The sequence below is a fragment of the Sphingobacterium sp. UME9 genome, assembly GCF_014170215.1.
Lineage (GTDB): Bacteria > Bacteroidota > Bacteroidia > Sphingobacteriales > Sphingobacteriaceae > Sphingobacterium > Sphingobacterium paramultivorum.
The window spans coordinates 57,672-115,342 of the sequence record NZ_LZZP01000014.1; the positions used below are offsets into that span (position 1 = coordinate 57,672).

54 protein-coding genes and 4 tRNA genes (2 of these 58 cut by a window edge) are annotated in these 57,671 nt (G+C 38.0%); 20 read left to right on the plus strand and 38 right to left on the minus strand.

Going from position 1 to position 57,671, the window contains the following annotated elements; all coding sequences use genetic code 11:
- The 3 genes from A9970_RS27010 to A9970_RS27020 all read right to left on the minus strand — a co-directional run.
- Positions 1 to 45, minus strand: partial view of a bifunctional 3,4-dihydroxy-2-butanone-4-phosphate synthase/GTP cyclohydrolase II gene (locus tag A9970_RS27010; RefSeq protein ID WP_075994158.1) — the beginning only. Its footprint begins 1,170 nt before the window's first position; the window shows 45 of its 1,215 coding nt (coding positions 1-45); its start codon is at positions 43 to 45; the stop codon falls past the left edge of the window.
- Between the two features lie 71 nt (positions 46 to 116).
- A complete protein-coding gene (locus A9970_RS27015) occupies positions 117 to 1,601 on the minus strand; it encodes an LptF/LptG family permease (RefSeq protein WP_159731129.1) in 1,485 nt (494 codons plus the stop codon).
- 102 nt (positions 1,602 to 1,703) lie between these two features.
- Complete coding sequence (locus A9970_RS27020; RefSeq protein ID WP_070563117.1) at positions 1,704 to 2,081, minus strand: START-like domain-containing protein; 378 nt, start codon at positions 2,079 to 2,081, stop codon at positions 1,704 to 1,706.
- Between the two features lie 65 nt (positions 2,082 to 2,146).
- Here A9970_RS27020 and A9970_RS27025 point away from each other — a divergent pair.
- From A9970_RS27025 to A9970_RS27035, 3 genes are all read left to right on the plus strand, one after another.
- Positions 2,147 to 2,220: transfer RNA gene (locus A9970_RS27025), tRNA-Met, on the plus strand.
- Positions 2,221 to 2,513: 293 nt separating this feature from the next.
- A tRNA-Met gene (locus A9970_RS27030) sits at positions 2,514 to 2,590 on the plus strand.
- Positions 2,591 to 2,721: 131 nt separating this feature from the next.
- Positions 2,722 to 4,638, plus strand: coding sequence for a peptide-N-glycosidase F-related protein (locus tag A9970_RS27035; RefSeq protein ID WP_182984369.1), 1,917 nt, complete (start codon positions 2,722 to 2,724; stop codon positions 4,636 to 4,638).
- 94 nt (positions 4,639 to 4,732) lie between these two features.
- Here the strand turns inward: A9970_RS27035 and A9970_RS27040 are convergent, their stop codons facing one another.
- The 3 genes from A9970_RS27040 to A9970_RS27050 form a co-directional block, all read right to left on the minus strand.
- The gene (locus A9970_RS27040) at positions 4,733 to 6,412 is read right to left on the minus strand and encodes a hypothetical protein (RefSeq protein ID WP_182984370.1); all 1,680 of its coding nucleotides are present in this window, start codon (positions 6,410 to 6,412) and stop codon (positions 4,733 to 4,735) included.
- Position 6,413: 1 nt separating this feature from the next.
- Positions 6,414 to 7,190, minus strand: coding sequence for an ABC transporter ATP-binding protein (locus A9970_RS27045; protein ID WP_153847261.1), 777 nt, complete (start codon positions 7,188 to 7,190; stop codon positions 6,414 to 6,416).
- A gap of 158 nt (positions 7,191 to 7,348) precedes the next feature.
- Positions 7,349 to 7,732 (minus strand): hypothetical protein, encoded by a 384-nt coding sequence (locus A9970_RS27050; protein ID WP_153847298.1) that lies wholly within the window; start codon positions 7,730 to 7,732, stop codon positions 7,349 to 7,351.
- A 194-nt stretch (positions 7,733 to 7,926) separates the two neighbouring features.
- Here A9970_RS27050 and A9970_RS27055 point away from each other — a divergent pair, with 194 nt between their 5' ends.
- On the plus strand, positions 7,927 to 8,187 hold the full coding sequence (locus A9970_RS27055) for a hypothetical protein (RefSeq protein ID WP_182984371.1): 261 nt from the start codon (positions 7,927 to 7,929) through the stop codon (positions 8,185 to 8,187).
- Here A9970_RS27055 and A9970_RS27060 read toward each other — a convergent pair.
- From A9970_RS27060 to rplM, 6 genes are all read right to left on the minus strand, one after another.
- Positions 8,184 to 9,005 (minus strand): AraC family transcriptional regulator, encoded by an 822-nt coding sequence (locus A9970_RS27060; protein ID WP_182984372.1) that lies wholly within the window; start codon positions 9,003 to 9,005, stop codon positions 8,184 to 8,186. The two genes, A9970_RS27055 and A9970_RS27060, sit on opposite strands and share 4 nt — an antisense overlap.
- 139 nt (positions 9,006 to 9,144) lie before the next feature.
- Entirely contained in the window at positions 9,145 to 10,008 is an 864-nt protein-coding gene (locus A9970_RS27065; RefSeq protein WP_182984373.1) for an SDR family oxidoreductase, read from the minus strand.
- 186 nt (positions 10,009 to 10,194) lie between these two features.
- On the minus strand, positions 10,195 to 11,031 hold the full coding sequence (tsf, locus tag A9970_RS27070) for a translation elongation factor Ts (protein WP_153847258.1): 837 nt from the start codon (positions 11,029 to 11,031) through the stop codon (positions 10,195 to 10,197).
- Between the two features lie 195 nt (positions 11,032 to 11,226).
- Positions 11,227 to 12,024 carry a 30S ribosomal protein S2 gene (gene rpsB / locus A9970_RS27075; protein ID WP_046671991.1) on the minus strand — a complete coding sequence of 266 codons (798 nt, stop codon included), beginning with the start codon at positions 12,022 to 12,024 and terminating at the stop codon, positions 11,227 to 11,229.
- 18 nt (positions 12,025 to 12,042) lie between these two features.
- Positions 12,043 to 12,429, minus strand: coding sequence for a 30S ribosomal protein S9 (gene rpsI / locus A9970_RS27080; RefSeq protein WP_046671992.1), 387 nt, complete (start codon positions 12,427 to 12,429; stop codon positions 12,043 to 12,045).
- 11 nt (positions 12,430 to 12,440) lie between these two features.
- On the minus strand, positions 12,441 to 12,884 hold the full coding sequence (rplM, locus tag A9970_RS27085; RefSeq protein WP_077437655.1) for a 50S ribosomal protein L13: 444 nt from the start codon (positions 12,882 to 12,884) through the stop codon (positions 12,441 to 12,443).
- A 234-nt stretch (positions 12,885 to 13,118) separates the two neighbouring features.
- Here rplM and A9970_RS27090 point away from each other — a divergent pair, with 234 nt between their 5' ends.
- The 5 genes from A9970_RS27090 (at position 13,119) to A9970_RS27110 (ending at position 18,988) form a co-directional block, all read left to right on the plus strand.
- A complete protein-coding gene (locus tag A9970_RS27090; RefSeq protein WP_182984374.1) occupies positions 13,119 to 14,840 on the plus strand; it encodes a tetratricopeptide repeat protein in 1,722 nt (573 codons plus the stop codon).
- A complete protein-coding gene (locus A9970_RS27095) occupies positions 14,830 to 15,633 on the plus strand; it encodes a DUF4292 domain-containing protein (protein WP_159731131.1) in 804 nt (267 codons plus the stop codon). The genes A9970_RS27090 and A9970_RS27095 overlap by 11 nt, the downstream gene beginning before the upstream one ends.
- Positions 15,634 to 15,741: 108 nt before the next feature.
- Complete coding sequence (locus tag A9970_RS27100; RefSeq protein WP_182984375.1) at positions 15,742 to 17,046, plus strand: murein hydrolase activator EnvC; 1,305 nt, start codon at positions 15,742 to 15,744, stop codon at positions 17,044 to 17,046.
- A 93-nt stretch (positions 17,047 to 17,139) separates the two neighbouring features.
- A complete protein-coding gene (gene tatA / locus A9970_RS27105; RefSeq protein ID WP_088162917.1) occupies positions 17,140 to 17,337 on the plus strand; it encodes a twin-arginine translocase TatA/TatE family subunit in 198 nt (65 codons plus the stop codon).
- Positions 17,338 to 17,521: 184 nt separating this feature from the next.
- On the plus strand, positions 17,522 to 18,988 hold the full coding sequence (locus tag A9970_RS27110; protein ID WP_182984376.1) for a LysM peptidoglycan-binding domain-containing protein: 1,467 nt from the start codon (positions 17,522 to 17,524) through the stop codon (positions 18,986 to 18,988).
- Between the two features lie 9 nt (positions 18,989 to 18,997).
- Here A9970_RS27110 and A9970_RS27115 read toward each other — a convergent pair whose 3' ends face one another.
- Positions 18,998 to 19,510 (minus strand): phosphoribosyltransferase family protein, encoded by a 513-nt coding sequence (locus A9970_RS27115; RefSeq protein ID WP_153847253.1) that lies wholly within the window; start codon positions 19,508 to 19,510, stop codon positions 18,998 to 19,000.
- A gap of 105 nt (positions 19,511 to 19,615) precedes the next feature.
- Positions 19,616 to 20,197, minus strand: a complete 582-nt coding sequence (locus A9970_RS27120; protein ID WP_046671999.1) for a C40 family peptidase — start codon at positions 20,195 to 20,197, stop codon at positions 19,616 to 19,618.
- 536 nt (positions 20,198 to 20,733) lie between these two features.
- On the opposite strand from A9970_RS27120, the gene thrA reads away from it, so the two are divergent.
- The 3 genes from thrA to thrC all read left to right on the plus strand — a co-directional run bounded on the left by thrA (position 20,734) and on the right by thrC (position 25,664).
- Entirely contained in the window at positions 20,734 to 23,181 is a 2,448-nt protein-coding gene (thrA, locus tag A9970_RS27125) for a bifunctional aspartate kinase/homoserine dehydrogenase I (protein ID WP_182984377.1), read from the plus strand.
- Positions 23,182 to 23,268: 87 nt separating this feature from the next.
- Positions 23,269 to 24,207, plus strand: coding sequence for a homoserine kinase (locus A9970_RS27130; protein WP_159731329.1), 939 nt, complete (start codon positions 23,269 to 23,271; stop codon positions 24,205 to 24,207).
- A 149-nt stretch (positions 24,208 to 24,356) separates the two neighbouring features.
- A complete protein-coding gene (thrC, locus tag A9970_RS27135) occupies positions 24,357 to 25,664 on the plus strand; it encodes a threonine synthase (protein ID WP_182984378.1) in 1,308 nt (435 codons plus the stop codon).
- Between the two features lie 15 nt (positions 25,665 to 25,679).
- On the opposite strand, the gene A9970_RS27140 is transcribed toward thrC, so the two are convergent.
- On the minus strand, positions 25,680 to 26,144 hold the full coding sequence (locus tag A9970_RS27140) for a hypothetical protein (protein WP_182984379.1): 465 nt from the start codon (positions 26,142 to 26,144) through the stop codon (positions 25,680 to 25,682).
- A 58-nt stretch (positions 26,145 to 26,202) separates the two neighbouring features.
- Between A9970_RS27140 and A9970_RS27145 the strand changes: the two genes are divergently transcribed.
- Both A9970_RS27145 and A9970_RS27150 read left to right on the plus strand, forming a co-directional pair.
- Complete coding sequence (locus tag A9970_RS27145; RefSeq protein WP_182984380.1) at positions 26,203 to 27,390, plus strand: class I SAM-dependent rRNA methyltransferase; 1,188 nt, start codon at positions 26,203 to 26,205, stop codon at positions 27,388 to 27,390.
- 65 nt (positions 27,391 to 27,455) lie between these two features.
- The gene (locus A9970_RS27150) at positions 27,456 to 28,652 is read left to right on the plus strand and encodes an MFS transporter (protein ID WP_182984381.1); all 1,197 of its coding nucleotides are present in this window, start codon (positions 27,456 to 27,458) and stop codon (positions 28,650 to 28,652) included.
- A gap of 64 nt (positions 28,653 to 28,716) precedes the next feature.
- Here the strand turns inward: A9970_RS27150 and A9970_RS27155 are convergent, their stop codons facing one another.
- The 7 genes from A9970_RS27155 to A9970_RS27185 all read right to left on the minus strand — a co-directional run bounded on the left by A9970_RS27155 (position 28,717) and on the right by A9970_RS27185 (position 34,541).
- Positions 28,717 to 29,478, minus strand: coding sequence for an SGNH/GDSL hydrolase family protein (locus A9970_RS27155; protein WP_182984382.1), 762 nt, complete (start codon positions 29,476 to 29,478; stop codon positions 28,717 to 28,719).
- A gap of 34 nt (positions 29,479 to 29,512) precedes the next feature.
- Entirely contained in the window at positions 29,513 to 30,700 is a 1,188-nt protein-coding gene (locus tag A9970_RS27160; RefSeq protein ID WP_182984383.1) for an aspartate aminotransferase family protein, read from the minus strand.
- 61 nt (positions 30,701 to 30,761) lie between these two features.
- Positions 30,762 to 31,181 (minus strand): hypothetical protein, encoded by a 420-nt coding sequence (locus tag A9970_RS27165; protein ID WP_236590132.1) that lies wholly within the window; start codon positions 31,179 to 31,181, stop codon positions 30,762 to 30,764.
- Positions 31,181 to 32,137 (minus strand): hypothetical protein, encoded by a 957-nt coding sequence (locus tag A9970_RS27170; RefSeq protein ID WP_182984384.1) that lies wholly within the window; start codon positions 32,135 to 32,137, stop codon positions 31,181 to 31,183. The genes A9970_RS27165 and A9970_RS27170 overlap by 1 nt, the downstream gene beginning before the upstream one ends.
- Positions 32,138 to 32,170: 33 nt before the next feature.
- On the minus strand, positions 32,171 to 32,716 hold the full coding sequence (locus A9970_RS27175; RefSeq protein WP_075994136.1) for an RNA polymerase sigma factor: 546 nt from the start codon (positions 32,714 to 32,716) through the stop codon (positions 32,171 to 32,173).
- A gap of 21 nt (positions 32,717 to 32,737) precedes the next feature.
- Complete coding sequence (locus A9970_RS27180; protein ID WP_120333250.1) at positions 32,738 to 33,691, minus strand: transketolase family protein; 954 nt, start codon at positions 33,689 to 33,691, stop codon at positions 32,738 to 32,740.
- Position 33,692: 1 nt separating this feature from the next.
- Positions 33,693 to 34,541 carry a transketolase gene (locus tag A9970_RS27185; RefSeq protein WP_075994134.1) on the minus strand — a complete coding sequence of 283 codons (849 nt, stop codon included), beginning with the start codon at positions 34,539 to 34,541 and terminating at the stop codon, positions 33,693 to 33,695.
- A 170-nt stretch (positions 34,542 to 34,711) separates the two neighbouring features.
- Between A9970_RS27185 and A9970_RS27190 the strand changes: the two genes are divergently transcribed.
- Positions 34,712 to 37,129, plus strand: a complete 2,418-nt coding sequence (locus A9970_RS27190) for a glycoside hydrolase family 3 N-terminal domain-containing protein (RefSeq protein ID WP_182984385.1) — start codon at positions 34,712 to 34,714, stop codon at positions 37,127 to 37,129.
- Positions 37,130 to 37,255: 126 nt separating this feature from the next.
- Here A9970_RS27190 and A9970_RS27195 read toward each other — a convergent pair whose 3' ends face one another.
- The 4 genes from A9970_RS27195 to A9970_RS27210 form a co-directional block, all read right to left on the minus strand.
- A complete protein-coding gene (locus tag A9970_RS27195; RefSeq protein ID WP_088162909.1) occupies positions 37,256 to 37,810 on the minus strand; it encodes a NifU family protein in 555 nt (184 codons plus the stop codon).
- 72 nt (positions 37,811 to 37,882) lie between these two features.
- Positions 37,883 to 39,232 (minus strand): adenylosuccinate lyase, encoded by a 1,350-nt coding sequence (purB, locus tag A9970_RS27200; RefSeq protein WP_182984386.1) that lies wholly within the window; start codon positions 39,230 to 39,232, stop codon positions 37,883 to 37,885.
- 126 nt (positions 39,233 to 39,358) lie between these two features.
- Entirely contained in the window at positions 39,359 to 39,562 is a 204-nt protein-coding gene (locus A9970_RS27205; protein WP_088162907.1) for a hypothetical protein, read from the minus strand.
- Positions 39,563 to 39,707: 145 nt separating this feature from the next.
- Positions 39,708 to 39,932: a hypothetical protein gene (locus tag A9970_RS27210; RefSeq protein ID WP_046671848.1), complete on the minus strand. Its 225-nt coding sequence runs from the start codon at positions 39,930 to 39,932 to the stop codon at positions 39,708 to 39,710.
- A 327-nt stretch (positions 39,933 to 40,259) separates the two neighbouring features.
- On the opposite strand from A9970_RS27210, the gene A9970_RS27215 reads away from it, so the two are divergent.
- Complete coding sequence (locus A9970_RS27215; protein ID WP_220801714.1) at positions 40,260 to 41,609, plus strand: acyl-CoA dehydrogenase family protein; 1,350 nt, start codon at positions 40,260 to 40,262, stop codon at positions 41,607 to 41,609.
- Between the two features lie 115 nt (positions 41,610 to 41,724).
- Here the strand turns inward: A9970_RS27215 and A9970_RS27220 are convergent, their stop codons facing one another.
- From A9970_RS27220 to rplS, 5 genes are all read right to left on the minus strand, one after another.
- Positions 41,725 to 42,510 (minus strand): META domain-containing protein, encoded by a 786-nt coding sequence (locus A9970_RS27220; RefSeq protein ID WP_182984387.1) that lies wholly within the window; start codon positions 42,508 to 42,510, stop codon positions 41,725 to 41,727.
- Positions 42,511 to 42,628: 118 nt separating this feature from the next.
- Positions 42,629 to 44,455: a membrane protein insertase YidC gene (yidC, locus tag A9970_RS27225; RefSeq protein ID WP_159731144.1), complete on the minus strand. Its 1,827-nt coding sequence runs from the start codon at positions 44,453 to 44,455 to the stop codon at positions 42,629 to 42,631.
- 39 nt (positions 44,456 to 44,494) lie between these two features.
- On the minus strand, positions 44,495 to 46,105 hold the full coding sequence (locus A9970_RS27230) for a CTP synthase (RefSeq protein ID WP_153847237.1): 1,611 nt from the start codon (positions 46,103 to 46,105) through the stop codon (positions 44,495 to 44,497).
- 123 nt (positions 46,106 to 46,228) lie between these two features.
- Positions 46,229 to 47,314 carry a carbohydrate-binding family 9-like protein gene (locus A9970_RS27235; protein WP_182984388.1) on the minus strand — a complete coding sequence of 362 codons (1,086 nt, stop codon included), beginning with the start codon at positions 47,312 to 47,314 and terminating at the stop codon, positions 46,229 to 46,231.
- A gap of 296 nt (positions 47,315 to 47,610) precedes the next feature.
- Positions 47,611 to 47,958 (minus strand): 50S ribosomal protein L19, encoded by a 348-nt coding sequence (gene rplS / locus A9970_RS27240; RefSeq protein WP_159731148.1) that lies wholly within the window; start codon positions 47,956 to 47,958, stop codon positions 47,611 to 47,613.
- Between the two features lie 342 nt (positions 47,959 to 48,300).
- On the opposite strand from rplS, the gene A9970_RS27245 reads away from it, so the two are divergent.
- A tRNA-Pro gene (locus A9970_RS27245) sits at positions 48,301 to 48,374 on the plus strand.
- A gap of 46 nt (positions 48,375 to 48,420) precedes the next feature.
- On the opposite strand, the gene A9970_RS27250 is transcribed toward A9970_RS27245, so the two are convergent.
- The gene (locus tag A9970_RS27250; RefSeq protein ID WP_182984389.1) at positions 48,421 to 50,796 is read right to left on the minus strand and encodes an ABC transporter permease; all 2,376 of its coding nucleotides are present in this window, start codon (positions 50,794 to 50,796) and stop codon (positions 48,421 to 48,423) included.
- Between the two features lie 436 nt (positions 50,797 to 51,232).
- Here A9970_RS27250 and A9970_RS27255 point away from each other — a divergent pair.
- Positions 51,233 to 51,306: transfer RNA gene (locus A9970_RS27255), tRNA-Pro, on the plus strand.
- A gap of 182 nt (positions 51,307 to 51,488) precedes the next feature.
- On the opposite strand, the gene A9970_RS27260 is transcribed toward A9970_RS27255, so the two are convergent.
- Positions 51,489 to 52,394, minus strand: a complete 906-nt coding sequence (locus A9970_RS27260; protein WP_003013320.1) for a tyrosine-type recombinase/integrase — start codon at positions 52,392 to 52,394, stop codon at positions 51,489 to 51,491.
- A gap of 295 nt (positions 52,395 to 52,689) precedes the next feature.
- Between A9970_RS27260 and A9970_RS27265 the strand changes: the two genes are divergently transcribed.
- Both A9970_RS27265 and A9970_RS27270 read left to right on the plus strand, forming a co-directional pair.
- Positions 52,690 to 53,553 (plus strand): aminoglycoside 6-adenylyltransferase AadS, encoded by an 864-nt coding sequence (locus tag A9970_RS27265; protein ID WP_003013318.1) that lies wholly within the window; start codon positions 52,690 to 52,692, stop codon positions 53,551 to 53,553.
- A 189-nt stretch (positions 53,554 to 53,742) separates the two neighbouring features.
- Positions 53,743 to 54,198, plus strand: a complete 456-nt coding sequence (locus A9970_RS27270) for a GNAT family N-acetyltransferase (protein ID WP_003013292.1) — start codon at positions 53,743 to 53,745, stop codon at positions 54,196 to 54,198.
- Between the two features lie 369 nt (positions 54,199 to 54,567).
- On the opposite strand, the gene A9970_RS27275 is transcribed toward A9970_RS27270, so the two are convergent.
- The 5 genes from A9970_RS27275 to A9970_RS27295 form a co-directional block, all read right to left on the minus strand.
- Complete coding sequence (locus A9970_RS27275) at positions 54,568 to 55,242, minus strand: hypothetical protein (protein WP_003013290.1); 675 nt, start codon at positions 55,240 to 55,242, stop codon at positions 54,568 to 54,570.
- Positions 55,243 to 55,246: 4 nt separating this feature from the next.
- Positions 55,247 to 56,158, minus strand: coding sequence for a relaxase/mobilization nuclease domain-containing protein (locus A9970_RS27280; RefSeq protein ID WP_003013289.1), 912 nt, complete (start codon positions 56,156 to 56,158; stop codon positions 55,247 to 55,249).
- On the minus strand, positions 56,139 to 56,501 hold the full coding sequence (locus A9970_RS27285; RefSeq protein ID WP_003013287.1) for a plasmid mobilization protein: 363 nt from the start codon (positions 56,499 to 56,501) through the stop codon (positions 56,139 to 56,141). Before A9970_RS27285 ends, A9970_RS27280 begins: the two co-directional genes overlap by 20 nt.
- 70 nt (positions 56,502 to 56,571) lie before the next feature.
- Positions 56,572 to 57,453: a toprim domain-containing protein gene (locus A9970_RS27290; RefSeq protein ID WP_003013284.1), complete on the minus strand. Its 882-nt coding sequence runs from the start codon at positions 57,451 to 57,453 to the stop codon at positions 56,572 to 56,574.
- Between the two features lie 142 nt (positions 57,454 to 57,595).
- On the minus strand, positions 57,596 to 57,671 hold the 3' portion of the coding sequence (locus A9970_RS27295) for an AAA family ATPase (protein ID WP_224200403.1). It continues 887 nt past the right edge of the window; 76 of the gene's 963 nt are visible here — the last part of the coding sequence; its start codon lies beyond the right edge, outside the window; its stop codon occupies positions 57,596 to 57,598.

The following is a 57,671-nucleotide window of genomic DNA, read 5'->3' on the forward strand; positions in this document are numbered from 1 at the left end:
TATATCAGCGATCGCTTCTTCGATCGTGTTTAATTTGAAATCCATTTATTGATATATTGTAATTGGTACAAAGTTAGTGTAGAATCTAAATTTATTTATAATAGCGTTGTCACAATCTAATGTGATTCTTTTAATTTATTCTTTTTTGCAAGCTTTTCCTTAATCCACTTCCAAGCGGCTTCTATTTTTAATTTATATTGATCAATATCAAATAAGGCAGAATCAGTCGTCGACTTGTACGTTAGAAAAGCGGCTAATGGTGTTAAGACAATAATGGCCATCCACATACCTACGGCTGATGATATAGCACCATCTTTCGCTGTTTTTTCTGCAACTGTAGAGATAATGTGATAGATCAGAAAGAAAATGATGGCCATCACGACCGGAAGACCGAGTCCACCTTTTCTGATAATGGCCCCTAATGGAGCTCCGATTGCAAATAGTAAAAGACAGGAGACAGCTAGGGTAAACTTGCGATGCCATTCAATACGATAGCGTATATCTTTCGATTTGTAATCTTTAAATTCAAGTGTACGGCCATTCAGATCTTCCTTTAAATAATTCAACTGGTTTAACGCATTCATGGTGATCTGTGCCCGTTGTTCTTGGGGAACCAGATCGGTAAGCAAATTTTTAAAAGGTTTGATCTTAGCTTCTTTGACTTTTGGCTGTCCAGGTTGATTCGCACTAAAATATTTCGAATAGATATTATATCGGGTGTCTAATGTACGGACGATTGCTTTTCCCATACTGTCTATCTTAATATGGTTGGAATCGATGTACATGTCTAACTGTTTCAGGTTTAACATTGCATGGTGGCTCTTGAAGAGATTTTCATCCGTTTTACCTTGTTGAAAACTTCCCATATCAAACTTTTGCTCTGTTTCCTTGAACTTAAATCGCGTAAATTGCTGACGTGGATCGTAGGTTTTTGAGTTTTTAGTCCGTGCTTCCTCATAGCGGATACCATCCTTAAGTTTTAGGATCATATAATTGTTGTCAGGAGAGTTATAGATATACCCTTCTTTAGCCATAAGTACATTATTGGCTGTATTACCGCCACGATGATCATAGATCATCAAGTCATAGAGAATTGTTCCCGCTTTGTTTTTTCCTCTAGCGCGGATCGAGTAACCTGGAATGGTGTTGTTAAAGATTCCGGGTTTGATGAGGAAATCTGCCTTTTTATTACGTACATCAGTAAGTAGGGTACCCATTTTTAGGTTCACTACGGGGAGAATATAGTCGGAGAACAGAAAAGAACTTGTTGCGAAAATTGCAACGAGTATGAATAGCGGGGTCATCGCTTTACGTAAAGATACGCCCGCAGCCTTGATCGCAACTAATTCATAGCTTTCACCCAGATTTCCGAAAGTCATAATGGAGGAAAGGAGCATGGATAAAGGCATTGCCATTTGGATTTGAACAACGCATTGATATCCAATTAGCTCCATGATCGTATACCATTCAAATCCTTTTCCAATCAAATCATCAATGTACTTGAATAGGAAAAGCATCAATAAGACAAACATCACAATAAAGAATGTGACAATAAATGGTTTTATGAAAGCTTGAAGAATAAGTAAATGAACCTTTTTCATCCGTGACGCAAAGCAAATTGATGCCTTTACATTAAGGCATCTACCAACTAAGGAGCTCCAGCTGGAGCCCTTAGTGGAAATATATTGCAAAGATAGGCTTTTTTATGCACCTATAACACTTTGAAGATAGACTATTGAATTTTTCCAAATTAACTTCCTATTTTCAAGGTCTTCTTCTTTAGCGTAATCTGTTATTTTAAGAGCAACATCATTTGTTAGCTCGTCTTGATCGATCTCCAGATCGAAATAATAGGGATCATCATCGAGCCATTTAAAGCGTACAGATTTATTTTCTTTCGATGCTACAATTTTTGCTCGGTGAGGTTCATCATCCCAAATGAAAGTATAAACGGTGTCTTTATAGTTTACATCATCTGCAAACCATTGTGCCAATTCGTTTGGTTCTTGCAAATACGGAAATAAAATTCTAGGTGAAGAGTTGATGATATATTCTAGTTGGAATTTTATTTTATCTGCCATAAAAATGTTTTTTTAAATTTTAGTTTGTTTAAATCAAAAATAAGCTATATTTGCATTCCCAAAATGGCGGGGTAGCTCAGATGGTTAGAGCGTTGGATTCATAACCCAAAGGTCGGCAGTTCGATTCTGCTCCCCGCTACAAATCTCTTCCAAAATTGCTTTTTACTACATCAACTTATTATTTGTAATAATACATATTTATTTTGTTATTGCAAGTTTTTTTGTAAAAAGTTGCCCCTGTTTTTTGATAAACATGTTGTTTTTAGGACTATCAATTTTTTCAACATCAGTTTCTATTTTTCAATGATAAATTTATTGAGTTAAAAATGAGTTTGTTGTGTTTAATGCGAGTTTTAAATAGGTCAGAATTGGTAAAAAAATAAAAAAATCTTTTGAATTGACATACGAAGTGGTATATTTGCATACCGAAACGGCGGGGTAGCTCAGATGGTTAGAGCGTTGGATTCATAACCCAAAGGTCGGCAGTTCGATTCTGCTCCCCGCTACCAAAAGCATCAGTCTGTTAAGATTGATGCTTTTTTTATGATTGCATGTATTTCCTTTTTATCGCATTACCTTTTTTTCGCCGCTGACAAGAGTACATCTATCTTTGTATTGTTTCATGGATAATACTTAAATAATGAATATAAGATCTATACTAACTCTATTCTATTTTTTTATCTGCTATCATGTTTTTGCACAACAAGGCACAATAAGCCATGTCGTTACACATCAACGGAAGACCATTCTATGTGATGTACAGAAAGGCGAGAATTCCTATCCAGCTTGGGGGATATTTCCAAAAGAAAACTATCCTGTAAGGAAGGTTACTATGTTTGTTACGCTTGGGAGCCCCGATAGTTTGCGCACAGCGCATTGGGATTATTTGGATCACATCGTATTGCGTCGTAAAGGAGGAAAAAATGGACCTGTGCTAAATTATGAATTAGGAAGAATGCTTACGCCATATGGTAGTATTTACGATAAAGGATGGAGTTGGAAATGGCAGGTCGATGTAACTGATTTTGCTCCTTTCTTAAGGGATAGCGTGGAAATTGTCTATACTCATTCTGGTTTTGAGGACAAGACTGTAGGGTGGGCACTTACTGTAGATTTTGAAATTTTATCAGGTCCACCAGTTGTTACCCCATTGGGAATAACAGCGCTGTGGAATAAGGCATATAAATATGGGGATGTCAACGAAAAGATAGCAGAAAATCTACTACCAATAACATATACCTCGAGTCCGGGAGCAGCATTGAGCCGAATACGTATTCAGCATACAGGGCATGGTATGGATAAACCACGTGGCTGTAGTGAATTCTGTAGCCGATGGCGCGAACTCACCTTCGATGGAAAGACTGTAGACAGACGTGATATGTGGAAGAAATGTGGTGGTAATCCACTTTATCCACAAGGTGGGACCTGGGTACATGACCGCGCATATTGGTGTCCTGGAGATTTACAGCAGCCTGATTTTATTGATGTATTTACTAAAGTTGGTACTCATCAAGTTGCTTTACAAATGGAACCCTATACAGCGACTGATAATGTACAGGCAGTCGAAAATATATCCGCTTACTTGTTTCAATATTCAGCCCCAAAACAAAAAGTAGATGTTGCGGTCGAGTCAATAATGGTTCCAAGTGATGAACAGCGTTTTTCTAGATTAAATCCGGCGAGTGCTGGTCCAAAGATTTCTTTCAGAAATTTGGGTGCTGACCCGATTCGATCCCTAGAAATTGTTTATGGCACGAAAGGATTTCCAGTCAAAACTTTCCATTGGAAAGGTAATCTTTCTTTTAATCAAGTTGCAGAAGTTATCCTACCAGGAGAAATACAGGAAAAAGATCAGGAGAATGTATTTACGGTGTCACTTCTTAAGCCTAATGGAAAGCCGGATGCGTGGCCCACAGACAATAAGGCGGAAAGCGTCTTTACAGCTCTGCAGAAATTTCCCACTGATTTTATTTTGGAGTTTATGACCAATAATAAACCAGCGGATAATCGTATATTTCTAATTAATGCAAAGCAGGATACGGTCTTTCGTAAAAAAGGCTCTCAACTTGCTACTGCAACTATGTATAGAGATACTTTACATCTTACTGAGGGAAATCACTCGCTCTCTTTGGTTGATACCGCAGGTAACGGACTGCAGTTTTGGGCACAACCTGAAAATGGTGATGGCCATTTACGGATCTTCGATCTGAAAGGAAACCTTATTCATGCTTTTGAAAGCGATTGTGGAAATGGCGAGATGTTTAGTTTCAATGCCAAACGTGGATTTGAGATGAACACAATTTCAACGCAATATACCTTCTCACTTTATCCAAGGTCGGTTGTGGATAAGACACAACTGAGCGTAGTGTCCAATAAACAGAGTGAGATGACTGTCCTTTTTATGGTTGATGGCGTTTTGTGGCAAAAACATGAATACAAATCTGTTCAACAAGCTGTCCTGAACTATGATCTGAGCCATTTACCTTCAGGAAGAATAATCGTTGAAGTTCTGATGGATGGTATTAGCCGATTTAAAGGACGGATAAATAAAAGATAACCGGATAAAAGAAAAGGACGAAGATATTTTGTGCCTAGATTTTGAAGAATTAGATAAAAAAGCTCCATTAATGGAGCTTTTTTTATCTGTTTAATCAATTGTCGTCGTAAGCTAAGCCTTTCCAGTCTTCTCTCTGTAAGTACTTCAGCATAAAAAAGAATACGACCCATGCAAGTCCAGCTAAGATCCAAATTAGAGTTTCATAATGGAAAATTGTTTTATGTAAGTATCCCAAAATACCCAATAGACCTAATATCAGTAGATTAGTTATTGCCTTTGAATTGGATTGACTAGCCTTCGAAAATGGATAGTTTTTGACAATGAAAAGCATAATCAGAATACTTTCGATTCCGCCAATCGCGGAAGATAATAGCAGATCATTAATAGAACTGAGACCAAATAGCGGTACACAGATAGAAAGAAACAGTATGTTGAACGGTAAAACATATTTAATCAGACATGCTTTAAGAACTCCAGTCATCAGCTGTCCCGGTTTTTGTATCGGAGTCACATGGTAGACCCAGGCCGCTTTATATTTATTACTTTGAGTAATAAGCTGGAAAACGGTTAGTATGGTTAATAACGAAAGATAAAACATAATGATATACAAGCCTGAATCCCGAAGCTTCGCTATTTTGCCAGCTATTGGGAGATCATCTCCTGTACGTAGAAATAAAAAAATAAAATAAATAGGTAGATAAGCCAACGAAGGGTATAGCTGTTGCTTAAATTCTCTCGTTTTAGAACTTATCAGCCATACGATGCCAAATCCAGCCTCTTCAACCGGGGATGAGCAAACGTTCGAAGAGATCCTTTTATATAGCGGTAATTTGGAGGGATTATCTCGGGTTAATTGTGAAGTTTCACTAGGGAGGTTGTCGGCACTTGCTAGTGCAGCTATTTTTGCATTAAATCCCCGTGAAAATAGCTTAGTACAAGCGTAGATACCAGCAAAGGGAGTTAGTATTCCCAGTGTTGATAAGATGACCAAATGTACATTGTGGTTACCAAAGAGTAATGGTTGGAATGATGCAATCCAGGTACTTGGGAATATCCAAAGAAATCTGAGCTGTTCCATCGTTAAATGGGATTCCACAATAGATTGGATCAAATTTGGGCCAACATAATAGGATAGAAAAAGAACCAGTGAGAGACCGATCTGTATATAAGTAATTACATCTTTAAACTTTTGGATGGGGAGATATTTGATGCTAATCAGATAAAATCCATTAACAAATATCAGCGCGATTAAAGTGCTTAGTATAAGCTGCAGGCATAAAATAAGGACGGAGACGATATCCCAATTGAATAATACATAAATAAGCACGGGTAAGGTCAACGCGATTACTTGATTAAAAAGCTTGATTGCAATAAAAGTTATTCGGGAAATAGCTAAAGTCTTGTCATTAACTGGTCTAGGCATAATGATATACTGATCCCGAGTATCTAATAATATGGGTGAAAAATCGGACACCAACGTAATGCTTAACATGCTAATGAAACTGAGTAGCATAATCGAAATGGCTAAGTACCTATCTGGAATCGAAAAAATAATTACCATGAATATCAGGCCAAAGATGAGATACAATAGGAATTGTAAAATCGATGACGAAGAAGATGATTTTCCTGAGCTACGTTTTCTAAAGCTAATAGGTTTTCTATTCTCTAAGATTACTTTGGTTTCTAAGATGATCTTAAACTGTTCATAATTGATGCCTAGGCCTTTCCAAACCCCACGAAAAAGAAGGATAAATTTTAAGATAAATTTTTCCATGTTATTGAATGGCTGTAATGATATTGGAAGCATCTAATGCACTGCTGCCAGTATTGGTTAATTTAGCAAATATATGCTCCAGGGATTCGCTAGGATCTGTTTTTAGTTCCTCAATCGTGCCATTCGCAATGATGCTGCCCTGGTTTATCAGTAAAATCCGATCAGATACTTTTTCAACAACGTCCATCATATGTGAACAATAGAAAATTGTTTTCCCTTCTTTTGCAAGTAATGAAATAAGTTCTTTAACAACGATAACAGCATTGGCATCGAGTCCAGATAATGGTTCATCTAGCACGATAATTTGTGGGTTATGAATAATTCCTGAAATTAAAAGTACTTTTTGACGCATTCCTTTGGAGAAGGTATCCATCCTATTATTTGCATTAGCTTCAAGGCCAAAGGCTGCTAACAGTTTTAAGGAACGTTCTAGAATGACATTATCTTTCATTCCATAGAGTTTACCTACAAAATCCAAGTATTCCATGGGAGTCAGGACGTCATATAATTCTGCGTTTTCGGGAACATATCCCAATAATGCTTTTACTGCAAGTGGATCTTCTTGAATATTGATGCCATTAATTTCTACAGTGCCTGTGAAATCTTCGATTAGTCCTGTTAATATTTTAACGGTAGTGGATTTGCCGGCACCATTTGGGCCAATATATCCGATAACTTGACCTGGGAATATGTCAAGGTTGATTCCTTTCAATATTTCTTTTACTCCGTATGATTTTTTTAGGTCAACAATCCGGATGAGAGGTAATATACTTTCCATATGATTATAATCTTCAAAGTAAACTTACATAAAAAATTGGAGTTATAGTTTCCAATTGAAAAGTATATACTTAATATTCTTGAGAAGAATGTCTCTATTTTAATCAATGGAAAAGGGACCTTTTGGTCCCTTCAAAACTATGTTATTTTTCGGAAATACTACCTGTCGTTCTTGGGATATCCCTCTTCATCGAGATCATCTCTCAGATCTTCTTCGTTCTCGGCTAATTTCTTGTCTAAAGGGGATAACCGTTCATGTTTAAAAGTCTCAATTCGCATGTTAGCTTCATCTAGATCTTCTTCTTCGAGTTCACCTTGTGTTGCATACTCATCTCCGACAAATGGATTAGAATCATCGTATGTTGAATCATCATCGATTGCGCCCTCAGCTACTGTATTATAGTCAGCGGGGTGGTCATAGTCTGGGTCATTGTCATCGACATCCATTTCATAACTGTCAAGCTCTTCATTAAAAGCAAGGTCCTGATCCATATCGGGATAGTCTTCTTCGACTTTCCCATTTTTACGCTCTTTTTTTGACATAATCCTACTCATGTTATTCATTTGTAAAACAGTTCTCAAAAAAAAAAGTTTTGGATTTATTCGGCAAACCGATTATTCCAAAAGTATTAGGAGATTATGGGGTCGAATATCCTTTGGAAAGTTAAAAACGCAAAAAATGGTTAAAGCAGTAAAACAATGTAATTATATGTTTGTTCTATCCTAAAACAGGAATTATGATCTTCAAGCGTTTAAATTATCAGACTTTACAGAGTTTACGCCTACAAGGCTACAATATTTTATTGACTATTGGTCGAGCTGAAGACGAGAACCCAATTTATTTCCCGATGAAATTGGATTCTTTTAATTCCAGTAGCTCAAATTTTGAAAGTGACGATGCAGCGACTTTTCAAGGAAAGAAGATTCTTATTTTGGATGAAGCCATTCAACGCTCCTTAAATCATGATCTTAATGGTATAATCCAGCTTGAGAATTAAGCGCTATTTTTAGCTCTTTTATAAGAGCTGGGTGTAATGTTTCTTTTCTTCTTATAGAAATTGGTCAGGTGACTTTCATCATTAAATCCTAGTTCTTCTACAATTTGTTTCATTGTGTATCTGTTGGATGCTAATCTCTCTTCAACTAGTTTAATACGAATATCATCTATATATACTTTGTAGCTTTTTGAATATCTTTTTTTAAAAAATGCCCCAAAATAATTTGCTGAAATTTGGAACTGATCTGCGATCGACTTGATTTGTAATTTATCCGGGAAATAAATATTTTGCTGTATGTATTGCTCGATCTCTTGAGACATTTCATATGACTCGTTAATAGGTAGCTCCAGATCCTTCAATATATTTTCGACTAAAGCGAAGAGGGACATTGTCTGGTGGAATATAAAAATTGAAGATGCTGTATCTTCACTCTCATATTGTTGAATCAGAGATATTACCCGCTCGATTAGTTTTTTATTTTCCTTTTTAAGCGATAGGCTCTTATTTAATAAAGTCTTCGAGTTGAAGATATCAACCGGATTGTGAGAAAGTCTGAAATTTTGCTGTATAAAGTGCAGGTCTTTAAAATAGGAGTTTGAGAAATAGAGGACAAATGCGATTGTATCTTTTTTTGTCTCAAGTGTTTCGAAATCTTTATTCAAAAAAAGTAAATTCTCTTTTGAAAATTTCAAGTTATTCCCTTTCGATAGGAGTATGCCTTCGGATATATAAACTAACGCAAAATCAAAACCCGTTTTGTTTAGTTCTAATTTTTGTTTGTGTTTGATTTTTTGAGATTCGAAAGATAAATTCATCATATGTACAGACCCTATTGGAAAATAATCGCTACAAACCTAAGAAAAATGGATTAAAGACTTTACTTTTTTCCTCTTTTAAATCTGAATGGATTACAGTCGCGTATTCACAATAAAATATAAATCATTTGTTAAACGGTTATCAAGTGCTTTTTGCATTTCTGGTCATCTTTTCAATAGTATCCCATTGATCTTCAGGAATAATATCCAATCCATTGAACTCTCCAGCCCCCTTAAGCCATTCGCCGCCATCAATCGTGATAACATCTCCGTTGATATAACTAGCATAATCGGATACCAGATAGGCCGCGAGGTTAGCTAATTCCTCCAGTTTGCCCAAGCGGCCCAAGGGAATACGTTTGGTAGGTGAGAGGAGTTCGCCTAATTCGCCCGGGAGTAACCGTTCCATGGCGCCCGAAGTTTGGAATGGACCAGGAGCTATAGCGTTGAGTCTTATTCCTTTTTTTCCCCATTCTACAGCTAGAGATCTGGTTAGCGCAAGAACTCCGGCTTTAGCAGTTGCAGAAGGAACAACATATCCAGACCCCGTCCAAGCATAGGTGGTGACGATACTGAGTATAGCTTTATTAGGTTCATTTGCCTCAATCCACCGCTTGCCCAGTGCTAGGGTATAGTTTATACTCCCTTGGAGAACGATACCAATGACAGATTCGAAAGCTCGGTGGCTTAAACGTTCGGTAGGGGAGATAAAATTTCCAGCAGCATTGTTTATGAGGATATCTATCCCCCCAAAATGTTCATATCCATAGGAAACGACGCGTTCGACATCTTCATAATTACGCACGTCTCCAGCTACTGCAAGACATTTTGCCTGATGTTTTTCCGACAATTCGTTTGCTGTATGTTGTATAACATCATCTTTGCGGCTTGTGATCAGGCAAGAAGCGCCAAGCTCGAGAAAGTAATCTGTCATGGCTTTCCCTAGACCTGTACCACCACCCGTAATCAAAATTCGTTTTCCTTTTAACGCGTTTTCCTTTAACATGCCCATATGCTGTTCAGTTTTTATGTATCTTTAAGTTACAAAAATTTGGGATAAAATAAAAGCCACGGTGGAGCGGATAAAAATAGTTCGGGAATAAATGGAGGTAGAGATATAAACAGAAACAGGAGCTATTCGATGAATAGCTCCTGTTTTAAAATTTCCATTCTGAATAGAATGGAGGTATGCTTATGCGCCTAATTGTACGCGTTTGAAAGCAGTTACAGTCAATCCTTTAGAAACTGAATCTAGGAATTGAGCGATGTTTTTAGAAGAATCTTTTACGAATTCTTGGTTTAACAACGTTGTATCTTTGAAGAATTTGTTCAATTTACCTTGAGCAATTTTCTCAGCCATTTCAGCTGGTTTTCCTTCAGCAATGATTTGCTCTTTTGCAATAGCAATTTCACGCTCAATTGTGTTTTGATCAACACCGTCTTTGTCAATTGCAATAGGGTTCATTGCAGCAATTTGCATTGCAACATCTTTACCAGCTTCTTCAGCACCAGCTGCATCAGCAGAAAGACCTACTAATACACCTAAACGGTAGTTACCGTGGATATAAGCGATTACTTTTTCAGCAGTGATAGTTTCGTATTTAGAAACGTCGATTTTCTCGCCAATTACACCAGTTTGCTCGATTAAAGAATCAGCGATTTTTTTGCCATCAAGTTCCAACCCTTTTAGTTCTTCCAAAGAAGCAGGTTTATTGTTTAATGCAAGATCTGCAATTTTTTCTGCGAAAGCGACGAAATCTGCGTTTTTAGCTACGAAGTCAGTTTCACAGTTAACTTCAACTACGATACCTGATTTACCATCAGCAGTGGCTTTAGCGATGATAACACCTTCGTTAGAGTCGCGATCTTGACGGCTAGCAGCTACTTTAGCGCCTTTTTTACGCAAGTAATCTACAGCAGCTTCAAAGTCACCATTAGACTCAACTAAAGCTTTTTTACAATCCATCATACCAGCGCCAGTTTGTTGACGCAATTTGTTTACATCTGATGCAGAAATTTGTACTGACATGTTTATTTCTTTTTATTATTATTTACGACTGAAATTTGTACAATATTAACTTAAAACATGTTAAGCTAATATGAAGTTTAACATTCCTTGATAAACGAGTGTTGTTAAACCAAAAAACCGGACAGATAGGCTAGTTCAAGAAAAGTAAACTTTTCCAGAAACTAACGCTACGCTATCCGGTTTGGAATAAAAATATTATTCTCCGTCTTTCGCTTTGCGAGGACGTTTAGCTTCTGAAGCATCTCCATTATCAGCTTTTGCTTTAGCAGCAGCAGCATCTTTTTCCGCTTCTTCTTCTTTGTCGCGTTTGCGCTCGTCCAAACCTTCTTGGATTGCTTGACCAATAATACCTGCGATTAAGCTAATAGATTTGCTAGCGTCATCATTTGCAGGGATTGGGAAATCAATGTTTGAAGGGTCAGAGTTTGTATCTACCATTGCAAAAGTAGGGATGTTCAATTTCATTGCTTCAGAAACAGCGATGTGTTCTTTTTTCACATCGATGATGAATAAAGCAGCTGGCAAACGGTTCAAATCAGCGATACCTCCTAAAAGGTTTTCTAATTTGATACGCTCACGTTGTATCATTAACTTCTCTTTTTTAGACAATACATCGTAAGTACCGTCTTTTTGCATTTTGTCAATGTTAGACATTTTTTTGATAGACTTACGAACTGTAGCGAAGTTTGTAAGCATACCACCTAACCAACGCTCAGTTACGAAAGGCATGTTAACCTCTTTTGCTTGTTGTGCGATGATCTCTTTTGCTTGTTTTTTCGTAGCTACGAATAAAACTTTGCGACCTGATTTTACGATTTGTTTGATAGCTGAAGCAGCTTCTTCTAATTTCGTAAGAGTTTTGTTCAAGTCAATGATGTGGATACCGTTGCGCTCCATGAAAATGTACTTAGCCATTTTCGGATCCCATTTACGTGTAAGGTGACCAAAGTGCACACCTGCATCCAATAAATCTTGATAAGTAGTTCTTGCCATTTTTTGATCCTCCTTTGATTAACGTTTACTGAATTGGAATCTTCTACGAGCCTTACGACGTCCTGGTTTCTTACGCTCAACCATACGGTCATCACGTGTTACTAAACCTTTCGCGCGTAATGCAGGTTTAACTTCTGGGTTAAGTTCAACCAAAGCTTTTGCGATCGCTAAGCGAACAGCTTCTGCTTGACCTTTAACACCACCTCCGTTAACGTTTACTTTTACATCAAAGTTTGCTAATTCACCAGCTACATTCAATGATTGAGTAGCGATGTATTGCAAAGGTAATGTTGGGAAATACTCTTTGAAGTCTTTACCGTTTATGATAATGTTTCCGCTACCAGCAGTTAAGTAAATGCGGGCAACAGCAGTTTTTCTTCTTCCTGAAGTGTTAGTTGTTGACATGTCGATTCTCCTTAAAATTTAACTGGTTTTGGATTTTGTGCCTCATGTTTGTGCTCTGTACCGGCATAAACGTAAAGGTTTTTAAACAATTGACGACCTAAACGGTTTTTAGGAAGCATACCACGAACAGCTTTTTCAATGATGCGCTCAGGGAATTTAGCCATTAACTCTTTAGGAGAAACGAAACGTTGACCACCTGGGTATCCAGTGTAGCGCACGTAAACTTTGTCGCCTAATTTGTTTCCTGTTAATCTGATTTTGTCTGCATTGATAACAATCACGTTATCTCCACAGTCTACGTGTGGGGTGAATGTAGGCTTGTGCTTACCACGAATTACTTTCGCGATGTTGCTCGCCAAACGCCCCAAAATCTCTCCTTCAGCGTCAACAACGATCCACTCTTTGTTAACGGTGTTCTTGTTGGCAGAGACAGTTTTGTAACTTAACGTATTCACTTGCTTTTGTTTAAATAATTTATTAAAAAATTTTTCTTCCCCTTATCTCAAGGGTCTGCAAAGGTACATCTATTATTCTATATTTTAAAATCTATTTTGCTTATTTTATTGAAAACGAGTCGAATTTCAAACAAGCCCCACTAATCTCAATATTTTTACAACTTCCTCGAATGAATATTGTTACATTAGTTAGTATATTGCAGGAAGAATTTTTTAATTATTTAGCGGAAGTAGATGAGATTGAATTTTTTAAATAAACGATTTTTTTTAAGTTTTATTGGTGTATTCCTTTTTGCGGCGTCTTCATTGCAAGCGCAATCGCTAGATAAGAAGACAAAACCGTATGATGCTCGATTTAAAAATGTGCAGGAAATATTGAAGCAAGGCAAAATTGGTCCGGGCATGGATTCTCTGGACGCCATTATAGCAGACTTTCCGCAGGCAGATGACATCTATTTTACAAAGGCAATTCTTCTTGCGCAGATGCGAAATCAGGACGGAGCGATCCAAGCCATTAAAGATGCGCTGGCGATCCAGTCTAAACCTGAATATCTAAGCTTCGCAGTCGACGCATTTAAAAGTAAAAATGATGCTGACAGTGCATTGATTTACCTCGATAAGCTGATTGATCAGGACGATAATAATACGGCCTCACTAAAACGCGAACGCATCATGCTCCTTTTCAACGGTGGGTATAAAGATGTGGCTTTGGAGTATTTCTATAAAACCAAAGAAATTGCAACAGCTTCGGATACATTGGACATGGTTGGTAGTGTTTTATTAAATGATGCTGGTAATTATAAAGCTGTTATTGATCTTTTGAAACCTTGGGCAGACAAAGGGACTTCGTTGGCTCAGGTGTATGGTCAGTTGGCGCAGGCGTACAATCTTTCCAAAAATTCAAAACTTGCACTGGAATATATTAACAAGGGGATTCAGACTACAAAAGAGGATTTCCTTTATTTCGATTTAGCTGATCTCTATCGATTTGATAAAAAACTCAAGTTATCTTTCGATGCACTCAAACAGGGATTTCAGTCTAAAAAGGTTGACTTTGCAGACAAAAATCGGATTATAATGACCTTATTGAATCCGAAAGGACCCTATACGAAAGATCAGCTTTTGGAATTGGTCAATATCCTAGTTGAAGTTCACCCACGGATTGCAGAAAGCCATATGGCGAAAGGACAGGTGCTTTGGTTGAAAGATGATAAAACTGCTGCACAAAGTTCCCTAGCAGTCGCCGTTAGTATGAACCCTTATCAAATCGATGCATGGCGGATGTTGATGAGCCTGGATATGGACAAAGGCGAGTTTGACCAAGCAATCGCTCATGGCGGAGAGGCCTTACATTATGTCTCCAACAACGCCACAATACTCTATTTTACGAGCATGGCCTATCTCATGAAAAAGGATATGGAAAATAGCCGGAAATTTATGGAAGCTGCACTTAATAATGCACAGGAGGAATCTCCTTTTCTACAGGCAAATATCTATGGAGGATTGGGTGATATTTATAACTCACTTAAAATGTATAAAGCCTCCGATGCAGCTTATATCGAAGCTATACGGCTCGATAGTACAAATGTGACGGCGATGAACAATTTAGCATACTATTTGTCGTTAAGAAAAGAACGACTTGATGATGCGACAAAATATGCTGCAATGGCGACGAAATTGCAACCCAATAACGGAACTTTTGAAGATACTTATGCTTGGGTGCTGTTTGCTGATGGAAAATATGACGATGCATTAGTCTGGATTCAAAAAGCATTGAAAAATACAAATCCGCAAACTTCGGTGTTGTTGGAGCATTATGGCGATATCCTAATTAAGTTAGGGAAAACAAACGATGCTATAAAACAGTGGAACCTTGCTTTAGAAAAGGGAGTGGACTCAGATGAAAATAAGCTGAAATTGAAAAAGAAGATTGAGACTAAAAGTTATGTGGAATAAAATTGTCTGTGTTGGTGCTGTGCTGTTGCTGCTCTCTTCTTGTAGTTCGAAGAAGAAACTACTCAAAGAAGCGGAGCTCAAAGCTCAAAACGAGTTGACGATAAAAGATAACACAAGGGAGGCAAAGAAAAATAGCTTACGTAATCTTTTTTTGACCAATTTGAACTATACTACTTTTTCTGGCAAAGCGAAAATGCGTCTTGACCTTGGAAAGGACAATTATGATGTCACTTCTAATATTAGAATAGAGAAAGATAAAAGGATCTGGATTTCTATTTCTGCGACACTGGGTATAGAGGTTGCCCGGGTATTAATAACCCCAGACAGCGTACAGATCTTAAATAAATTTCAGAGCGAATATATGGTTAAGCCATTTGACTACCTGTATCGTTTTGCTAGTCCGGATTTAACTTTCGGAAACCTACAAGATTTGTTGCTAGCCAATCTTTCTGTGAATCTATTGTCAGATATTGATCAGGTTAATTTTAAACAGGATTCGATATCTGTCCAGTTAGATGGCAAGCTGAATGAACTAGATTTTTTATATAAATTAAATAATAACAATAGGCCTTATCAATTTAGATTAGCGCAACTTTCAAAGAAACAGTTGTTGGAAGCCAATTACGGAGAATATGCCATGGCCTCCGGACAGGAATTTCCAATGCTTTTAAAAATGATCATTTCGGATGGTCGCCAAGAGATAAAAACGGAAATAAATTTTAATAAAGTGACCTTTAATGAACCGGTCGAAATGCCTTTTTCAGTATCGTCACGTTATAAAGTAATCCGATGAGAAGCTGTCTATTTCCTTTAGATTTATTACTTTCGCAATTAGTTTGCTAAAGTAAGGCGTGAATTGATAGGGTAGAAAGATGGCAAACACAAAAAAATGGTACTGTAAATGAACTTTAAAAAGACAATACTTGGTATAGCTGCTTTCCTATTCATGATTGGGATTTCATCGGCACAGACTCGGGCTGAACTTGAAAAACAACGTGAGAAGCTCAATCGTGAAATTGCCGAATTACAAAATACGGTCAAAGAGATCGCAAAAGAAAAATCACTGACACAACAACAGGTGACAGCATTGAGTAAGCAGATTAATTTGCGCGAGCAGAAGATAAATACCATTACTTCGGAAGTAGCTGTAATTAACAAACATATCAATGCCAATACCGCTGCCGTAAATAAGTTGAAGGCTGAATTGGAGAAGATGAAACGTGACTATGAGAAGATGGTGATGTTTGCGTTCAGAAACCGAAATGCCTATAATAAATTGATGTTTATTTTTGCATCAAAGGATTTTAATCAGGGGTTTCGACGGGTTAAGTACTTACAACAGTTTAACGATTCTAGAAAGCTGAAAGCTGCTGATATCGAAAATACCAAGAAACAGATTGAACAAAAAATCGCTCAATTGCAGGCGGACCGAGACAAACAGGTTGCTTTGATGAAAGAGCAGGAAAATGAGAAAAGAACCATATCTCAACAGCGATCTGTTTATTCTGGACAATTGAGTGAATTAATTGTTACAGAACGCGGTGTGAAGAAAGATATTACCCAAAAACAAAAAGAGGAGCGGCGTATTAATGCGGCCATTAAGGAGATAATTCGAAGAGAAATTGAGGCTGAACGTCGACGGGCTGAAGCGGCACGTCGTGCGGCAGAAGCGGCTGCTGAGCGTAACCGCAAAGTGAATGAGTCTACATCAACTACAAAAGGTAAGAACAATACAAAAACGAGTACTTCTAAAATGTCAGAATCAGAGGTGCTACGTAGTACACCGGAGGCAGTTAAGCTTTCAAATGACTTCAGATCTAACCGTGGTAGTTTGCCTTGGCCTGTTTCTAATGCGAAGATCATGCAAGATTTTGGAGGGGAAAGTGTCGGAAGAAATGTCAATGTGGAACATATATCCGTGAAGATACAAACTTCTAGTGGTGCGGCTGTGAAAGCTGTTTTCGCAGGAGAGGTGAGTAGTATTTTAACAATGTATGGTCAACGTATCATAATGATTAAACATGGTGAGTACTATACTGTCTACAATAATATGGGAAGTGTAAGTGTTTCAAAAGGGCAAAAAGTAAGTACAGGCCAAACTATAGGAACGGCTGATGTGGACTCCGATACAGGTGTGCCAATGGTTGACTTCTCTGTTTATCAAGGGTCAACACCGTTGAATCCGATGTCATGGTTGGCGAGATAAGAAATAATTACTATATTTAATAATTATCATTACATTTGTAAAGAGAGAGAGAAGTTTTAGTTTAAAAGAATTGAAAAACAAGAAATTATAGTTATGTCAACATCATTATTAATCATGGGAATCGGGGGGCAAGAGTTAATTGTCATTGTAGTAATATTGTTACTATTATTTGGTGGCAAGAAGATTCCTGAATTGATGCGCGGATTGGGTAAAGGAGTTAAGGAATTTAAAGAAGGCCAAAAAGATGAGTCTTCACCTGAAAAAAAATCTGAAATAGAAGATAACAAATAAGGGAGGTTTTGATCCCATATAGCATGGATACGATTTTGTGAGGAACAAAATCGTATTTTGTTTTATACTCGACCTGCAGCTAAATAGGGCGAAAACCATTTTTATACTAAAATCCATTTCTAAACGTTTAGATTATTGTTGATTTTTCAGCAGATGAATCAAACTCGGATTTAACAGTAAATTTATGATCGGAAAACAGACGTTAATTTCAATACTAGGAGGGGTATGCTATGTACTACCGCTCATGGCCCAAGAAAGCGCTGTAGAAGGCATGAAAGAAGCCGCCCATACCTTCTTTCAAAAAAGTATCGAAAAAGAAAAACAAGAGATTTACCAATACCTAGACAGTATAAAATCTTCCGGAAATAACAGACAGCATGATGCTGAAATTACAGATGAAGATATACAGCTCGTGCGGAAACTGAAGGCAATAGAACGTGAGGTTCCGTTGGACTACTCGCCGCGAGTGAAAGATCTGGTTGCTAAATATACGTCGGATAATTATAATCCTTATATGTGTAGGATGATGGGACTAGGACAATACTATTTCCCATTGTTTGATAAAATCATGGACGAAGTCGGAGTGCCGCGGGAACTCAAATACCTAAGTGTAGTCGAATCATCATTAAATCCACGCGATATCTCTAGTGCCGGAGCAACAGGCTTATGGCAATTGATGTATTATGAAGCCAAAACTTATCATCTTACAGTGGACAGTTATACCGACCAACGAATGGATCCTATTGCTTCAAGTTATGCTATCGCAAAAATCTTAAAAGAAGCTTATGATGAATATGGCGATTGGCTATTAGCGATAGCATCCTATAATGGCGGTAAAGGAGCAGTTAGCCGTGCGATCCAACGTTCGGGAAAAGAGAATGCTACTTTTTGGGATATCGCACCATATCTAACGCAACAGACCCAAAACTATATCCCTAAGTTCATCGCAATGACATATGCGATGAAATATGCAGACGAAAATGATATCAATGCTGAGGATACCGAACTTTCACTAAGAACTCAAGCATTGGATATCAATAAACGGATTTCATTGAACCAAATAGCGGATGTTTTACATGTGTCAAAAGAGACATTACGTGCATTGAATCCTAGTTTTAAAAGAAATGTATTAAATGGTACTGAAGAGTCTCCATTGCGATTAGTTTTACCTGTATTAGATAAAAAGATTGCCTCAGAAGAATTGTATGCTGCTCTCAACACGCCAATATCTTCTGTAACTCTTAGTCAGACGGAAAATCTAAGTGAGCCTCTACAAAATGGCAAATATAAAGTAAAAGTTGGTGAGACATTCGCTTCCATTGCTGACAAGTTTGAAGTAACAGTACAGGATATAAAATCTTGGAATAACCTGCGCGGAAATCAAATTGTCCCTGGACAAAACTTACTGATAAAAAGGGAAGATGATTTCGTTAACGCGAAGTTAGCACGTAATACAGAACGATCTTCAAAGAAGAGTCAACAGCATGCCGCTAGCGCTACACGTACAGCTTATTATGTCGTGAAGAAAGGTGATACATTATCTGAGATCGCAGATAAAAATGGTACATCAGTCGGTCGACTTAAAAGTGAAAATGATTTAAATGGAAGCCGGATAAAACCGGGAATGAAATTGAAAGTCTCAAAGAAATAACAGCATGGTTTAAATTAACCATGCTGCATCTTCTTCTTTATCAAATTCTTCAAGGGTAACGGTAACATGTTCTCTTAATATCGTTGAAAGCTTCGTGCCATAGTAGTCACTAAATATAGGGAACTTATGGTGGCTTCTATCAATTAATACAGCCGTTCTCATTTTCTTCAGTGGAACGTTCAAAAATACACCCAGTCCATAAGCTAAGGCTCTACCACTATTCAACACATCATCTACCAAGATGATCGTCTTATCTTTTGCAATATCAACAGGTATGTCTGTACTTGCACTCAACGATCTACTCGTTTTCTTCATGGTAACTTTAATCAGCAGGATTTCCTTCGTTGAAATCCCCTGTAAAATCGCTTGAAGGCGTTGCGCAAATACATAACCTCGGTCAGCAATTCCTACTAATACAAGTGTTTCATCTTCAAAATTGTCTTCCAAAATTTGATAGGCAATCCGAATAGATTTTTGTTTTATTTGTTCTTTATTTAAGATGAGCGTTTTCTTTGAAGACATAATAGTATTCCAATGATTATAGGGTAAAAATAGGATATTATATTGTATAAAAAAAGTCCAAAACGAGTTAAACGCTTTGGACTTTCCTTGATTGAATCAATCTTACTAATTCAATTTATTATCTTTTTCTGCTTTTAATATTTCTGCCGTAAGCGATCTATTATCTTCTGGTAAGCGGCCGCCATTGTAATAATAACGTCTCCAGTATGGTTCATCTAAATTGCTGATCATAACTCCTTTACTGGATGAGGCATGTGCAAATTTATTATCGCCAATATAAACACCGACATGGGTAATACTTTTACTTCTGATTTTGAAGAATACCAAATCACCTGCCTTTAGTTCGTTTTTCTCGACAGTTTTGACTTGAGAATACTGATTTCTACTATTATACCCCAATGATGTGTTAAACACTTTGTCGTATAATTCATAAGAAAATTTAGAACAGTCAATACCTCTTTTTGAATCTCCTCCCAAACGGTATGGAGTACCTAGCCATTCGTAAACAAATTGATAAAGTTTGGTGTTTGTTGTTGCTGAGACTGCAACTCCCATGATTTGTGAAAAGTATTCTTTCGCTAGGTTATCAGGATCTGATTCTGGTTTGGAGTTTCTGTTGGTTTGTGCCTGCGACACTAGACATAAGCCGATAAATAGCATTGACGCTATAAATTTCTTTGTTTTCATTAAATCGCTTTTTTGTACAACATTTAACTTTTAAAAATTCAACACTGTCATCTATTTTGGACAGCACTGTTGCGAATATAATACAATATCACTTTAAGGTCAAATTTATTTTAAGGTATTTAACGAAATTTTAACAATTTTAACATCTTTCCAAGACGTATTTACACGTATTGAGAATTAATGCACTTGTCGAGCCTCGGCTACATAAAGTAGATTGTCTACTACATTTAAAAATATCCACATGATGATAGAATGCCATTCTATTTGGTTTCTAATTGTGAATCTTAAAAAAAATATTAATTTTCTTTGGTAAAGTGATAATATTTGTTCTATATTTACAAAACATAAGCAAAAGCAATGAACACAAATACAATTATTACGTCGATTATTATTACCACCGGGATAAAACTTAGGAGGAAGTAGTTTCGTTGTATATAATTGTAGACACAATATTTAGAAGCGCTTTCCTCGACAAAGGAAAGCGCTTCTTTTTTTAGCACAAAAATCATCAATCTAAACAAACAGTATAAAACAGTATGAAAGTTTTAAAATTTGGAGGCACATCGGTCGGCACGGTAGAAAGTCTAAAGGCGGTCCTGAGCATTGTGAAAAAATCTTATGATGCAAAGGAAAAACCATTGGTTGTGTTGTCAGCCATGTCAGGAGTAACCAACTTGCTTACCCAATTGGCAGAGGACGCTGCGGAAGGAAAGTCCTTTTCGGATGGGCTAAAATCCTTGGAGGATAAGCATTTTACGGTTGTTAAAGAGCTTCTGGCTGTGAAATATCAAAATCCTGTATTTACAAAGCTAAAGTTGTTTTTTAATGAGATAGAAGATCTTCTCCAGGGAATTTTTGCACTAAAGGAGCTGAGTAATCAGAGTAAAGATTTGATCCTTAGCTACGGTGAGCGTTGCTCAAATTATATGGTATCTAAGGTGATGGAACAATATATTCCTGAGTCTCTATTTGTAGATGCATCCCATTACGTGAAAACTGATTCAAATTTTGGTAATGCTCATTTAAATGAAATGCTAACTGAGCAATTGGTGAAATCCTTGTACATAACGCATCGTGATAAGTTGCTGTTTGTCACTGGTTTTATCGGAAGTAATGAAAATGGGCGTATTACCACCTTGGGAAGAGGTGGATCAGATTATACTGCAGCGATCTTCGGCTCAATACTGGACGCAACAGCCATTGAAATTTGGACAGATGTGAATGGGATGTTAACCGCCGACCCACGGATTGTGAAGAAAGCTTTTTCCTTGCCTGTATTATCATACACAGAGGCAATGGAATTATCTTACTTCGGTGCTAAGGTGATTTATCCTCCTACGATGATTCCGGCTTTCTTAAAGAAAATACCGATTGTTATTCGGAATACTTTTGAACCTGATTTCTCAGGGACTGTGATTCAGTTTGATAGTGGAAAAACAGCCCTGCCAATCAAGGGAATTTCTTCGATCTCGGATATTTCTGTCATCAATCTAAGTGGATCAGGGATGATCGGTAAGTCGGGTTTTAGTGGGCGGCTTTTTACGCTATTGGCTAGAGAGCAGATCAATGTTGTGCTAATCACCCAGTCTTCTTCCGAACATAGCATCACATTTGCTGTCAATCCATCAGATGCCAAACGCGCTATACATTTGATCGAAGTGGAGTTTGAGCTTGAAATCCAAGCGAATAAACTGATCGTTCCTGCGATTGAAGAAAACCTTTCTGTCTTAGCCATCGTTGGTGAAAATATGAAAAAAACTCCCGGTATGTCCGGTCGGTTATTTGCAGCGCTAGGACGCAACGGTATTAACGTCCGGGCTATTGCGCAGGGCTCATCTGAATACAATATATCTGTAATTATTGGTAAGGAAGATTTAGCGAAGGCACTTAATGCCGTACATGATGCGTTTTTCGCAGAGTTAAAGAAAACGCTGCATGTATTTAATATCGGTACCGGTAACATTGGTGCAACTTTATTTAAACAATTGGAAAATCAGCATGACTTCCTATTGGATAAAAATGATATTGAAATTAAAGTTGTTGGAATTTCCAATAGCCGTAAAATGCTTTTTAATACCGAAGGTGTTGATTTAAATAATTGGTCCGATGAACTTGCTAAAAATGGAACTGAATCAGACCTGGCATTGTTTATTGATCGAATGAAGGCGCTGAATTTGCCGAACTGTGTATTTATCGATAATACTGCAAGCAAATTACCGGCAACCTACTACGAAGATATCTTTAAATCCAATATTTCGATCGTCACTTGCAATAAAATTGCGAATTCAGGTAAATACGAGCAATATAAAACACTCCATGATACTGCGCATCGACACGGTGTAGATTTTTTTTATGAAACAAATGTAGGTGCAGGATTGCCTATCGTCAGGGTGCTTAAAGACTTGATGTTGAGTGGTGACCGTATCGTGAAGATAGAAGCTATTCTTTCAGGGACAATCTCGTATATTTTTAACAATTTTAAAGCAGATGCTTCTTTTTATGATGTCGTCAAACAGGCTCAGGAGCTGGGATACACCGAGCCAGACCCAAGGGATGATTTAGGTGGTATAGATTTTATGCGTAAAATGCTCATCTTGGCAAGAGATGCTGGGTATGCTGTTGAGGCCGAGGATGTAGACCTTGGTGCGATATTACCTCCAGTATGTTTGAAAGCAGATACTGTAGATTCTTTTTATACAGAATTGCAACAAGAAAATGAATATTTCGAAGCAATGAAGAAGAAAGCAGCCAATGAAAATAAAGTAATCCGCTACATCGGGAAATTGGAAAATGGAAAGGTATCCATTGCGATTCAGTTTGTTGATGAAAATCATCCTTTTTATGCTTTATCAGGCAGTGATAACATTATATCGTTTACAACAGAGCGCTATAAAGAACGTCCCCTCGTAGTAAAAGGTCCTGGAGCGGGGGCTGAGGTTACAGCTGCCGGTGTATTTGCAGATTTAGTAAATGTTGGAGCATAAAAACTATTCAAGGAAAATAAAAATTACGTGATGGCCAATAATTTAAATGTGGAGTATCTGAAGGATAAGGTGATAAATTTAGACAGCATGCTGTCGGAAGTTCGTGTTTTTGCGCCTGCAACTGTCGCAAATATGATCTGTGGTTTTGATATATTGGGTTTTGCTGTCGAGGAACCCGGTGATGAGGTGATTATGCGGCGCACGCAACAACCTGGAGTAACGATTCGGGAAATAACTGGCGACGATGGAAGACTACCGCTCGATCCCGGTAAGAATACCGTATCTGCCTGTGTTCAATATCTATTACAAGCCTTGAATATCTCTTCAAAGGTAGGTGTCGAAATCGAATTGCATAAACATATGCCAATTGGATCTGGACTGGGCTCCAGTGCAGCAAGTACCGTAGCCGGGCTTTTTGCCATCAATACCATGCTTGGAAACCCTTTGACAAAAGAAGAATTATTGCCATTTTGTGTTGAAGGTGAGCGTTTGGCTTGCGGTACAGGCCATGCCGATAATGTTGCCCCGGCGCTTTATGGAGGCATAACATTAATTCGAGGAAATGAACCTTTGGATGTTATTTCCATCCCTTCACCAAAAGAACTCGTAGCAGCGGTGGTTTTTCCGCAAGTGGATGTTCCTACACGTGACGCAAGACAACTTATAAAGGATAAAGTGTTATTAAAAGACGCCGTGACCCAATGGGGAAATATCGCGGGATTGGTTGCCGCTTTGTTCAAAGAAGATTATGATCTCATCGCACGAAGTATGAAAGATATTCTTATCGAACCGACCCGTGCAATTTTAATTCCTCAGTTTTATGAAATGAAAGAGATTGCTTTGAAGAACGGTGCATTGAGCTTCGGTATCTCTGGTTCAGGACCGTCTGTCGTAGCAATAACACGTGACGAAAAAATAGCGAGGGATATTGCGAACAAAATTCAAGCTCATCTCAAAGACAATGAGATTGAAAGCTTTGGATATGTTTCCCGTGTCAATGTAGAGGGCCCTAGAATATTGGATTAAAAATTATTTACAGAATTGAGGTCTATAAACTTTGAGGTTAATCGACAATTAACTCATAGAAGATAAAAAAACAAGATATCCATGTTCTACAAATACGAATGAAGATAACTGGATATACCATGTGACCTTTAAAAACAGATCATTTATATATGAATTTTTATAGCACAAATAATAAAACATTAGAAGTCTCCTTTAAAGATGCGGTCTTCAATTCTCTCCCTGCAGACAAAGGATTGTATATGCCTGAAGAGATTCCACAATTGGATCCGCTGTTCATTAAGAATATTCAACAGTACTCCTTGCAGGAGATTGCTTTTGAAGTAGCTTCTACACTATTGGGAAATGATATTCCCAAAGACGATTTAAAACAGATTGTGAACGATGCCATCAATTTTGATGCTCCTGTAAAATTCTTGACCGACAGCACGGCTGTGCTCGAACTATTTCATGGGCCATCTTATGCCTTTAAGGATTTTGGTGCTCGATTTATGAGCAGGGTCATGGGCTATTTTTCAAAGACTGACGATAAATTACTGGACGTCCTTGTCGCGACATCAGGCGATACCGGTGGAGCTGTTGCCTTGGGCTTTTTGGGGGTAGAAGGAACACGTGTGACGATCCTATATCCTAAAGGTAAAGTTTCGGAAGTTCAGGAACTACAATTGACCACTAATGGACAAAATATTCGTGCTATTGAAGTAGAAGGAACTTTTGACGATTGTCAGGCATTGGTAAAACAAGCTTTTAGTGATGCCGAACTCAATACTGTATTGCGTTTGACCTCCGCTAATTCAATAAATATAGCACGGCTGATCCCACAGACATTTTATTATTTTTATGCGTATGCACAATTGAAGTCACAAGGAGTCAATGAGGTCGTATTTACAGTGCCGAGTGGTAATTTTGGTAATATTGGGGCTGGTTTATTGGCCTATAAAATGGGACTTCCAGTAAAACATTTTGTAGCTGCAACAAATGTTAATGATACCGTTCCCAGATTCCTTTCTTCAGGTAAATATGAACCACTACCTTCTGTTCAAACCTTAAGCAATGCTATGGATGTTGGGAATCCAAGCAACTGGGTGCGTATACAGGATCTCTTTGGCGGAAATGTGGCTGAATTAAAAAATATGCTTTCTTCTTATACATTTACAGATGAAGAAACAAAAGAAGGAATGCAGAAATTATTTGAAGAATCAAATTATATCGCCTGTCCGCATACAGCAATCGCCTGGCTTGGAGCTCGTGCTTATGCAAATGAGCATCCCGGTCCGTATGCTTCAGTTTTCTTATCGACAGCACATCCCTGCAAATTCCCTGATGCAATAGCAGCAGATGTATTCGAAAAAATAGTTTTGCCTGTCGGCGCAGAAACATTGCAAGGAAAAGAGAAATTGGCGGAACCTTTGAAAGTAGACTTTGAAGCATTTAAAAAATATCTAATCAACCATAACTAAACGCCGAGGGCTCCTTTAGGAGCCCTTTTTTGTACCAAGATAGGTATCGATATAGTTCTTTAATTCAAGTTTTTTGTCTTTATCTAAGATTAAGTCATAGATTGGGATTGGTTGATCTCGCCCAAATGTTATGAAATCTCCATTTTCTTCTGTTAAAGAGTTTAACCATGCACTAACGTCAATGGTATTTTTGATCGGATGCATATCAAATAATCTGAGATTGGCACCCGAAACAAACGCTATGATTTTCCAGTCTTTTATGATTTTGTCTTCAAGCACAGTTTTTTTATCCAGATATTTTATAAGATTTACGGAAGCCCCTTTTGTGCAACTCAAAATTAGATGTGTGCCATACTTTTTTACAATAAGTTCTGGGCTGTTGTTTTGAATAAAATTAATGAAGTCTTGATTTTGAAATTTCGGCTCTTCGCTGCAAAGAAAATAATGCTGTATTGGAATCCTTCGGAATAATAGTTTCATTTATTTTTTGACAAATAAAGAAGCCTGGTTTTGCAATTAATAAGTTAATTTTGCAACAATGAAATCAGTTTATTTGAATAAGGGTAAGGATAAAGCTGCCTGGCAATTGCATCCTTGGGTATTTTCTGGAGCAATTAAATCATTGTCCGATAAAATTGAAGATGGCGAAGTTGTTGGCGTTTACAATGCTGAACGTGAATTTATTGCCTATGGTCTATTTCACAATAGCTCACGTGTAGCCATTCGTTTATTAGAATGGAACCCTGAAGCACAGATTGATGCAGATTGGTGGCGTGCACGCGTCCGGAAAGCTGTCGCAACAAGAAAGCATCTGTTACAGGAAGACGTTACGAATACTGTTCGTTTAATTTTCGCTGAAGCAGATTTTCTTCCTGGACTTATTGCAGATAAATACGCTGATTTTATATCCATTCAGGTTCATTCAGTTGGGGTGGAAAAAGTCAAATCAATTATTATCGATGAATTGAATGCTTTACTGCAACCCAAAGGAATTTATGAACGTAGTGATCTGAAATCCCGCGAACATGAAGGATTACCCGATACCAATGGACTTTTGTTTGGAGAACTTCCATCTGAATTTGTCGACGTTATCGAAAATGGCATTCATTATAAAGTTAACATTATTGATGGGCAAAAATCGGGATTTTATTGCGACCAACGTGAAAATCGCCAGCTAACGGCCAACTACGTTTTGAATAAACGAGTCCTAGATTGTTTCTGCTATTCCGGTGGTTTTACGTTAAATAGTTTGAAAAGTGGCGCTGCAGAAGTCATATCAGTAGATAGTTCTGCACTGGCTATTGAAACCCTGGAAAAGAATATTGTTGAAAATGGTTTTGAACCTAGTCGACATAAAGCAATATTGTCTGATGTAAACAAGCAATTGCGTAAATTCATTGATGAAGGGGAGAAATTTGATCTGATTGTCCTGGATCCACCGAAATATGCACCCTCTCGATCTGCATTGGAAAGAGCATCAAGGGCGTATAAAGACCTGAATCGCCGCGGATTGATGTTGTTAAATAGTGGTGGTTTATTAGCGACATTTTCTTGCTCAGGTGCGATGGATATGGATACGTTCAAACAAGTACTCGCTTGGGCTGCACTGGATGCCGGTAAGGAAATTCAGTTTATCAGACAATTTCATCAACCTGAAGACCATCCTGTCCGGGCTTCGTTCCCCGAAGGCGAATATCTAAAAGGATTGTTGGTGCGCGTATTATAATTATTATATGAAGATAGTTTAGGTTGGTTTGTGAAAATCAACCTTTTTAATTTTTGAACGACGTCATGATACAAGAGAAGGCGAGTAGACCTATTTTTTCTATTTTGTTTGCCGTAAGCATGGTGCATCTTCTGAACGATATGATTCAGGGAGTGATACCGGCAACCTATCCCTTGCTCAAAGAAGAGCATCATCTAAGCTTTTCTCAGGTTGGGATGATTACAATGGTTTATCAAATAGCAGCTTCAATATTCCAGCCTGTTGTAGGCTCATTTACGGATAAACATCCTGTACCATACTCCCAGATTATAGGGATGTCTTTTTCACTTCTCGGTATGCTTTTGTTTTCGAAAGCACACAGTTATGAATGGATCTTATTTTCTGTTTTTCTGGTCGGGATTGGTTCTTCAATCTTTCACCCTGAATCTTCACGTGTAGCTTATCTGGCGTCGGGAGGAAGAAGAAGTATGGCACAATCTATTTTTCAGATCGGAGGCAATGCAGGGACCGCAATGGCTCCAATCATTGTCGCTTTTTTGGTTTTACCGAGAGGGCAACAGGCGATCGCCTGGATGTGCTTATTTACGATTCTCGGCCAATTTATATCCTATTATATCGGTAGTTGGTATAAAAAGAGACTTCAAAGCTCGGCTAAATCAACGAAGAGAACAATACGCGTACCTGATCTACCCAATAGCCGAATCATCGTGACCGTTATTATACTCCTATTACTGATTGTTTCAAAATACTTCTATATAGCAAGTATCACAAACTACTTCCAGTTTTATACAATCAAGAAATTTGGAATCAATGAAGTGGAAGCACAAGTCTATCTATTTTATTTTCTGATAGCCGTTGCGGTGGGAACCCTACTTGGGGGAGCATTCGGCGATCGATTTGGTCGCAAATATGTCATCTGGTTCTCTGTCTTGGGCGTTGCGCCATTTGCATTGGCATTACCCTATGTTGGACTTACGATGACGGGGATATTAATCGTGATTATTGGGTTGATCTTATCATCAGCTTTTCCAGCAATTATTGTTTATGCACAAGAACTATTGCCTAAAAAGTTGGGTATGGTTTCAGGTTTATTTTACGGCTTTGCATTTGGAATGGGAGGGATTGGATCCGCTGTACTTGGCTGGCAGGCAGATCATACTTCCATCGAGTTTATTTATCACTTATGTTCCTATCTGCCATTGATCGGTATTGTGGCTTATTTTCTTCCCAATCTACAAAAAACACCTTACAAAGAAATTTAGATTTGACATATAGGCACATGTTAAAAAAGAAAGAGCGGATTTCAATAAAGTATCCGCTCTTTTCTTACTTGATGCAGTCCATCCAGGCTGAAGCCATCATTTGTGCCCCAGCAAGCGTGGGATGTACACCGTCCGCGGCCCAATAGGCACCAGTGGCGTTCTTTTGGGCATTGTCGAATATTTTTTGATAGGGGATTAGAATTGCTCCAAATTCTTTGGCGATCTCACGAGCGGATTCTTGGTAAGCCAAAAATTTTGGATACCAAGCTTCAGTAATGTGACCTACACCCTTTACTGCAAAAGGTTCCCCAATGATCAATTTGACATTTGGAAGCTTTTGTAAAGTCTCCTGCAATAGCTGTTGGTACTGGGATTTATACTCTTCAACCGTCGTCTGCGCTCCTCGATCGATTGTCCGCCAGAAATCGTTCACACCAATCAAAATACTCAATACAGTGGGTTTAATTGCCAAAGTATCCTCCTGCCAGCGCTTTTGTAGATCGGGTACACGATTTCCACTAATACCTGTATTATATACCTTTAGTTTCTTTGCTGGATATTTATTTAAGAGCTGGCTGGCAGCCAATAAAGCATAACCATGACCCAGCGCACCAGTGTCATTGGCATTTCTGTTATTTCTATCTCGGCCTACATCCGTAATCGAGTCGCCCTGAAATAAAATAATGTCATCATTATTTAAACTGATTTTTGAGGAATTGGCTGTTGATTCGTGCGCGAAGACATCGTTTCCCAGTAGATTGGCGCCAGTCAATAGACCAGTGCCAATGATGCTTTTTTTGATAAATGATCTGCGGTTTGTGTTCATTATTAGGTTTTTGTTATGTTTAAAGTTACATACTTTAAGCATACTTTTCCAAACCTTTTATAATGATGTTACACGCTTTTTCAATTTCAAAGTCTGTAATCGTCAACGGCGGAGCTACACGCAATGCTGTTTCACAATGCAGATACCAATCGATCATAACCCCGTTTTCTGCACAGTATTTGCTCACATTGTAAACTTGATCAAAAGAATCCAGTTGCAGACACATCATAAGACCCAATCCACGAATTTCTTTGATAGCAGGATGTTTGAGCTTTTCCCTAAATAAAAGTGACTTTCTTTCAACCTGTTCAACTAATTTTTCTTCTTTGATAACGCTTAACGAAGCGCGTGCTGCAGCACAGCTCACAGGATGCCCCCCGAAAGTCGTGATGTGTCCAAGCATGGGATTGTCCTTAATTACATCCATCACTTCCTTAGCTGCAACAAATGCACCCAAAGGCATGCCACCACCGATGCCTTTGGCAAGCATCAGGATATCTGGAACAATCGCAAAATGTTCAAAGGCGAAAAGACGACCTGTGCGACCGAAACCTGTTTGAATTTCATCAAAGATTAGTAAAGTACCTGTTTCATCACAGCGTTTTCTGACAGCTTGCATGTAGGCGATATCCGGGACTCGGACACCAGCTTCTCCCTGAATAGCTTCGAGGATGACAGCAGCAGTTTGTTCCGTAATCTTTGTGAGATCTTCCATATCATTAAACTCAATGAAATCTATTTCGGGTAGGAGTGGGGCATAGGCTTTACGATACTCATCATTTCCGATCAGACTGAGTGCGCCTTGTGTACTGCCGTGGTACGCTTTTTTTGCAGCGATAATCTGCCTGCGACCCGTATATTTCTTTGCTATTTTCATAGATCCCTCTACGGCTTCCGTTCCACTGTTGGTGAGGTAGACTGATTGAAAATTAGCAGGAAGTTCTGCTAGTAATTCTGTGGCAAATTGCACTTGTGGGGCCTGCACAAATTCACCATAAACGGTGACATGTAAGTACTGCTCCAATTGTGATTTTATAGCCTCTAAAACCTTCGGATGACGATGGCCTATATTGCTGACATTGAAGCCGGAGACCAGATCCATATATTCTTCTCCATTGGGACCATAAAGGTACACACCTTCAGCCTTAACTACTTCAACCAATCTAGGTGAGCTAGATGTTTGAGCAGTATTCATTAAAAATAATTCTCTGTTGCTTAACATGATCTTACAAATGTCCGAAAATAAAAAAGAAGTCTTCAAGACTTCTTTTTTATTTTCGAGATTATTTTCTTCTATTCTGCAGGGATTTGTATAGATGTTCCCTGAATTCCTGTTCTACTTCAAAAAATTGCGATGCACGCGCATTGCCAATAACTTTGGCAAATTTGGCCCGGTATTCTTTTTTGATCTCCACTTCTTTAGCATCATACTGTAATACATCTCTGGAACCACCTCTAAAATTATTTTTGGGGGCACCATTCAATTTTTCTTTCCTGATATCCCAAAGTGTTTGGCTATACTCGTTATAGAGCGGAAAGAATTGCTGAGCCTCTCTTGGTGTCAAATCTAGTTCTTTAGTAATGTAAGCTATTTTTTCATTTTCTATAGCTTGAAATCGATTTTTGTCTTGTGCAAAGCCCAAGGCAATAGAAAATATACTAAAGAACAATGTTATCCATATGTATTTTTTATCGAACATCATTATAAGGTATAGTTTAGATAATCTTCTATTTCTTGTTTAGATATATTACTTCCAAATCCCTTGGTAGGGAGATTAGCTTCATCAGTATACTGAGACATATAAATCATATCATCACCAGAAGCAGAAGCCGCAAGGTAATTAATAATTTCCTGCTTAGGAATTTCTGACAAATGCCGGCTCAACTGCTCCTCTGCAACAGCTTCTACAGGAGCTGCATCTTGCTGTTGATACTGATATCCCCAATATCCACCTATGCTCAACATGGCAGCAAAAGATGCTGCAACAGCATAGCGAGCATACCATTTTTTTTGTCTTCCAATCTGATGGATCGGTGTATTGTCCTTCTCAGGCGTTAGTACATGATCAACAATGCTGTCCGAAAGATTCTCAAAATAATACTTAGGTACATCAAAGCCTGCAGTAACAACCGTTTCTTTGAGTTTTTCTTCAGCAATACGAGCAAAAATAGTCGATTCAACTGTTTCTTCATAGCCAACCGGAACAGAGAAACCATCTGTAGGAACTGTTTTCTTCAATTCCTGCTCAGCTAGACGAGCGAAGATCGAATTTTCAAGAACTTGACCATAGTCAGAAGGCATTGTAAAGCCATCAGATGCAATCGTTTCTTTTAATTTGTCTTCTAAAATTCGGTTGAGGATAGTTGAAGATAGTTCGGAAGTATAATTTTCAGGAATTTCAAAGCCGTCAGTACCAACTTGATTTTTTAAATTATCTTCCGCTACTTTGCACATAATGGCCGCAGATAGGCTATCAAAATATCCTTCTGGAACCTCAAAGATGGATTCTTCCTTGCATTCAACCAATTTGACTTGCGTAATTATTTTTGATTCTAAATCACTGAAATAATTTTCAGGTAAGCCAAATGGATTTTCACGCAACGATGCTGGAAGATTTGTAGGCTCCAGCCCATCATGATATGTGCCATTTTCCTTCATAGTATTTGTTAGAACCTAATTTCGCTAAAAGGTTTAATCGTTGTTATTAAAAAATGCCTCTATTTTTTTGACGGCCAAATGATAAGACGCTTTAAGCGCTCCAACACTTGTTCCGAGGACTTCTGAAATCTCTTCATATTTCATGTCTTCAAAATATTTCATATTGAAGACCAATTTTTGCTTCTCTGGCAAGGTCAACAAAGCCTGTTGTAATTTCATTTGAGCTCTATCACCATTAAAATAATTGCCATCAGCAAGCGTTTCTGCCAGATAAGCAGTCGTGTCGTCATCCAACGACACGTTCTGCTTTTGCTTTTTCTTATTTAAGAAGGTGATACATTCATTTGTTGCAATACGATAAAGCCACGTGTATAACTGTGAGTCTTCGCGGAAGTTCCCAAGGTTCTTCCATACTTTCACAAAGATATCTTGTACAACATCGTCCGCATCATCATGATCGATGACCATTCTTCGCACATGCCAATAAATCTTCTGTTGATATTTCTTCAACAATAAACGGAAAGCTTCTTCTCGCGTACTCTCTTCGGCGAATTTTGCTATAATTAAAGCGTCATCCATATATTGACTTGCGTAGTTTTGTTATTTTCTTTTGATTACTTTTTGAGCCGCTGCAACAATAGCCGCTGCATTCAGACCGTATTTTTCCATCAATTGAGCAGGAGTACCTGATTCTCCAAAACTATCATTTACAGCAACGTATTCTTGTGGAGTAGGCAACTCTCTTGTTAATACCTGAGCAACGCTATCACCTAAACCGCCAAGACGATTATGCTCTTCCGCCGTTACGACACATTTGGTTTTAGCAACAGATTTTAAAATAGCTTCTTCATCCAAAGGTTTGATTGTATGGATATTGATAATCTCAGCGTTGATGCCCAACTCAGCTAATTTCTCACCAGCTTGGATAGCTTCCCATACTAGATGACCTGTAGCAATGATCGTAACATCCGTTCCTTCATTTAATAACACCGCCTTACCAATCACAAATTCTTGATCAGCAGGAGTGAAATTAGGAACTACAGGACGGCCAAAACGCAAATAAACTGGTCCATCATATTTGGCTGCTGCAATCGTAGCGGCTTTTGTTTGATTGAAATCACAAGGATTGATCACTGTCATTCCTGGCAACATTTTCATCAAGCCGATATCTTCTAAGATTTGGTGAGTTGCACCATCTTCACCTAAGGTTAGACCAGCATGCGATGCTGCAATTTTTACATTTTTGTCCGAGTATGCAATCGATTGGCGAATCTGATCATAAACACGTCCTGTTGAGAAATTTGCGAATGTACCTGTGAATGGTATTTTACCACCGATCGTAAGTCCGGCAGCAATTCCCATCATATTAGCTTCCGCAATACCGATTTGAAAAAAACGTTCTGGAAATTCTTTGATAAAATCGTTCATTTTTAACGAACCGATTAAATCAGCACATAATGCAACTACATTCTCATCTTGCTTTCCTGCTTCTAGTAAGCCCGCACCAAATCCTGAACGTGTATCTTTTGACTCTGTATAAGTATATTTTTTCATTCTAGTAATCTCCTAAAGTTTCTGTAAGCTGATTCAACGCCGACGCCAATTGTTCGTCATTTGGAGCAACACCATGCCATTTATGAGAACCCATCATAAAATCAACACCGCTACCCATTTCAGTATGCATCAGAATAATAACCGGTTTACCTTTTCCTGTGCGTGATTTAGCTTCTGCTAAACCTGCAACAACAGCATTCATGTCATTGCCTTTAGCAATTTCCATTACATCCCAGCCAAATGCTTCCCATTTTGCACGAAGATCACCAAGAGATAATACTTGATCTGTAGATCCGTCAATTTGTGCTTTGTTATAGTCAACAGTAGCAATTAAATTGTCGATTTTGTTGTGTGGTGCGTACATTGCAGCTTCCCAAACTTGGCCCTCCTGCAATTCGCCATCACCCATTAATACATAAACTAGATTATTGTCTTTATTCAATTTTTTTGCCTGTGCGGCTCCAATTGCAACAGATAATCCTTGGCCCAATGATCCCGAAGCAATACGAATACCCGGAAGGCCTTCGTGTGTTGTTGGGTGACCTTGAAGTCTGGAATTGATTTTTCTGAACGTTGCTAATTCGCTCACTTCAAAATATCCCGCATGCGCCAATGTACTGTAAAATACAGGAGAGATGTGTCCATTTGACAGGAAGAATAAATCTTCTCCTTTTCCATCCATGTCAAAGGAAGGATTGCGTTTCATTGCATTGAAATAAAGCGCCACAAAGTAATCTGTACAACCTAACGAACCACCTGGGTGTCCTGATTGACAAGCGTGTACCATACGTACGATATCACGTCTTACCTGTGATGCAATTTGTTCTAGTTTGTTAATATCTGCACTCATTTTTTTTGTTGGTTTCACAATTGGTCGTAAAGTTAACTATTTTTAAGCTAGATGCTTGTTAAAAAATGAATTTATATTGACTTATTCTAGATTGACGATGTGTTTGATCTGCGGGTTTTTATTTTTTTTGTACCTTGCTTCACTTTATAAAACCAACAATTTTCAGCATAATGCCTAATCAACTTAAAAGCTGCCTTATTATTTCAGCGCTCTCAGCCCTTTATTTGCATTCTTCTGCCCAGCACATCAACATTTACCATAAGGATTGGATCGATTTTAACAAAAATGGGAAAAAGGATATTTATGAAGACCCCAAACAGAAAATAGCCAGTCGCGTGGAGGATCTGTTGCGTCAAATGACGGTTCAAGAAAAGGCCAATCAGACGGTTACACTCTACGGTTATGGGCGGGTTTTGAAAGATGAGCAGCCCACTGCCGCTTGGGACAAAGAGATTTGGAAACACGGCTTGGCCAATATCGACGAAATGTTGAATAGCTTGGCTTATAATAAGTCGGCAAAAAGTTCATTTTCGTATCCCTTCAGCCGCCATGCTCAAGCCTTAAATAACGTTCAAAAATGGTTTGTGGAAAATACACGACTTGGTATTCCTGTTGATTTTACCAATGAGGGCATTCATGGACTCAATCATGATCGGGCTACTTCCCTGCCGGCACCAATCAATATTGGAAGTACATGGAATACTTCACTGGTACGTAAAGCTGGCGAAATAATTGGTAGGGAGGCCAAATATCTGGGCTATACCAATGTCTATACACCTATTCTTGATGTTTCTAGAGATCCACGCTGGGGAAGAGTAGTTGAAACCTACGGCGAAGACCCGTTTCATATTGCCGAAATGGGGAAACAAGTTGTTTTAGGAATTCAACAAAATGGCGTCGCATCCACATTGAAACATTATGCAGTCTATTCTGTACCCAAAGGGGGAAGAGATGGCAATGCACGTACGGATCCTCATGTTGGCTTCCGTGAGATGCATTCGCTTCATCTCTATCCATTTAAAAGGGTCATAAAAGAAGCCAAACCTTTAGGAGTCATGAGTAGTTATAATGATTATGATGGCGTGCCTGTATCTGCCAGTAGCTATTTTTTACAGGACTTACTCCGAAAAGAGTATGGTTTTGAAGGGTATGTGGTGTCCGACAGTGAGGCTCTAGAGTTTATTTACAACAAACATCATGTTGCTGCAAACTATAAAGATGCTATTAAACAAGCATTAGAGGCAGGTTTGAATGTGCGGACAAATTTTGATCCACCGAGTACATATCTAACGCCGCTAATGGAACTAATAGAAGAAGGAGGGCTGGATATCAAAATATTGGATCAGCGGGTTCGCGAAGTCCTGACCGTGAAATTTAAACTGGGGTTGTTTGATCATCCATTGAGAGAAGATATAGCGATAGCCGATAAAAAGGTGCATACCCCCGCAGATGAAGAAGTATCACTTCAAATGAATAAGGAGTCTATTGTTCTGTTGAAAAATGAACAGAATCTACTTCCAATAGACGTGAATAAATACAAACGAATTTTGGTTACGGGACCAATGGCAGAGGCAACAAATTATACGACAAGTCGATATGGACCTTCCAATAATCCGATCACAACCATCAAAGATGGGATTATAAACTATGCAAAAACAAAGGCACTTCGGGTTGATTATGCCAAAGGGGTAGATGTCGTGGATAAAAACTGGCCTGAGAGTGAGATTATTCCAACAGACTTATCAGGAGAGGAGCTGGAAAAGATGGCCGAAGGTGTACGTCTCGGTAAAGAATCTGATCTAATCATAGCCGTAATGGGCGAGTCGGAACGGGAAGTCGGTGAAAGTCGATCGAGGTCAGATCTAAATTTGCCAGGCAAGCAACGCGACTATTTGATGAAATTGAAGGAAACAGGTAAACCTATTGTGCTGGTACTTGTCAATGGTCGTCCACTTACTGTCAATTGGGAAAATAAGTATCTACCCGCAATCGTGGAGAGTTGGTTTCTTAGCAATCAGTCGGGAAATGTTCTTGCCGAAATGCTGTTTGGTGGGTATAGTCCTAGTGGAAAATTGCCAATTTCATTTCCAAAGTCCGTCGGACAGGTTGAAATGAATTTTCCGACCAAGCCCGCTGCACAGGCGGGGCAACCCGGGGTCGGACCCAATGGGTGGGGCAATAGTCGGGTTGTTGGATTCTTATACCCTTTTGGATATGGATTAAGCTACACAGATTTTAGTTTTTCAAATTTACAACTCGCTAAAAAACAGATCAGACCAGCAGATTCCCTTACAGTTACGGTTGATATTGAAAACATAGGGAAGAGGAAAGGTGCCGAAGTTGTTCAGCTGTATATCAAAGATGTACTGTCTTCGGTAACGACATATGAGATGGATTTGCGTGGATTCGAAAAAGTTGAACTTAATCCAGGGGAGAAGAAGACCTTACAGTTTACGATCTTACCTACCCATCTGGAACTTTTGGATCAGCACAATAACTGGACCGTTGAACCCGGCAAATTTGAACTATTTATCGGTAATTCTTCTGTTAATCTTCCGCTTAAAGATTCATTTGAAGTCGTCAATTAGTTTGAAAAATTGCCATACCAGGCAGATGGCGGATAGCGATTATTTCTTCTTAAGACTAGTGAATAAAAAAAGGATTCAGCAAAATTAATTACTGAATCCTTTTTTTCTTGTATCGAATAGCTGTGATTACATGGCCTCAGCGACAACTTCAGTCACTTCTGGAACCATGCGTTTCAACAAGCCCTCAATTCCTGCTTTTAATGTGATTGTCGACGATGGACAACCACTGCAAGAACCTTTTAGTTCAACTGTCACAATACCTTCGTTGAAGGATTTATAATGGATTGCTCCACCATCTTGTTCAACAGCAGGTCTTACATAATCATGTAATACTTGTTGTATCTTCACTTCAGTTTCAGTACCTTCAAAATTAACCTCGGTATCGTGGTGTACCGTTTTTACAGCAAGTTCAGACTCTACAGCACCTTTTACAAAGTCTTTTAGCAAGGCTTCAATGTCTTCCCATTCCGCATCTTCAGTTTTGGTAATGGTCACGAAGTTACTTGCAAAAAATACCCCATTTACAAAGTTAAATTTGAATAATTCAAGTGCAAACGGTGAATCTTGTGCTGCTTCTTTATTTGGAAAATCCACACTACCGTTGATCAATAATTTATTGACCAAGAACTTCATTGTAGAAGGGTTGGGTGTAGACTCTGTATATACGTTAATCGTAGCCATGTAGTATCTATTTTTATTCCAAGCAAATATAGGTCAAATGAAGCTTTGTTAAGGTCATCTATAAGTAAAAGCTTATAAAGTGACACCTGTGTAGTTAGAAGGACTGATCGCTTTCAGTTCCTCTTTAACTTCCGATGATACATTTAGATTATCAACAAATGTCGCTATCGTTTCTTTCGTAACATGTGTGTTGGTACGTGTTAGGTCTTTTAAAGCTTCATACGGCTTTGGATAGCCTTCCCTTCTTAATATAGTTTGTAGTGCCTCTGCAACAACAGCCCAATTATTTTCAAGATCATTGGCCAATGCCTGTTCGTTTAAGATCAATTTGCGTAACCCTCTCAAAGTTGATTTAATAGCAATTAGGGTATGTGCAAATGGAACACCAATATTACGTAATACCGTAGAATCTGTTAAATCTCGTTGAAGACGGGAAACTGGTAACTTAGCTGCAAGGTGCTCAAAAATTGCATTTGCAATACCTAAATTTCCTTCTGCATTTTCAAAGTCAATTGGGTTGACTTTATGTGGCATAGCCGAAGAACCGATTTGACCAGCAGTGATTTTTTGTTTAAAATATTCCATCGAAATATATGTCCAAATGTCACGGCATAAATCGATGACAATATTGTTTATCCGTTTTAAGGCATCACAGCTTGCTGCAAAGTTATCGTAATGCTCAATCTGTGTGGTCGTTTGTGAACGGTCTAACCCCAAGATATTGTTTACAAAATTATTCCCAAAATTGATCCAATTTGTCGCTGGATATGCAACGTGATGCGCATTAAAATTACCAGTTGCACCACCAAATTTAGCTGAATACGGTACTTGATGTAATAGTTGCAATTGACGTTCTATGCGTTCGATAAAAACATAAAACTCTTTACCCAAACGGGTTGGAGATGCAGGTTGCCCATGGGTACGTGCCAACATCGGGATGTCTGACCATGACGTTGCTAATGATTTTAACTCATGAAGCAACTCTTCGATTGCCGGTGTATAGCTTTCTTTAATGGCTTCTTTCCAGGAAAGTGGAATCGCTGTATTATTGATATCTTGTGAAGTCAAACCAAAATGGATGAATTCAAGGTAGTCCTGTAATCCTAATTTTTCAAATTGATCTTTTAGAAAATATTCAACTGCTTTAACATCATGGTTTGTAACTTTCTCTGTGTTTTTGATCCAAATGGCATCTTCTTCAGAAAAATTCCTGTAGATATCCCGCAATTTTTCATTGAGTGTTTTGTCAAACTGTTGCAATTGAGCAATACCGGATTCACTTAATGCAATAAAATATTCGACTTCTACGCGTACACGATATTTTATTAAAGCAAATTCGGAAAAAAATGCTGAAAGTTCATTAGTATTATTGTAATAGCGTCCGTCAATAGGCGTAACTGCTGTTAAAGATGATAAAGCCATAGATTGAATGATTTTTGGCAAAGGTAAAAAAATGCTTGGAGCTTAGCAATTTAATTGGTACAGATATAAAAAAAGCCTCCTTGTTGAAGGAAGCTTTTTATACGGTGTAAATTCTTTTTCAGAGAATTAGTGAGCAGCTTTAGTTGAATCAACTTTAGCAGCAGCTGAATCTACAGCAGTTTTTGCTGAATCCAATTGAGTGTTAGCTGAATCTAAAGCAACGTTAGCTGAATCAGTAGCAGCGTCAGTTTTTTTAGCTGTTTCACCACATGATGCGAAAGCCAATGTTAAAGCTAAACCTAAGAAACCGAATTTGAATGCGTTTTTCATTTTATTAAAATTAAAATATTTTTAAATCTTGTTATTTAGGAGTTAATACCATTAAAGCAAAAAGGTAACCCCTATATTTATTTTTTTGAAAAAAAGAAAGGCCTTTCGTGAAAAAGGCCTTCCAAAAGCTCTATTCAGTCCTAAATTATTTTTTAGTAGCAGCTGAATCAACTTTAGCAGCAGCTGAATCAACTTTAGCAGCAGCTGAATCAACTTTAGTAGCAGCTGAATCTAATGTGTTAGCAGCTGAATCAACTAAAGCAGAAGCTGAATCTGCAGCACCTTCAGCTTTTTTCTCTGAATTGTTACAAGATGCGAAAGCTACAGTTAAAGCTAAACCTAAGAAACCGAATTTTAATGCGTTTTTCATTTTCTAATTTTCTAATTTAAATTGAAATAATTTTCTTTTTCATCTCTTAATACACGTAACCAAAAAAGGTAACCCAAAAAAAGATGTTTTTTTGGATATATTTTTAATGTGCTGTTTTTCAAGTGTATATAGTTGTGTGTGTTATTCGAAACGTTCCTGATTCCAATATTTTATTGATAAGAGATCGTACGATATAAGGTGAGATGTTGTTCATTCGTTTGTTTACCGGATAATTCCATCTGATCAATTTGTATCATGTCATTTCCAAACAATTTTCGATTATTTTTCTTATTTTAAGAAGTAAACACTTAAAAAGAAATTGCAATTATGTTTGATAAAGTAAAGAATATAATGGATTTGGCAAAATCAATAGACTTTGGCAAATTGGAAGAATTATCGAAGAAAGTGGATTTGGGAGCAGTAATGGATGCCGTATCAAAAATGGATGATAAGCAGCTTCATGGGTTAATGAAAATGCTGAGTGCAGGGAAAGAAAAAAAGGAATTACCTCCTATTAATGGTGATTTCTATGCTATGGATAGCAAATTAAACGATTCAGATCATGCATTGCAATTGAAGGTGAGGGAATTTATGGAAACTGAGGTCAAGCCAATTGTCAATAAATATTGGTTAAGAGATGAGTTCCCTTTTGAAATAGTACCGAAACTAGCAGCTTTAAATATTTGTGGCTATACCTACGATGGGTATGGCTGTATGGGGGGAAGTTCATTAATGGAAGGGATCATAGCGGCGGAGATAGCACGGGTAGATGCTTCTGTAGCGACTTTCTTTGGCGTACAGAGTGGTTTAGCCATGGGATCAATTTATATTTGCGGTTCCGAAGAGCAAAAACAAGAGTGGCTGCCCAAAATGCAGCAGATGCAAGTGATTGGTGCTTTTGGTTTAACAGAGCCTGAAGTAGGGTCGGGAGCAGCAGGCGGATTGACAACAACCTGTAAGAAGACAGCCGAAGGTTGGGTCTTAAATGGTCAAAAAAAATGGATCGGGAATTCCACCTTTTCCGATATCACAATCGTATGGGCAAGGGATCTTGATGATGGCGAAGTTAAAGGTTTTATCGTACGAAAGGATAACCCGGGCTTTTCAGTTGAGAAAATTAAAGATAAGATGGCTTTGCGTATTGTACAGAATGGTCTTATTACTTTAGCGAATTGTATCGTTCCGGAAAGTGATCGCCTGCAAAATGCAGATTCCTTTAAAGATACAGGAAAAGTTCTTCAGATGACGCGAGCAGGTGTCGCTTGGATGGCCGTAGGGTGTGCACGGGGTGCCTATGAAAATGCCTTGGATTATACGCGTAAAAGGAAGCAATTTGGTAAACCAATCGCTTCTTTTCAACTTATTCAAAATCATCTGGTTGAAATGTTGTCCAATTTAACGGCTATGCAAACGCTTGTCTTCAGGTTATCTGAATTACAGGATAAGGGTGAACTAAAAGATGAACATGCCTCGCTGGCCAAAGTCTTCTGTTCTTTACGTACGAGAGATATTGTTTCCAAGGCTCGGGAGGTCATGGGCGGAAATGGTATTCTGTTAGAATATAATGTCGCACGGTTTTTGGCCGATGCCGAAGCAATTTATTCCTATGAGGGGACAAAAGAAATCAATTCACTCATTGTTGGCAGAAGTATAACTGGATTTAGTGCCTTTGTTTAGGAGGGATCTGGCTGGTTTTTGACTTCCTGTCGCCAAATATCGCTTAATACATAAAAAGGGCGTTGTTTTTTAAACAATGCCCTTTTTAGCTCAGTTGGAGCAAAAAATGAATTTTCTATTTCCGTTTAAATCGCATAATAGCAATATCTCCCATGATAAATGTCAACGTATTCTCGCTTACACTATAGGTGTTTACCTTTTCCAATGTCGAAAAGAAGGTTGCTTCACCATTACCTTCGCAGGCCATTTTCGTTGACATAATCGGGCCAAAATTAATGGTATTTCCATTGGTTTTAAAAGTCGTATTGTAGTTATTGCAGCTACTATTTCCGTTTACTTTACCACTGGCAGCATCAAATGTCATTGTTGGTTTACGATTGGGATACAGGCCATCGAAAGCGATCCGTGGGCCAGATATATAATCAAGTTCCCAAGTTCCACTAAGTTCTTGTTTATTGTCCTGAATTAACTTAAATTTTGCCAGGGGAGCCATTTTCGCTTTGTTTAGACTAAGAATGCCATCCTTAATCGTATAATTATCTGCAGCAATCAGATTTTTGGATAAAGCTTGTTCAATAGACATATCCGGACAGGCCATCATCGTAGACATGCCTTGAGCAAATTTAACCTTTCCATTTTTTGACAATGTCAATTCTCCACCGATGCCATTACATCCTCCACTTGCACTGTAACTTTTTTCGTCCAGCTGGAGGTAAGGTATTTTGCCGTTGATCTGATCCGCTACAGGCTGTCCATTGATTTCAATCAATTGCCATTTTTTCCCAATTACTGATGACATGCTACTGTCTGAGTTTTGCTCATTCGCGTTCTTCTTGATCACAGAGCAACTTCCAAGACTAACAATTAAGATGGCCAATATGGCGATGTTTTTAAAGTTCATATTCTAAATTTTAACCTATTAACACCCTTTTTAACGTTTGGTTTGACGAAGTGCTACAAAAGTTCACAAACAAAAAAGGCTTCCAATTTGGAAGCCTTCTTTATCAGTATGATAAATCTTACGATTTGTTTTTATTTTGTTGTGCTTGTTGTTGTGCACGCATCATTTCTTCCATTTTCGTTTGGAAGCTTGATTTTTTATCTGCTTTTGGATTCTTTTTATTTTCCTCCAATTTAGCTAAGATTTTCTCATCATTAACCATGGTGCGAATTACCAACTGAGTCAAGAACGTAAATAACGCACTTAAGAAATAGTAGTAGTTCAAACCTGCTGGGAAGCTATTCAAAACAAAGAAGAAAATCAAAGGCATGATATAGCCCATATATTTCATTTGTCCTGTAGCACCAGATGTAGCGTTGTTATACCAAGTCGTTAACAATGTTGTCAATGTCATCAAGATACACATCAAAGAGATGTGGTTAAATGATCCAAAAATAGGTGCAAATGTAAACAGCGTATCATAGGTTGACATATCCTTCATAAACAAGAAGCTTTGTCCTCTCAATTCAAATAAATTTGGAAAGAAGTAGAAGAAAGCAATTGTAAATGGCATTTGTAAGACAAGAGGAAGACATCCACCAAGTGGATTCACACCAACCTGTTTGTACAATTTCATTTGCTCCTGCTGCATCAACATTTGATTGTCTTCACCCACTTTTGCTTTGATCTCATCCAGCTGCGGTTTTAATACACGCATTTTGGCCATAGAGACATAAGACTTGTAGGTCATTGGGGAAAGAATTAACTTCAACATCAATGTCAACAAAAGGATAACGATACCGTAGCTCATATGGAAACCATCCAGGAAGTTAAATACAGGTACAGTAATCCATTGGTTGATCCACCGCATAGGGCCCCAGCCCATGTTGATAATTGACTGATAATCATTTCCTTCAGCCTTCAATACATTGTATTGATTTGGACCAAAGAAGAAGTTTAAGGAATAGTTGTTGTCCTTATGATTATCAAATGCTAATTCTGCGTTTGTATTATAGAATTTGACGATGTCGGTTTCTGACGCATGTTTTACATCCACTTTTGCATTGACAAAGCCATCTTTAGCGTTGAGGATACTAGAGAAGTAATGCTGCTTGAAAGCAATCCATTGTACTTTTTTCTCCAATGGCTCGTCCGCATCTTTTGATTCGGAAAGGTGATCTACTTTATTATCTTCTTTATAATATAGTGTAGATTTCTGTCTTTCAGATTCTATGTTTTGCTCTTTTTGTCTCAACGTGGTGTTCCAGTTCAGGGTCAACGTTTTTTGACTCTGCGGAATTAAATTCTGTATCCCTTTTGTGTTAATGTCCAGGCCAACATTATAGCCTTTACCAGCAATCGAGTACACATATTCAATATACTGTTCGGCGCTGTAATTTAGTCGGAATTTTACAGATTGTTTACCTTCACCAGAAACTTGGATATCCGAAGATTCTGTATTGAAGTATAAATCATTTGTTGATACATTTTGACCAGCTGCGTTAAATTGAAAACCAAACTTATTGTCCTCACCATCAAAAAGCATCAAAGGTTTTCCATTGAAATTCTTTTCGCCTTTTAGTTCTACGGATTTAACCTTACCACCTTTTGTACTGATTTTGGCAATGATTTTCTCGTTTTCAATCGTAATGACTTTCTCCGTTCCAAATTTTGTCGCGCCAAAAGGCTTTTTCAATTCTGCCGAATCAGCAATCACTGCTGTTTGTACTGCTTTGGCTTTAGCGGTAGAGTCACTTTCGGCAGGCAGTCCTTTTTCTGTACGCGCTTTAGCCTCTTGTCTCGCTTGTTCTTGTTTGATTTCTGATTCTGAAGGCTTCATCAGGTAAAATGAACCAGTGATGATAGCAAACATCAGGACCAAACCAATTAGGGTATTTCTATCCATTTTTAATAATTAAACTTAATTAATTGTATCCTTCTATTACTACTTTGATTTTTTGTTGGCCAAAGCAGCGGCTACAAAGCTAACAAAAAGTGGGTGAGGATTTGCAACAGTTGACTTTAATTCTGGATGAAATTGTCCGGCAACGAAAAATGGATGGTTTTTCAATTCGACAATTTCAACTAATCCAGTCTCCGGATTGAATCCTGAAGCAATCATTCCAGCGGCTTCATATTGTTTTAAATAGTCATTGTTAAATTCATAACGGTGACGGTGTCTTTCAGAAATTTTTGTTTTACCATAGATGGCAAAGGCCTTGGTTCCTTTTTTAATTTCACAATCGTAAGCACCTAAACGCATTGTACCACCCATGTTGGTGATATTTTTTTGCTCTTCCATCAAATTGATGACCGGATTGCTGGTGTTGGCATCCATTTCAAAACTGTTGGCATCTTTTAATCCCAATACGTTTCTTCCGAATTCGATAACCGAACATTGCATCCCTAAGCAGATACCAAAGAACGGAATATTATTTTCACGAACATACTGAATAGCATTTAGCTTACCATCCAAACCGCGTTCACCGAAGCCTGGAGCAACCAAAACACCATCCATACCTTTTAGCTTTTCAGCAACATTTTCTTTAGTAACACTTTCAGCAGCAATATAGCTCACTTTTACTTTACATTCGTTTGTTGCGCCTGCATGGATAAAACCTTCGATAATGGACTTGTAAGCATCTGGAAGCTCAACATATTTTCCAACCAAAGCAATACTCACTTCACTTGTCGGGTTTTTGAGCTTGCCTAAAAAGTTTTTCCAGTTTTCTAGATCAGGCTCATTTTTGTTGGAAAGTTTTAGCTTGGTTAATGCAGTTTTATCAAGATTTTCCTTCAACATCAATAATGGCACATCATAAATCGTCGACGCATCGATAGATTCTACGACAGCGTTGATGTTGACATTACAGAATTGCGCTAATTTTTTTCGGATTTCTTGCGATAATTTATGTTCAGTACGACATACTAAAATATCAGGTTGTACACCATATTCCAATAAAGTTTTTACGGAATGTTGCGTAGGTTTAGTTTTAAGCTCACCAGCGGCTGCCAGATAAGGGACTAAAGTCAAATGGATAACCAGCGAATTGTTGGCTCCTAATTCCCAGCGAAGTTGTCTTACGGCCTCCACAAATGGTAAGGACTCAATATCGCCTACAGTTCCGCCCAATTCAGTGATGATAATGTCATATTTGCCGGACTCACCCAACAGTTGCATTCTGCGTTTTATCTCATCTGTGATATGGGGAATCACTTGAACGGTTTTTCCTAAATATGCACCTTCACGTTCTTGTTGGATAACGTGTTGATAGATGCGGCCTGTCGTGACGTTATTTGCTTGTGAGGTAGGGACATTCAGGAAGCGCTCGTAATGACCTAAGTCAAGGTCTGTTTCAGCACCATCTTCTGTAACATAACATTCTCCATGTTCATATGGATTTAATGTTCCTGGATCGATGTTAATGTAAGGGTCGAATTTTTGAATGGTAACTTTGTAGCCACGCGCTTGGAGAAGTTTAGCAAGGGAGGCAGCAATAATACCTTTCCCCAACGACGAAGTAACGCCGCCCGTAACAAAAATATATTTAGTCATAACAATTAAAGGATTTTCAATTTTATGTGGTCAAAATGACCAATAATAGTTGCTCTATGTACGGGATACAAAGATAGCAATTTTTATTCAAAATCAGAATTGAAGATCGCTCGATTAATTAAATTAAAAATAGATATTACCTTGGCTATCTATTGTTGTCTTTAATGTAGGTTGTGCTTTTGACTTGATTTCAATACGATAGAAATTATTACTGTTTGAAAATACAATCTCATAATTTTTGTGCTCATTTATAATTTCAGGATATAATTTGCTTAACTCCTGAATTGACGTTGCATAGCGTTTTTTATCCTTTCTATAGATCTGTTGCAGGTAAAAGATATTCCAGGTAACTTTTTCGAGCGCGAGGAATTGCTCGTCGATAGGTTGATGGTTTGTGTCGTCAACAAATTTTATATGCCCCCATCGTTCAGGGTAATGCATATTAACGAGGCCGATTGGAGACCATACCCAGTTCTCTTCAGCGAGCGTCTTACCCATATTGTCTTTTCTCTTGCTGTAGGTTGTTTCGGTGTTGTCATAATGCCACTGAACGCGTGAGAAGTTTATCTTCCAGGTTTCATTTGCTTTAATCTGATTTCCTTCGCCAAAGTATTTTAGACTTTTTACAGGTATTTTCATTTCCACAGCCCAAAATTCATCCTTGTCTTGAGGATTGTTGATGGACCCGGCATGATAGACTGCGCTTTCCATATCTTTTGTGTCCCAATTTAGATTAGCCCTGCCACCAAAGCGATAAGGTTTAGTCATCAAAAGATCCATTACGGTATTTAATGCGTTTATTTCAATCTCTATATATTCCGGAGATAATAGATTTGGCTTGAGAAAAATCTCAAAATCATTGTCATGATAGATGATTGTATCTTTTTGTCTTAAATATCCTTTGATATGAGGTTCTTGAAGCTTAGCAAAAAGGTAAAGATTTTCCTTATCCCAGAGCATCTTGACTTGTGTCTTAAAAGTAGGGGCAGGCTTGTTTGATCCCTCAATATCCTTAAAAGAATCTGTCCATATCGCTTTTGACCAGGAAGCCTCATTGTCCTTTCCATCAATGGTTATTGGATCTGTTACTGGATATACATAATAAGTTTGGGGGCGAGATTGTAATTGATGAAATTCATTCACATTTCGTTGTGCAAAAGTAAAGGTCGGGTAGATTATAAAAATGAAGATAAAAGCTATAATTCTCATCAAGATACAGTTTGATTTTTAACGGTAGCAAAGTTAAGATGGACCAATATCAGGTTGTTTTTAAATTATTGCAATCATCTACGATTCTACCTTTCAGATACGGTGCTAAAAGTAAGTAAAATGTTTTAGCGCGGCAAAAGAGGGGTGGGGTTTTGATGGACATTATTTAATTGTCCTAAATTTATTACAGAAGGAGTTTCGTGATATTACCTGCGTTTTGAAAGGCGCGGGCGATAGCGCATAAAAAAAGGCTTTGAATGAGTTCAAAGCCTTTTTTTATGCCGTGGTAGTCGTAATTAGATTCTTTTCGATTTAATACGAGCAGCTTTACCAGTAAGGCCGCGTAAATAGAATAATTTCGCGCGACGAACTTTACCGTAGCTGTTTACTACAATTTTTTCAATGTTTGGTGAGTTTACAGGGAAAATACGTTCAACACCTACACCGTTTGAGATTTTACGAACGGTAAAAGTAGCGTTAGCACCTTCGCTGTTTAATTGAATTACTACACCTTGGTACACCTGTACACGCTCTTTATTTCCTTCGCGAATTTTATAATGAACGCTGACGGTATCTCCAGCTTTGAAAGCGGGAATTTCATTCTTTACTACCGCTTGTTCTTCTACAAATTTTACTAAATCCATGATTTCGAGTAATTATTAACGATTTATATCCTGTAAAAATCGGAATGCAATATTACGACTTATTTTCTGAATATAAAAATACTTTTTAAAAAAACTATTGACTGATATTCAAATCGGATGCAAAGATATGAAAATGAAATGGATAATCTAAAGATATTTTGAATATTCCTTTGTAGGCTATATGGAGTGGGTTTTTGATTGCTAAATTCAATAGAATATGTGCTTTTTGTAAAAATATTATGCAATCAATCAGCTATTTAGTGATTAATTTTCTGTGGGGTGTTGACAAAGTCAAAAAATGATTAGATATTTGTGCCACACAAAACAAAGGTGATACCTTTTCGGGGTGTAGCGTAGCCCGGTATCGCGCCACATTTGGGATGTGGAGGTCGTAGGTTCGAATCCTGCCACCCCGACTTAAAAGCTCTAACGAAAGTTAGAGCTTTTTTTTGTTTCCTCCTTTTATTCGTCCCGCAAGCTTTTTACCGGATTAGCTACAGCTGCTCGAATGGACTGCCAGCTTACCGTAATCAGTGCGATACCTATTGTTACCAGTCCCGCGAGCACAAACATCCACCATTGGATTTGGATACGGTAGGCAAAGTCTTCCAACCATTTGTTCATGACTAGCCAGGCAATCGGCGAGGCAATTATCAAGGCAACTAATACGGGTTTTATAAAATCTCTGGACAATAAAGTAGTAACACTCGATACCGAAGCGCCAAGCACTTTTCGGATTCCGATCTCTTTGTTTCGTTTGGCGGCCGTAAATGAGGCTAAACCATATAGGCCCAGGCAAGCGATAAATATAGCTAATCCAGAAAAAAGACTGAGTATACGTTGTTGCCTCAGATCGGTTTTGTATAGCGTGTCGAATTTCTGGTCCAAAAAGCTGTATTCAAAAGGGTATAAAGGAGCTACTTTCCCAAATGCAGTCTTAATAGTTTTTAGCGCTGCAGGGAAATCTTTTGTGTTTAAGCGAATGAGGGCTACCCTTAGATCATCAGAAGGGGCAATAACTAATGCATCCATGTTTTCTTTTAGAGATAGGAAGTTAAAATCATCTATTACACCAATAATTTTTCTGGGGGATTGATCACGGATCGTATTTTTTATCCATTTTCCAATGGCCTGTTCGGGGGTAAATCCGAGCATCGATGTTGCAGTACGGTTAACTAATACAGCGCTAGTGGAGTCTGTTGGGTATTGCGCTGAAAAGTTTCGGCCTGCAATTATTTTGAGGTTCAATGTGCTTACATAGTCAAAATCGGTGAATTCCGTCCTTGATTTCCACTTCTCCCCATTTTTCCTCTCCACTTCAAACGTATGGCTATCGAAGAAGCCTCCAGGTTCACCGGACATAAAGGAGACCGATGCGATGTCGCTGCTCGCGGATAATTCGTTTTTGAATGTACGAAGGTTGTTGTATAGTTCTTCATTGTCTATTGGGATGACCACAGTCTGTTGGTCGTCATAGCCAAGCCCTAGTTCTTTTACATATTTCATCTGCTTGGAGATAATCAGTGTGCCGATGATAAGTAAAATAGATATGCTGAATTGGAACACAACCAGTGTATGTCGGAACAGTGCGCCGCCCTTGCCTAAGCGCAATTTACCTTTTAATGCCTGTATAGGGGAGAAGGTTGAAAGGTATAACGCTGGGTAACTTCCAGCTAATAAGCCTATTGTAAAGATAGCTGCAATCAAAAAAATATAGATCGGCCATGAATTCCATGGGACTGTTAGGGTGTATCCCAATAGTTGATTGTATACAGGCATGAGTAGTTGCAGTAGACACATGGCGAGTATGCAGGAGATGGTGGTTAATAAAATGGATTCTCCGATAAACTGCCCCATTAATTGAAGACGTTGTGCTCCAAGTACCTTTCTTAAACCAACTTCTTTCGATCGGTCAACTGCACGTATTGTCGAGAGATTCATGAAATTGATGCAGGCGATAATCAATATAAGAATGGCGATGGAGATAAAAATGTATATAACCTTTTTATCTCCATGTTTTGCGCTGTCAAATGCGCTATGGGATTCAAGATAGACATCTTTTAGCGGTGTAAGGGCAAGATCAAAATGGATACCCATATTGGTAGAAACTGCTTTCATATGCCTATTCATGAAATCGGGAAATTGCTTTTCCAGTTGCCTAACATCTTTATGTTCGTCAAGTAAGATGTAAGTGAATAAATTGTTGTTTTGCCAAGCTTTGAACGGTTCGGTATTGATATAATTGGATAATGGAATGATAAGATCAAATTCCAGATGCGAATTGACCGGAAGATCTTTTGCAATCCCGGTAACGGTTAATTGTTTCGTTTTGTCAAGCTGTAGTATTTTACCGATGGGATTCTCATTTCCAAAATATTTTTTCGCAGTTTTTTCCGTTAATACAACACTTGTTGGATTTTTTAAAACATTTTTTGGATTTCCCTTGATCAGCGGAAAACTAAATAGTTCAAAGAAATCGTCATCTGCAATAAAGAGTTTCTTTTCATTAAATGCAATATTGCCAAAAGAGAATAACCCATTGGCAGGCATTACCCGTACAGCTTTTTTGATATCATCGGGATAATCGGTTAATAAGGCAGTGGCATAGGGTGCAGATAAATAAGGAGCACGGTCCTTGCTGTTGTCAAAGCCACGCATGACCCGATAGATACGGTCACCTTGGCTGTGAAACTTATCAAAGCTAAACTGATTGTCGATAAACAGGAATATCATTGCACAGACGGTGATGCCTATTGTTAAGCCAAGGATATTGATAAAGGAAAAAACCTTGCTCTTAATAAGGTTTCTCCAGGCGATTTGGAAATAGTTCTTTATCATACTTTTCGTTATAAGTGTTCATTTTGACTTTATGGTAATCAATCCCGTTGAAGGATAGCCTGATTTCTATTTTTGAAAAAATGTTTAATGGATCAATTTCAAAAAAACTGCCAAAGGGCTAAAGTGTTTTTAATCAGTAGATTGCGATCTTTCTTTTTGTGGTCTAAGTGTTTGGATTCGAACACTTCATGTTCATATCCGGACATGCTACAGTTGAGAGCTCAAAAAGATTATGATTGACAGGTGAGCGTTTTATCGAAGTAACAGCTATTGGGAATAGCATTGGGTTTGATTGTATAAAGGAGAGCTATATGTGGTCCTGGCAAAGAGTATGTCGCAATGTAACAACTTGTTAGTTTTATTTTACGTTTTTCATTTGCAAATAATTTGTAAGAAGCGTATATTTGTGCCACACAAAACAAAGGTGATACCTTTTCGGGGTGTAGCGTAGCCCGGTATCGCGCCACATTTGGGATGTGGAGGTCGTAGGTTCGAATCCTGCCACCCCGACAAAAGCCACTGATAATCAGTGGCTTTTTCTTTTTTCGGACACATTTCGGACAAATTATATCTGAATATTGATTATTCAATAACCTAAGCAAAGTTAAGTTAAGCTAGAAGAATAACCCTTCTTAAAGAATGATTGGAACATAATGCTTGTTTCTATAGAGCGTGAAAAGTTCATCTTATTCTTATAAAAAATCAAGAGGGCTAGGAGTCTTTTGCTTGTCTATGTCAGTGATATGAGTGTAGATCATAGTCGTTTTTATATTTTCATGACCCAATAACTCTTTTACAATTCGGATATCGATACCTGATTGGATTAAATGTGTGGCATAAGAATGTCGCAATGTATGTACAGAGCCTTCCGACTGAACATTTGCTTTGATCAATGCTTTTTTCAGAATCAACTGTACACTTCGTTCGCTATACTTGCCACCCCTCTCACCTTCGAAGAGGTACTCCTTTGGCTTGAATGCTTGATAATAATGTCTCAAAGTCGCCAGCAATTTGTCTGGTAATGATACAATCCGATCTTTATTACCTTTGCTTTGATGGATTCTGATAATTCCATCGGAAGATTTTATGTCTTTGATTTTGAGATTCAACAGTTCGCTAAGACGTAGTCCACAACTATAGATTGTCATCAGAATAGCCTTGTGTTTTAGATTTTGAGTGTTATCGAGAATATTTCTTACTTCTTCTTTTGAAAAGAATTTAGGTAATTTAGAAAATGATCGTTTCGGGTATAAGTAATCCAGTTGGATTTTTTTGTCCAATATCAGTTCGTACATCTTCTTGATTGCGCCCACTAATCCTTTTTGATAGGAAACACTAATTTTCCCATTTTGAACTTTTTCGTTTATAAACGCCTCAATATCTGACAGTGGAATTTCTTCAAGGGAGGGATATTTGCTAACATGTTTAAGAAATATACTAGCGTAATCCTTGTACGATCTAATGGTATTGCCAGCATATCTCTGCATCAGCAATCTCTTTTCGAAGGTTTCAAGTATGATTTCGCTATTCATATCAGGGAAATAGTATTTTATAATATTTTGTTTCGCTATTTGTGCGGTTTTATTTTTTAAATACAAATATATCAATATCTTATGTAGAAAGAAAAGTCAAATAACGAAACACGTATAGGGTTGGTTAAGCGAAATTTTCCGTATATTCGTTTCGTTAAAACAGATGTTGTTAGCAATCCGCTGCGCTCCTTGCTAACAATGGCTCGGCGACTTACGTCGCTTGCCGTAAGCCGCCGCTTCGCGGACTGCTTACAACAAGCGACTTGGCTAAATAGCTCCGCTTTTGTATCTTCGATACAGCTTCGCTACTTCGCCAAGTCGCCGAGCCATTGTACGACATAGTAAAACCGAACCAAACAAAATGAAAGTCAGAGAAGAAAAGTTAAGAACAATTATAGAATGGTCGGAGAAAAACGAAGATGTAAGAGTTCTTCTTCTGACAAGTTCACTTGTAAATCCTTTAGCACTTGTTGACGAATTTAGTGATTTAGACATTGAATTTGTTTTTGAGGATAATACAAATTACATTTCAGACAAAAGCTGGACGCTTAAATTCGGAAATCCAATTGCTATGATTGAAGAAGACGAAAGTTGTTTTAACCATAAACACGCAATGAAAATGCTACTTTATGAAGACGGTGTGAAAGTAGATTTTAAACTTTACAGCAAATCAAAATTTATAAAGGAAACGCAAGAGAAAGAATTACCAGAAGATTGGGATATTGGTTATAAAATTTTAATTGATAAAGATGGTATTACAAAGCAAATGCTGAAACCAACTTATCAAATTTCCATTATCAAAAAACCGTCTGAAAAAGAGTTTCAAAATCTAATAAACGATTTTTGGTGGGACACAACTTACGTGGCAAAGTGTCTTGTGAGAGATGAAATATTCTATGCGAAATTTATGTCGGAAACCGTTATTCGCACAGAATATTTAATTCCTTTAATTGAATGGCACATTGCAAGTGAACACAATTGGAACATAACGACCAATAAATATGGACGGCTTTTCAAAAAGTATCTTAACCAGGAAATGTGGGCTAAAACAGAACAAACATTTTCAGGGAGCGATATAAAGGAAAATTGGACTGCTCTATTTTCAATGACTGATTTAGTTTCAGAAATAGGAACTGAATTGTCAAAAAAATTAGAGTACAAATACCCGGATAAATTAGAAAATGACATACGAAAATATTTAGCTGGACTAAAACCCAAAACATAACTACGTCGTACAACATCGTATTGGCAATAGGCGGGCTGAACGGCTTCGTATCAACGGAAGTGCAAAATTCAACTTCTGTTCTTCGATTAAAGTTCAGTGCTAAAAATCCCGCCCATCGCCAATACGCGGCACGTTAGCGGTCAGGCCAAAATAGCTTTATAATATAGAACAAGAGAACATCCCCGAAAAATGAAAACATTACAATTTAAACGAGCCAAACCAAACGATTCAGAACTTTTATCAGAAACCGCATTTAAGTCTAAGAAAATTTGGAACTATTCAGATGAACAGATGAATTTATGGACAAACGAATTGACAATAACAGATTCCTATATTAAAAGAAATAAAGTTTTTAAAATATTCGATAGCAAAAATTTTTTAGGTTTTTGCTCTCTTGTCTATAAGGAAAAACATATTGAAATAGACCACTTTTGGCTTTTACCTGAAAATATTGGGAAGGAATATGGGAAAAAAACTTTTGATTTCATCAAAGAAACAGCTAAAGAAAGCAGCTCGAATATTATAAGAGTTTATGCGGAACCTAATTCTAACGGTTTTTATAGAAAAATGGGTGGAAAAATAATCCAAAGAAAAGAGAGTAAAATAAAAGGACGATTTTTAAATGTCTATGAATTTGAAGTTTAAACAAAATAAAAGCCCGAACCGCTAACAAACAGTTTGCCGCAAGGGCGGTTATGGTTTAAAATTCAACGGTCGGTTTTCTTTGTACGCAAAAACCATTTATTAAACTTTTTGATTAAATTTAAAGCTTAAAAATGGTTTTTGCTCGGGTCGGTTCTGAAATCGAAGTTTTGGCTTCTTTTCCCGCCCCAGCGGCAAGCTGCAAAACGTTGTTAGCAATCCGCTGCGCTCCTTGCTAACAATGGCTCGGCGACTTACGTCGCTTGCCGTAAGCCGCCGCTTCGCGGACTGCTTACAACAAGCGACTTGGCTAAATAGCTCCGCTTTTGTATCTTCGATACAGCTTCGCTACTTCGCCAAGTCGCCGAGCCGTTATTCAGGACTGTTTAAGTTTTTGATCTCCTGACGTTTTTGGTCTATACTGTTTAATAGTTTATTTTCTTCCTCTCTTTTAATCACCAAATTATGGAATTTCTTAGGGTTAAGAGAATGAGTAGAATCGATATGCGATGTTACATGCGGTAGCTCCAATTCTATCATTCGGTAACGCATTTCATACGATTTTCTATCGTCTAATTGTTTGTTCTTCTCGTATAGAACACCGAGACCTAGCGAAATAATGGTAGATAATGCTATCATAACAATGATCAGAGGTGTTGATTTGAGATCAATGCCGTAATGATGTTTTACAATGACCTGATCAGGAATTTCAGCTATCTTTGAAACAATGTCTTTTTCTTTGATTGTTAATACAGCTAATTCCTGTCTAGTTATTGTGGAGATTTCATTAGCTACATCCTGAAGTGTCCCATAATCGTTAATGATCTTAGATAGTACATCGTTTTCTCTTTTAATAAATTGCTTGATCTGTTGTAGTAGTTCCTGATCCTTTGCTCGCATTTCATGAAATTCCTGCATTTTCTTTTCATTTTCAGAAAGTAGGGAGACAATTGTAGGCATTATTCGTACAATATCCTGCGTGATCAAGTCTGTGTTTTCCTGCAATGCGCTTACCTGTTGCTGTATATTTTCTAATTCTGTGTTCATGGTATTAACGTTTTAGTCCGTAATTCTCTTTCTTTTTTCTTTTCTTGATCAACGGATCATCTTGCTCTGGTGTAATTTCGGGGTTCGAAAATAAAGCTGATGTTATGTGACCAAGTGTTTCTCCGATATTTCTGTCTATAGAATGATCCTTCGAAACATAGCTTCCAGTAATTTGATTTAGTTCAATAGAATTATCTATGCTATTTAAAGCCTTGTCGATCTGTCCGAAGCTCAATGAGCGGTCTATGGCAGAACCCCGAAATGTCTGTTCATCTTTGATGAACGAAATACCTTGAACCTCATCCGACCCCAATCTATATTTAAACTGCATTTCCACACCTCTGTAACGGATATAATTTTGTAGTTCCTTCCAGTTTTTACTGTGTCGTATGCCTGCCTTGACGGTGTCGTAAATTTGGTATTTCGTTAGATCATTACCTTTCAGTCTACCTCTGTTGACATTTCGTTTTCCTTCGGACTGCTTAAAGCCATATAATGCATTTAATTCTTTACAAGCTTTAAAGCTCTTATACCGCTGATTGCTATTGGAGATAGTTTTGCCATGATCGTTTACCCGATTAAAAATAATATGGATATGATCATGTTGGCGGTCGTGGTGGCGCACCATTAAGCATTGGGTATCCCTAATATCTAATTTTGATAAATAACGCTTAGCTGCGGATAGCATGATGTCATTATTCAGCTTGTTTTTATCTTCTGTATTCCACGAAAGAATAATGTGTCCGACTGCCTTGCCCAATCTTGGATTCAGCATCCGCTGAAAATTAAAGTCCTGTGTGATGGTCTTTGCCGAATCCGTCCGTAATCCATTTACATGGATAATCTCACTATCTTTTTTCAGGGCGTATCCAACGCATCCGCCGAAAGATCGGCCCTCAATTATCTTCGCTATCATGGTGCAGTAGTTTATTGATACAATGGTTAATGTGATGGATCGTATTTTTGCATTCCTGTGTCACCTCAATCAGTCCAGACTGGTGTGCTTTTTTAGTTAGCTGATTTAGATTGTTCGAAGCCCCAGTAATCGCCCTAAAAGCTTTCAATTGTTCTTCGGTAAACCTAGGTGTAATTTTTCGTAGGATCGCAGATTTGCGTACCCATTCCGATTTGCTCATACCTGCAATTTTTGCATTATGCAAAACTCTGTTATGTTCGCTTTCATCGAAACGGACATTGATCCTGAACTGTTTTTTATTTTCGAGTGCGGGTCTTCCGCCTTTTTTCTTGTTATTTTTCATCTTGTTTCTTTTTAGCTGTGACCATCGGGAGCCAATCGGTTTTGGGGTCACCAAAACACAACCTTGCTTCCTACCTATTCGATAGTTTTCTTCCCGATTGAATATTTTGGGTCTGTTCTTTGGATGATGTGAAAATCAGATAGTCATTGACATCCTTGATCCTGTTGTCTTGCCTCTGCAATTCTTCCATTCCATTTTTTACGGTGTGCGTTTTTTCAAAATGGCTTCGCAAACTGTTGTACGATTTTAAACCACTGCTATCTGTGTCCAGATAGCTTGTTATTCCGTTATGTCGCCCTAAGAATGGATATGCTTTTTGCAGATTGGCGGTCGTATTCAGGATACAGAAGTTCGTATTTAGATACGGCTTACCTGCATTCTTTTTTAACGTCATAAAGGATAGCAGATCCGTGAAGCCCTCAAACAAAACAACATCTTTGTTGCCGTTATCGATCGTGGTGATCCCCTTTGTCAATAGGGAGCGTTTATCATAGCTGTTGCGCAGTTCGTATCCACCTGCATCATTCTTAAAACTTGCGGCAAAGTACGTCTGTCCTTTTGCCGTCCGGTAATAGATTTCCTGACAGTATACTCTGGCAATTTCAATATCTATTTTGCGTACGTCGGTCAGATAGTCTGTCAGAGCTTTGTTTCCGAGAGGCTCAACGGAAAGGATGGTGTAAGCGCGTTCATTTTCTTGTTGCATGACCTGTACTTTATCCAATACGGTCTGCTGGTGAAAAGAAAAGATATTTTTTCTTTCATCAGCCCAATCTAAAACAGTTGATAGGTTTTCCGTATCCAAAAACTTCATCAGGAAGTCAATGTTATTTCCTCCGAATCCTTCCGAATGCGAGTACCAGATATTCCTATGGATATCCAACTTTGTCGAAGCCGTTCTTTCGTCTCCTCCATTGAATGGGTTTTTAAACCATGCTTCACGGCTGTTCATCCTTGCGCATGGTATCTGTAGATAATTTAATATGGATATGAGCGGTATGCGCTTTAATTCATCACATGTCATAATCTTAATTTTAAAGTAGGTTTAGTTTAGTCTATTACTATATAGGGGCGGACTAAACTAAACCTGTTTTTTAATAATAGAATTCAGGGTTGAACCGGTAGGTCTTATCGTTTTTGATGACCATCCGTTTGTTTTCCAGAAATGTC

Bases quoted from the DNA above. Each gene is read 5' to 3' on its own strand.
- A9970_RS27285 (WP_003013287.1), bottom strand. From the start codon at position 56,501: ATGAAAAATAACAAGAAAAAAGGCGGAAGACCCGCACTCGAAAATAAA.
- A9970_RS27090 (WP_182984374.1), top strand. From the start codon at position 13,119: ATGAGATTGAATTTTTTAAATAAACGATTTTTTTTAAGTTTTATTGGT.
- A9970_RS27115 (WP_153847253.1), bottom strand. From the start codon at position 19,510: ATGTCTTCAAAGAAAACGCTCATCTTAAATAAAGAACAAATAAAACAA.
- A9970_RS27050 (WP_153847298.1), bottom strand. From the start codon at position 7,732: ATGTCAAAAAAAGAGCGTAAAAATGGGAAAGTCGAAGAAGACTATCCC.
- A9970_RS27265 (WP_003013318.1), top strand. From the start codon at position 52,690: ATGAAAGTCAGAGAAGAAAAGTTAAGAACAATTATAGAATGGTCGGAG.
- A9970_RS27040 (WP_182984370.1), bottom strand. From the start codon at position 6,412: ATGGAAAAATTTATCTTAAAATTTATCCTTCTTTTTCGTGGGGTTTGG.
- A9970_RS27210 (WP_046671848.1), bottom strand. From the start codon at position 39,932: ATGAAAAACGCATTAAAATTCGGTTTCTTAGGTTTAGCTTTAACTGTA.
- rplS (WP_159731148.1), bottom strand. From the start codon at position 47,958: ATGGATTTAGTAAAATTTGTAGAAGAACAAGCGGTAGTAAAGAATGAA.
- A9970_RS27175 (WP_075994136.1), bottom strand. From the start codon at position 32,716: ATGGATGACGCTTTAATTATAGCAAAATTCGCCGAAGAGAGTACGCGA.
- thrC (WP_182984378.1), top strand. From the start codon at position 24,357: ATGAATTTTTATAGCACAAATAATAAAACATTAGAAGTCTCCTTTAAA.
- A9970_RS27110 (WP_182984376.1), top strand. From the start codon at position 17,522: ATGATCGGAAAACAGACGTTAATTTCAATACTAGGAGGGGTATGCTAT.
- A9970_RS27195 (WP_088162909.1), bottom strand. From the start codon at position 37,810: ATGGCTACGATTAACGTATATACAGAGTCTACACCCAACCCTTCTACA.
- A9970_RS27045 (WP_153847261.1), bottom strand. From the start codon at position 7,190: ATGGAAAGTATATTACCTCTCATCCGGATTGTTGACCTAAAAAAATCA.
- A9970_RS27280 (WP_003013289.1), bottom strand. From the start codon at position 56,158: ATGATAGCGAAGATAATTGAGGGCCGATCTTTCGGCGGATGCGTTGGA.
- rpsB (WP_046671991.1), bottom strand. From the start codon at position 12,024: ATGGCAAGAACTACTTATCAAGATTTATTGGATGCAGGTGTGCACTTT.
- A9970_RS27205 (WP_088162907.1), bottom strand. From the start codon at position 39,562: ATGAAAAACGCATTCAAATTCGGTTTCTTAGGTTTAGCTTTAACATTG.
- A9970_RS27100 (WP_182984375.1), top strand. From the start codon at position 15,742: ATGAACTTTAAAAAGACAATACTTGGTATAGCTGCTTTCCTATTCATG.
- A9970_RS27250 (WP_182984389.1), bottom strand. From the start codon at position 50,796: ATGATAAAGAACTATTTCCAAATCGCCTGGAGAAACCTTATTAAGAGC.
- A9970_RS27230 (WP_153847237.1), bottom strand. From the start codon at position 46,105: ATGACTAAATATATTTTTGTTACGGGCGGCGTTACTTCGTCGTTGGGG.
- A9970_RS27275 (WP_003013290.1), bottom strand. From the start codon at position 55,242: ATGAACACAGAATTAGAAAATATACAGCAACAGGTAAGCGCATTGCAG.
- A9970_RS27190 (WP_182984385.1), top strand. From the start codon at position 34,712: ATGCCTAATCAACTTAAAAGCTGCCTTATTATTTCAGCGCTCTCAGCC.
- A9970_RS27060 (WP_182984372.1), bottom strand. From the start codon at position 9,005: ATGATGAATTTATCTTTCGAATCTCAAAAAATCAAACACAAACAAAAA.
- A9970_RS27185 (WP_075994134.1), bottom strand. From the start codon at position 34,541: ATGAGTGCAGATATTAACAAACTAGAACAAATTGCATCACAGGTAAGA.
- A9970_RS27055 (WP_182984371.1), top strand. From the start codon at position 7,927: ATGATCTTCAAGCGTTTAAATTATCAGACTTTACAGAGTTTACGCCTA.
- A9970_RS27095 (WP_159731131.1), top strand. From the start codon at position 14,830: ATGTGGAATAAAATTGTCTGTGTTGGTGCTGTGCTGTTGCTGCTCTCT.
- A9970_RS27145 (WP_182984380.1), top strand. From the start codon at position 26,203: ATGAAATCAGTTTATTTGAATAAGGGTAAGGATAAAGCTGCCTGGCAA.
- A9970_RS27065 (WP_182984373.1), bottom strand. From the start codon at position 10,008: ATGTTAAAGGAAAACGCGTTAAAAGGAAAACGAATTTTGATTACGGGT.
- A9970_RS27140 (WP_182984379.1), bottom strand. From the start codon at position 26,144: ATGAAACTATTATTCCGAAGGATTCCAATACAGCATTATTTTCTTTGC.
- A9970_RS27215 (WP_220801714.1), top strand. From the start codon at position 40,260: ATGTTTGATAAAGTAAAGAATATAATGGATTTGGCAAAATCAATAGAC.
- yidC (WP_159731144.1), bottom strand. From the start codon at position 44,455: ATGGATAGAAATACCCTAATTGGTTTGGTCCTGATGTTTGCTATCATC.
- A9970_RS27160 (WP_182984383.1), bottom strand. From the start codon at position 30,700: ATGTTAAGCAACAGAGAATTATTTTTAATGAATACTGCTCAAACATCT.
- rpsI (WP_046671992.1), bottom strand. From the start codon at position 12,429: ATGTCAACAACTAACACTTCAGGAAGAAGAAAAACTGCTGTTGCCCGC.
- tsf (WP_153847258.1), bottom strand. From the start codon at position 11,031: ATGTCAGTACAAATTTCTGCATCAGATGTAAACAAATTGCGTCAACAA.
- A9970_RS27150 (WP_182984381.1), top strand. From the start codon at position 27,456: ATGATACAAGAGAAGGCGAGTAGACCTATTTTTTCTATTTTGTTTGCC.
- A9970_RS27165 (WP_236590132.1), bottom strand. From the start codon at position 31,181: ATGATGTTCGATAAAAAATACATATGGATAACATTGTTCTTTAGTATA.
- thrA (WP_182984377.1), top strand. From the start codon at position 20,734: ATGAAAGTTTTAAAATTTGGAGGCACATCGGTCGGCACGGTAGAAAGT.
- tatA (WP_088162917.1), top strand. From the start codon at position 17,140: ATGTCAACATCATTATTAATCATGGGAATCGGGGGGCAAGAGTTAATT.
- A9970_RS27155 (WP_182984382.1), bottom strand. From the start codon at position 29,478: ATGAACACAAACCGCAGATCATTTATCAAAAAAAGCATCATTGGCACT.
- A9970_RS27180 (WP_120333250.1), bottom strand. From the start codon at position 33,691: ATGAAAAAATATACTTATACAGAGTCAAAAGATACACGTTCAGGATTT.
- A9970_RS27270 (WP_003013292.1), top strand. From the start codon at position 53,743: ATGAAAACATTACAATTTAAACGAGCCAAACCAAACGATTCAGAACTT.
- A9970_RS27015 (WP_159731129.1), bottom strand. From the start codon at position 1,601: ATGAAAAAGGTTCATTTACTTATTCTTCAAGCTTTCATAAAACCATTT.
- A9970_RS27035 (WP_182984369.1), top strand. From the start codon at position 2,722: ATGAATATAAGATCTATACTAACTCTATTCTATTTTTTTATCTGCTAT.
- A9970_RS27170 (WP_182984384.1), bottom strand. From the start codon at position 32,137: ATGAAGGAAAATGGCACATATCATGATGGGCTGGAGCCTACAAATCTT.
- A9970_RS27235 (WP_182984388.1), bottom strand. From the start codon at position 47,314: ATGAGAATTATAGCTTTTATCTTCATTTTTATAATCTACCCGACCTTT.
- purB (WP_182984386.1), bottom strand. From the start codon at position 39,232: ATGGCTTTATCATCTTTAACAGCAGTTACGCCTATTGACGGACGCTAT.
- A9970_RS27220 (WP_182984387.1), bottom strand. From the start codon at position 42,510: ATGAACTTTAAAAACATCGCCATATTGGCCATCTTAATTGTTAGTCTT.
- A9970_RS27020 (WP_070563117.1), bottom strand. From the start codon at position 2,081: ATGGCAGATAAAATAAAATTCCAACTAGAATATATCATCAACTCTTCA.
- A9970_RS27290 (WP_003013284.1), bottom strand. From the start codon at position 57,453: ATGAACAGCCGTGAAGCATGGTTTAAAAACCCATTCAATGGAGGAGAC.
- A9970_RS27120 (WP_046671999.1), bottom strand. From the start codon at position 20,197: ATGAAAACAAAGAAATTTATAGCGTCAATGCTATTTATCGGCTTATGT.
- A9970_RS27130 (WP_159731329.1), top strand. From the start codon at position 23,269: ATGCTGTCGGAAGTTCGTGTTTTTGCGCCTGCAACTGTCGCAAATATG.